The organism is Kitasatospora sp. NPDC029367, from assembly GCF_055569135.1.
Genome location: NZ_JBVHYH010000016.1, coordinates 1 through 55,365 on the forward strand (window position 1 = coordinate 1; position 55,365 = coordinate 55,365).

Consider the following 55,365-nt stretch of genomic DNA (forward strand, 5'->3'; position numbering starts at 1 on the left):
GCCCCCATACACCCCCAACACCAACCCCCCCCCCCCCCCCCCCCCCCCCCCCCCCCCCCCCCCCCCCCCCCCCCCCCCCCCCTCCCCCCCCCCCCCCCCCCCGGGCCGCTTGCCGTCTCATGGGATGGATTTTCCTTTCTCGGAGAGCGAGATGCGGGCACAATCGCGCACATGGGAAAGCAGTACGAAAGCATCGACGGCCGACTGCGGCAGTTCATCGAACGCCAGCCCGTCTACTTCGTCGCGACGGCGCCACTGGCCGGCGACGGGCACGTCAACCTCTCGCCCAAGGGCCGCTCCGGCACCCTCGCGATCATCGACGAACTCACCCTCGCCTACCTGGACTTCGGCGGCTCACAGGCCGAGACCATCGCCCACCTGAGGGAGAACGGCCGGATCACCCTGATGTGGTGCGCCTTCGACGGCCCGCCCACCGTGGTGCGGGTGCACGGCCGCGGCGAGCCGGTCTTCCGGGACGACCCGCGCTTCGCGGAGCTGCTCGCCCGCTTCGAACCCGGGGCGGACGGCTCGGGCCTGCGGGCGATCGTGCTGGTCCGGGCCGAACGGGTCAGCGACTCCTGCGGGTACGCCGTGCCGTTCATGGACTACCGCGCCGATCGCGAGCTGCACGCGCAGTACTTCGACCGCAAGGACGAGGAGGAGTTCGGCGCCTACTGCGAGCGCAAGCCGCTGGTCGGCACCAGCCTCGACGGCCTGCCCGCCCTCCCGCTGCCGCTCCCCGACCGCCCGGCCCGATCCACTCGATCGGCCTGAGCCCCCGGGGGAGCCGGGGGGCGTCGGGGCGTACACGGGAGCCGGACGGATCGTGACGTGACGAAGCCGCCGCACCCTGGGGGTGCGGCGGCTCGTGTGCGTGCGGGTGGCGGCGGGCTTACTTGCCCAGGCCGGCCTTGACGGAGCAGATCGGCCAGGCGCCGGGGCCCTGGGCGGCGAGGACCTTCTCGCCGATCGCGATCTGCTGGTCCTTGGTGGCCAGGTGGGCCTGGGGGGCGTACGCGGTGCCGCCGAAGGCCGCCCAGGTGCTGGAGGTGAACTGCAGGCCGCCGTAGAAGCCGTTGCCGCTGTTGATGGCCCAGTTGCCGGTGGCCTCACAGGAGGCGACCTTGTCCCAGACCGACGCCGGCGCGGCGGAGGCGCTGGTGGCCGTGACGAGGCCGGCCACCGGCAGCGCGGTGAGCGCCCCGGCCATCAGAGCCATCCGGACGCGGTTGCGGCGCTTCGGGGTGGCAGTGGTGGTGGCAGCGGCAGTCTCGTTACGGAAGGTCATGCGTTTCCTTTCGGAGGGGGTGTGCGGGCGTGCGGAACCAGGCCCTCGGAAGGCCGTCGGTTGCGGGGACACATCGCTCGCGCGGTCCGGCACCGTTCCTGCTCGGGGGCGGTGAGGCCCGGCCGGAGCGGAATCGCTCGGTGCAACGGGTTCGAAGGTACGGGGGCGGTCGTGGCGGTTTCAAGGAATCGCAGGTTTGAGCACGTCAGAGGCCTGTTACCGCAGGTAGCGATCACGAAAATAAGGTGATTTCGACCGATTTGCAGCTATTTCCAAGATCAAACCACCCCGGGAAGTGGCCCCCGTCACCCCGGAGCCGGTGTGAGGCCGCGCACACCGTCGACAGCGCGTGACGGCCCGCCCGCCCCCGGTACCGGCCCGGCGCCGTCGCGGGCCCGCCCGGGTGGCCCGCGCCACAGCCCTCACCCGGAGTGCCCCCGTCGGCCACCCACGGTGGCGGGCATAGCCTTCCGCCCATGAGCAATGACAGCGATGCGGCCGACACCGGGGCCGTCGAGGGCGCGGGCCGACCGGCCGACGCCGAGCACGGGGAGCACCAGCCGGCCGTCGCACCGAGCGGCTTCGAACTGGGGACCGACGGACCCAAGGTGATCCTGGCGGGCCTGGACGGCTCCGACTCCTCCTGGCGCGCCACCGCCTACGCCGCCGGACTGGCCCGCCGGCAGGGCGCCCAGCTGGCCATCGCCTACATCCAGCCGATACTCGGCGCCGCCACCGCCCTCGCCGGGGCCGCCGTGGAGGAGACCACCCAGGAGGTCGCCGACGAACTGCTCGCCGCGCTGCGCGAGGCCGAACAGCGGGTGAGCGAGGTCTGGCGGGTGGAGTGGCGCTTCCTCACCATGCGCGGCGACCCCTACACCGGCCTCGCCAAGCTCGCCGACGAGCTGCGCGCCGACGCCGTGGTGGTCGGCGTCTCCGAGCAGGCCGGGCACAAGGTGATCGGCTCGGTCGCGGTCCGGCTGGTCAAGGCCGGACGCTGGCCGGTCACCGTGGTGCCGTAGCCGTCAGGGGTGTGGCTGTCGGGGGCGCGGCTAGGAAGGGGTATGGCCATTAAGGGGTGCGGCCACAAAGGGGAGTGGCCGCCCGCCGGGCGGTGCCGGGGCGGCGGGTAGGGTGCGTGACCATGACGGAGACGTCGGGCGCGCACCCCACCGAGCCGGCCCACCCGACCGGTAACGACCTGCACCTGGAGCTGCCCGCCACCGGCGGCCGCCGCGCCGCGCTGATGGCCGCGCTGCGCGAGGCGATCCGCAGCGGCAGACTGGCCCCAGGCACCCGGCTGCCGCCCTACCGGGCCCTCGCCACCGACCTCGGCCTGGCCCGCAACACCGCCGCCGAGGCCTACGCCGAACTCGTCGCCGAGGGCTGGCTCACCGCCCGCCAGGGCTCCGGCACCACCGTCGCCGACCGCGCCGCACCCGTCCCGCCCACCCGGGCCCGCCGCCCCGCGCGCCGCCCCGGACCGGTGCACGACCTGCGCCAGGGCCGGCCCGACGCCGCCTCCTTCCCCCGCGCCGCCTGGCTGGCCGCCGCCCGCCGGGCCCTCACCGCCGCCCCGAACGAGGCCTTCGGACCCGGCGACCCCCAGGGTCGGCCCGAACTGCGTGCCGTCCTCGCCGACTACCTCGCCCGCGCCCGCGGCGTGCGCACCGACCCCGACCGGATCGTGGTCTGCTCCGGCTTCGCCCACGCGCTGCGCCTGCTCTTCGACGGCGCCGCGCCCGCCCTTCCGCCCGCCGACCAGGGGCCGTTGGCCGTCGAGGCGTACGGGCTGGGCTTCCACCGCGGGCTGCTGGCCGCCGCCGGCGTCACCGCCGTCCCGCTGCCGATCGACGAACAGGGCGCCCGGGTCGAGGAGTTGGCCCGGCACCCGGAGCTCCGTACGGTCCTGCTCACCCCCGCCCACCAGTTCCCGACCGGCGGCCCGCTGCACGCCGGGCGCCGCGCCGCCGTGATCGACTGGGCGCGCGGACGCGGCGGGCTCGTCCTGGAGGACGACTACGACGGGGAGTTCCGCTACGACCGCCAGCCGGTCGGCGCCGTCCAGGGGCTCGACCCCGACCGGGTCGTCTACCTCGGCAGCACCAGCAAGAGCCTCACCCCGGCGCTGCGCCTCGGCTGGATGGTCCTGCCGGACCACCTGGTCGACCAGGTGCTCGCCGCGAAGGGCGAACGCGAGGCCTGGGTCAGTGCGTTGGACCAGCTGACCCTCGCCGAGTTCATCGACTCCGGCGGCTACGACCGCCACCTGCGGCGGATGCGCCGCCGCTACCGGGACCGCCGCGACCAGCTGGTGGCCGCGCTGGCCGCCCACGCCCCGCACATCGAGGTGTCCGGCATCGCGGCCGGTCTGCACGCCGTGCTGCGGCTCGCCCCCGGCACCGAACGGTCCATCCTCAAGGCCGCCGCGTACCGGGGCCTGGCGGTCGAGGGGCTCGCCGACTACCGGCACCCGGCGGCCGATCCGGTGGCGACACCCGCCGTCGACGGCCTGGTGGTCGGCTACGCCACGCCGCCGGACCACGCCTGGCCGGCCGCGCTCCGGGCGCTGTGCGACATCCTGCCGGCGCCGGCCTGAGCGCAATGGGCTGAGCGCAATGGCCTGAGCGCACCGACCCCGGCCGGACCCGCCCGACGGTCCGCGCGCGCGGCCCGGGCCTGCGGGGTGCGCGGCGAAGGATAGGGCACCGGCGGTTCCGCCGGGCCGGAACGCGGACGGTCGGCCCCCGGCGTCCGCCCGCCGCTCGTACGCGAGTACGGGTTCGGGCCGAGGAGGGCGGTCCCGACGGCGCCGCCCCCTACGCTCCTTGGACATGCGCAGAACACATCTGAGCCGTGCCGCGCTCGCCGTGGGCCCGGCCCTCGCCGCCGGACTGCTGCTGACTGCGGCACCCGCCCGGGCCGCCGACAACCCGCTGCCCCTGACGGCCGTCTCCGACCACCAGACGACCGCCCGGGGAGGTGAGTTCACGCTGACCCTGACGCTCACCAACCCGTACGACACCCCGATCCAGTTCGTCTACCAGAGCGTCCAGGAGACGTACGCCACCAGTCTGGTGCCGGGGCTCAAGTTCACCGCCACGGCCTGCGGCACCCAGACCAACGGCTGCAGCGACAACGTGCACGGCGGCATCGCCCGTTACGACGTCCCGCTCGCCCCCGGCGCCAGCAGCACCTTCACGGTCACCTACACCGTGGCCCCGGACTCGGCCTGCGGCCAGGACGTCCGGATCGACTTCTACTCGTACCTGTACTACGAGTACCAGGGCGGTCTGGCCAACAACTCCGGCATCCTGGGCATCCCGGGCACCCAGGTCGCCTGCTGATCCACCCCCTTCCCCCCGGCGCGGCCCTCGCGGCCGCACCCCCCGAACACCCGTCAGGTGCCGGCCACCCCCGTACCGGCACCTGACGGGCCTTCCGCGTGTGTCGGAGCCGGGTGACAGGATCGGACCGTGCCCGACACCCACGCACGAGCGCCCCGCCGCCCCGCCGCCCACGACGACCTGCCGATGCCGGACGGGCTCCACGCCGCCCTGCGGGAGCGCGTGGGCGCGGAGCTCGCCGCGGGCCGCTTCGACCGGGTGCGGCAGGGCCTGGAGGTCGCCTGAGCGGTGTGCCGGGTTGACGGCGGGAGGCGCGTGCGGCAGGAGGGTGGAGCGGAGCGGGTGAGGCGCACGGGGTACGGGGTGCGCGGGGTGCGCGGGGTGCGCACCGGCGAACGGGTGTTCCGGTGACGATCGCGGCCCGTGGGGGCGGATCACCGGAGATTCACCCTATCGGGGGGTAGTAGGCCGCCGTACGGGCTCCGTCGGGTTCTGGTGATCTAGGGTTCCGGATGGGCCGCCGGGCGATGGCGGTCGTCCTCACGAAACTCGCCAACTTCCCCACCAGCTCGCGGATCTGATGATCCGTTGCGGAGCATGCACCGGGACGGAGCGGTACCGGCCCCGGCTGCCTGATCCGACCACACGAATGGAGACCCCTGCCGATGTCCGTGGACACGACGAGCCCGGAGACACAGCAGGACCGGCAGCAGAGCCTCGCGACGGCCGCTGCCCGCAACCTTGCCACCACGACCAAGTCCGCCCCGCAGATGCAGGAGATCACCTCCCGCTGGCTGCTCAAGGTGCTCCCGTGGGTCGAGGCCCACGGTGGCGCGTACCGGGTCAACCGACGGCTCACCTACACCGTCGGCAACGGCGTGGTGGAGTTCATCAAGACCGGCTCCCAGGTCCGCGTGATCCCGGCCGAGCTGGGCGAACTTGCCCTGCTGCGCGGCTACGAGGACGAGGAGGTGCTGACCGCCCTCGCCGACCGCTGCCAGCAGCGCGACTTCGGCCCCGGCGAGGTGCTCACCACCCAGGGCGAGGCGGCCGACCGGATCTTCCTGATCGCGCACGGCAAGATCAACAAGATCGGCACCGGCAAGTACGGCGACGAGACCGTGGTCGGCGTGGCCGCCGACGGCGACCGCTTCGGCGACGACTCGCTGCTCAACCCGGACGCCGTCTGGGAGTACACGGCGAAGACCACCACCTCCGGCGTCGCCCTCACCCTGAGCCGGGACGACTTCGCCCGCATCCGGGACAACGCGCCGAGCCTCCAGGAGCACCTGCAGACCTTCCTGTCCCTGCCGCTGCAGGCCCAGAACGAGCGCGGCGAGGCCGAGATCGCCATGTCGGCGGGCCACCGCGGCGAGTACGAACTCCCCGGCGCCTTCGTGGACTACGAGCTCAAGCCGCGCGAGTACGAGCTCAGCGTCGCTCAGACCATCCTCAAGATCCACACCCGCGTCGCGGACCTGTACAACCAGCCGATGAACCAGACCGAGCACCAGCTCCGGCTGACCATCGAGGCCCTGCGCGAGCGGCAGGAGCACGAGATGATCAACAACCCGGAGTTCGGCCTGCTCCACAACGCCGACTTCGACCAGCGGATCCAGACCCACTCCGGCCCGCCCACCCCGGACGACCTGGACGAGCTGCTCAACCGCCGCCGTGACCCGGACTACCTGCTGGCCCACCCCAAGACCATCGCCGCGATCGGCCGCGAGTTCAACGCCCGGGGCATCTACCCGCACCACGTCGACCTCGGCGGGCAGCAGGTGCCGGCCTGGCGCGGGGTTCCGATCCTGCCGTGCAGCAAGATCCCGATCACCAAGGAGAACACCAGCTCGATCCTGGTGATCCGTACCGGTGAGGACAACCAGGGCGTCATCGGCCTGCACCAGACCGGTCTGCCGGACGAGTACCAGCCCTCGCTCTCGGTCCGCTTCATGGGGATCGACGAGAAGGCGATCATCTCCTACCTGGTCAGCGCCTACTACTCCTGCGCGATCCTGGTGCCGGACGCGGTCGGCGTGCTGGAGAACGTCGAGATCGCGCACCGCCGCCACTGAGCGCGGGGAACGGCGGGCGCGGGCCGTAACCGGTCGGCGCGAAGATCGTTCCACCTGATGACGGACGGCCCGCCCCGGAGGCGGGCCGTCCGCCTGATCACGTCTGAATGCGCATGGTCGCACCCGATCGGCTCTGAGCCGGATCCGACCACTGCTGTCCGTTCCCGTCGGCTGATCAGCCAGATCCCTTCCGTCCTCGCCCGGACGACCCGAGAGGTGTGTGGAGCCCATGCCGCAGCGCCGGCAGTACCGACGGATACCGCGGCACGGCGGCGGGGGTGCGGCCCCCGGTCGACGGGCGCGGCTGATCGGTGCGGCGGTCGGCGTGGTGGCGATGTGCGCGCTGGTCGGCGGGGCCAGCGCCTCGGGGGCCGAACGCCCCGGCGGGCATCCGGGCGGCGGGGCCGTCGACACCTGCGTGTGCACCGGGACCGACGTGTCCACCACGGTGGGCCCGGGCGGCAGCGTGGACGTCGGAGTGGACGTGGACGTCCAGGTCGGCGTCACCGTCGCGCCCGACGTCGGCCGGCACCACGGACCCCGGCCGCCGCACGACCACCACCACTGCCACCGGCCGCCCACGGCCGGGACGCTGCCCGCGGTGCCCTCGCCCTCCGCTACGGCCGGGCTCCGGCCCGAGCCGGGGCGACCGGCCGACGACCACGGGGGCGGCGACGACGGGCAGGGGGAGCACGGGGGCGGCTGGTGGCACGGGGGGCACGGGGGGCACCACCATCACCACCATCCGCATCCCTGCCCGAGCCCCACGCCGACACCTACGCCCACGCCTACGCGTACGCCGACACCGACACCCACGCCTTCCCCGACGCCCACGCGTACGCCGACACCTACCCCGACACCCACGCCGACGCCTACGCGCACGCCGACCCCAACGCCCACGCCTACGCGTACGCCGACGCCGACCCCGACGCCGACGCTCACCCCCACCCCCACGCCGTCCCCGACCGCGGTGCCGTCACCTCCGGGCCCCACCCCGCCGCCGTCGCCCCCGGCACCGGCGTCTCCGCCCGCACCGGCGTCACCGCCCCCGGCGGTTCCCGCCGTGCCTGCGGCCCCGGCCCCGGCCCCGGCCCCCGCCCCGCAGCCGCCACCGCCCGCGGTGGTGCCGGTTCCGGCAGTACCCGACGCCCCGACGGCCCCCGCCGTGGTGGTGCCCAGCCCCGCGCTGCCGAGCGCGGCCGGCCCGAGCCCGGCAAGCCCGAGTCCGGCCGGCCCGAGCCCGGCCTGGCCCACACCGTCGGCGCATCCGTCCTTCAAGGTGGTGCGGGCCGCCAAGCCGGCGCCCGTCGCACCGTCACACCACGGGGCCTCGACCACCACCACGATGCTGTTGATCACCGTCCCCGCGGTGCTGGCGGCGGCCTCGCTGCGCCCCGGCCGCGGCCGCGGTCGCGGTGGTTCCGGGTCCTGAGGGTCCTGAGGGTCCTGACGGCGACCGCCCCGACCTTCCCCCGGCCCCTCCTGCCGAGTGCGCCCGGGGTTCACCTTTCACGTCACGAGCCAAGCCAGAGAAGGGAGTTCCCATGTCCGAGTGGGTGGCGCTGATCATCGCCATGGCGGCGGCCGGTGCCGTCGTGTTGGCCGTGGTGGTGCTGCGGCGCCGCAGTGCGGGCGCCGTCGAGAAGACCGACGAGACTCCGGACGTCATCGAGTACATCACGATGATGATCGGGGTGGTCTACGCGATCGTCGTCGGTCTCGCGATCGCGGGGGTCTGGGAGGCGCGCGGCGCAGCCCAGGACGACCTGTTCCGTGAGGCGCAGTCGCTGCGGGAGGTCAGCGACCGGGCGGTGGTCTACCCGGTCGAGTTCCGCGACCAGGTCCGGGCCGATGTCGACGCCTATGTCACCTACGTGGTGAACGTCGAGTGGGACTACATGGGCAAGAACGGCGAGATCACCGACAAGGGCACCCAGCTGCTGGACAAGATCCAGAACGAGCTGGTCTCCCGGACGCCGGCCTCGGACCTGGAGTCCCAGGCCTACCAGCCGATCACCGACCGGATCAGCCAGGCCTCCGACGCCCGCAACCAGCGCGGCCAGAACGCCGGGCCGACCATGCCGGGCGTAGTGTGGTTCGGGCTGATCGGCGGGGCGGTGGTGACCATCGGCATGATGTTCGCGCTGCAGATCCGGCACACCCCGAGGGAGTTGATGCTGGCGGCCTGTTTCAGTGTGCTGATCGCCTTCCTGCTGTTCATGATCTGGGACTTCGACGATCCGTTCGCCCGGAGCGTCTCGGTCACCACCCAGCCCTTCGAGGACCTCTTCCCCTCGCTCAACCTCAAGAGCTGAACCGGAGCGGACGCCGGTGGTCCCGAGCGGGGCCACCGGCGTCGGCTTGTCACTGATCGGGCGTCAGCGAAGGCTGCTGTCCAGGGAGTTGAGCATGGTCCCCGAGGCGTCGTCGTTCTCCAGGGAGAAGGCGAACAGCCCGCCCAGGCCCTTGCTCTTGGCGTAGGCGCCGCGGGCCCGGACGGCCTGCGGGGTGTCGCCGGTCCAGAAGTTGGTGCCGTCGTAGACCCAGCTGCTCTCCGTCACCGCGTCCCAATGGGTCTGCGCGGCGGTCGGGTTGAGCTCCTTCCAGGCGGCCAGACCGGCCTCCTGGCTGAGCGGCTTGGCGGCCGTCGGGCCGGTCGCGCTCTGGTACAGGCCGTAGTTCGAGCCGGCCGGGACGCCGGTCCAGCCGCGCCAGTAGAACGGGATGCCGAGCACGATCTTGCTCGCCGGGAAGCCACCGGGGATGCCGTACTCGGGCAGGCCGGTGGTGTACGCGGTGAGCGCGGTGTCGACGTTGTACTTGCGGGTGCCGGGGGTGATCGGCGTGGTCGGGTCCGCCGGGCTGTCGTGCAGCGGGTCCTGGTGGTTGGTCGGGCCCTTGGCGTCCCAGGAGCCGTGCATGTCGTAGGACATCACGTCGGCGTAGTCCAGGTAGGCGCCGATCTTGTCCGTCTCCAGCTGGGCGATCTTGTCCTGGCCGCTGGGCAGCGCGGCGCTCAGCAGGTAGCGCTTGCCCTGGGCGGCGCCGAGGGCGTCCAGCTGGGTGCGGAACTCCTTGAGCAGCAGGGTGTAGTTCTGCTTGTCGGCGGGGGAGTAGTGGTTGCCGGTGTGGCCGCCCGCCGAGCCCGGGTACTCCCAGTCGATGTCGATGCCGTCGAAGATGCCGGCCGCCGAGGCCGCGCCGCCGGAGGCGTCACCGGCGACCCCGGTCGGCAGGTTCCCCTTGAGGAACATGTCGACGCAGGAGGAGACGAAGGCCTTCCGGGAGGCGTCGGTGGCGGCCGCGTCCGAGAAGTACTTGGAGTACGTCCAGCCGCCGATCGAGATGGTGAAGCGCAGGTTGGGGTACTTGGCCTTGAGCTGGCGCAGCTGGTTGAAGTTGCCCTTGAGCGGTTGGTCCCAGCCGTCCGTGCTGCCGTCCACGCTGGTGGCGGAGGTGTAGCCGTCCTGGTAGTCGGCGTAGGCGTCGCCCGCGCCGTCACCGGCGTTGGGGTCGGAGTCGTTGGCCGAGTCGGAGGCCTTCACCGCCTGGAAGCAGGTGAACTTCGAGGGGTCGATGTTGGCGAAGGCGTAGTGGATGACGTCCAGCTTGCCGGCGGCGCCGCTGGTGTCGACGTTCTTCGGGTAGTACGCGTTCTCGTAGATGCCCCACTGGTCGAAGTAGGCTGCGCGGACCGGCTGTTGGGCGGGGGCGGCGGCGGTCGTGGTGCTCACCGGGGCGGACTGGGCGGAGGCGTGGCCGCCCGAGTAGCCCTGGACGCTGAACGTGTAGCCCTGCCCGGGCCGCAGCGAGCTGACGGCGACCGAGGTGCCCATCGAGGTGGCGACCAACTGGCCGTTGGACCACACCTTGTAGGCGACCGGGCCGTCGCCGCCGTTCAGGGCGGACGGCTGCCAGCTGAGCACCACGGCGCCCGAGGTGACCTTGCTGATCGTGACGCCGGTCGGGGTGGTGACCTTGCCGTCCCCGGCCGGGCCGCTCGCGGTGGCGGTTGCGGTCGGGCTGCCGGTGGGGCTTCCGCTAGGGCTGCCGCTGGGCGATCCGCTGGGGCTCCCGGTCGGCGAGCCGGTCGCGGTCGGACTGCCGCTGGGCGAACCGGTGGCCGTGGGACTGCCCGAGGCCGTCGGGCTGGTGGACGCCGTCGGGCTGGTGGACGCCGTCGGGCTGCCGGTGGCCGTCGGGCTGGTGGAGGAGGTCGGCCCGCCCGGCCCGGTCAGGGTCAGGTCGTCCGCGTAGTACGTGCCGGTGCCGTACCAGCCGTGGGTGAACACCGTGACGGAGGTCGTGGTGGCGCCGGTGGTGAAGGTGCTGCTGAGCTGGCTCCAACCCGACCCGCCGGGCGTCCAGTTGGAGGCGTTGACGCCGGTGCCGGTGGCGCCCAGGTACACGTAGCTGCCCTGGACCCAGCCGGCCAGGGTGTAGCTGGTGTTCGGCTGGACGGTGACGGTCTGCTGGCACTGCGCGGTGTCGGAGCCGGAGGCGGCGCCGCTGAGCGCGTAACTCCCGCCGTGCACCGGGGTGGTGACCACCGAGCCGTTGGAGCAGCTCCAGCCGGACAGGGTGCCGGACTCGAAGCCGCCGTTGGCCAGCAGGTTGACCGGCGAGGCGGCGGCGGAGCCGAGGGTGAGGGCGAGGGCGGCGCCGCTGGTGGTCAGCGTGGCGGCCAGGGCCAGTGCGGTGGCCCGTCTGTGCCGGGCGGCCCGGCGAGCGGCTCGCCCCTGGGCGGGCAGGTCGGGCCGTGCGGGCAGGACGCGGTCGTGCATGCGGGGTGTCCTCCGGATGTGTGGGGGTTCCGGCGGTGCGTGGCCCGGACGGGCCGTGGGGAGCCGGCCCGGACGCGGTGGGGGCGGCCGGGCGGGGTGACAGGTGCTTGACGGGTGCTCGACTGAACAGATTGGACTGGACCAATCTGCGCCGTCAAGGGTGTCCACCCGCTGGACCGACCGGGGCCGCGCACAGCGGCCGACCGGTAGGTTGACCGGGACGGAACAGGCCCGCCGAACGGAGGAGCGCATGGACAGTCAGGGCTGGGACGACCGCTACGCCGCGAGTGAACTGGTCTGGGGCACCGCGCCCAACCGGTGGGTGGTGCGCGAACTGACCGGCCGCACCCCCGGCCACGCCCTCGACCTGGCCACCGGCGAGGGCCGCAACGCCATCTGGCTCGCCACTCAGGGCTGGGAGGTCACCGGCGTCGACTTCTCCGCCGTCGCCCTCGAACGCGCCGAACGCCTCACCGCCGAACTGTCCGACGAGGTCGCCGACCGCCTCACCTGGCGCCACGGCGACGCCCGCACCCACGAGGCCCCCACCGTCGGCTACGACCTCGTCCTGGTCGCCTACCTCCAACTGCCCGCCGCCGACCGCCGCGCCGCACTGCGCCGCGCCGCCGAGGCACTCGCCCCCGGCGGAACCCTGCTGGTGATCGGACACGACCTGAGCAACCTCACCGAGGGCGTCGGCGGCCCGCAGGACCCGGCCGTGCTCCTCACCCCGGAGGACGTCCTCGCCGACCTCGCCCCGTACGGCCTGCACGTCGTGCGGGCCGAACGCGTCCGGCGCGAGGTCGACACCGAACCCGGCCATCGGGGCGGTGCGACGGGCGTCGCGATCGACACCCTCGTACGACTGGAACGGGGTGCCGTGTGACCACCCGTCCCACCCGCCGGCTGCTCCTCGCAGGACTGGCCGCGGCCCCCCTGGCCCTCGCCGGCTGCTCCTCCGGCACGAAGGACAAGGCCGACAGGACCGGCCCGGTGGCCAGGGCCAGTGACCCGGGCGGCGCCGCCTTCGTGATGATCATCCGGCACGGCGAGAAGCCCGACGGCAACCAGCCCGGCCTGGACGAGAACGGTAAGCCCGACGGCAAGTCCCTCACCCAGCGCGGCTGGGACCGGGCCAAGGCGCTGCCCACCCTGTTCGCCGCGCCCGCGACCGGCCTGCGCACCCCCGTCCGGATCTACGCCGCCACCGACCAGGGCCCGCTGGCCGGAGCCCACCGGATGCGGCAGACCGTCACCCCGCTGGCCGGCAAGCTCGGGCTGACCGTGGACACCGGCTACGCCGAGTCCCAGGAGTCCCAGCTGGCCGGTGCCGCGCTCGCCGGAACGCAGCCGGTGCTGATCTGCTGGGAACACTCCCGGATCCCGCGGATCGTCGAGGCGCTCGGCGCGGCCGGCAGCGGGGCGCCGGGCACCTGGCCGGACCGCTTCGACCTGGTCTGGGTGTTCTCCCGGACGGCCGGCGGGGCCTGGATCTTCCAGGAGGTGCGTCAGCATCTGCTGGACGGCGACGCCTGATCCGCCCGGTCGCCCCGGCCACGGCCCGCCGTGCGGGCGGAACCGGTGGGGCTGCTGGGTGGGAGTGTCGCCGCCTGGGTAGGGGACCTGGACGGACGCCGTCCGATGATCATAGTTTCTCTGTGCACGATAGGTTCACGGCACGGACGGCGGCAGGAACGAGGAGGGCACGATGGCCGTTTCGCTGGCCAAGGGGCAGAAGATCAGCCTGGAGAAGCCGGGCGGTGGGCAGTTGAGCGTGGTCCGGATGGGCCTGGGCTGGCGGGCGGTGCAGCGCAAGGGCTTCCTGGCCAAACTGCTGTCCGCCGGGCAGGAGATCGACCTGGACGCCTCCGCGGTGCTCTTCGCCCACGGCAAGCCGCTGGACGTGGTCTTCTTCCAGCACCTCACCAGCAACGACGGCTCGGTCCGGCACAGCGGGGACAACCTGGTCGGCGGTGCCGGGGACGCGACCGACGACGAGTCGATCACCGTCGACCTGACCAGGGTGTCCGCCGAGGTCGACCAGATCCTCTTCACGGTGAACTCCTTCACCGGGCAGACCTTCCAGGAGGTCGAGGCCGCCTTCTGCCGCCTGGTGGACGAGACCACCGGCGTCGAGCTGGCCCGCTACACCCTCACCGGCGGCGGCCCCTACACCGCCCAGATCATGGCCAAGGTGCAGCGCACGCCGGGCGGTTGGCAGCTGGCCGCGATCGGCCAGCCCGCCAGCGGGCGCACCTTCCAGGACCTCATGCCGGAGCTGGTCAAGCACCTGTAACCCGACCCGGGCTCCGGCGCCTCGGCCAAGGTTGAGGTCGAGGCCGCGGTCGCGGCGCCGGAACCCGGCCAGGGCCGGCAGTCCTCGGCCGGGGCCGACAGTCGGCGACGGCGGCAGTCCGGCCGGTCGGGCCGTCCTGCCGCCGTCGGCGGTTCGGTGCGTGCGCGGGTGCTACTTCTTGGCGCTCGCCGAGGGGGAGGGCGAGAGCGAGGCGCTCGGCGAACCGCTCGGCGTGGCGGAGGAGGTGGCGCCGGGGGTCGCGGTGGCGCTCGGGCTGCCGCTGGGCGTGGGCGTCGGGCAGTTCGGGGCGGTGGTCGGGGTGGCCGACGGGGTGCCGGTGGGGGTGGCCGTCGGGCTGGCGGAGGGCGAGGGCGAACCGGTGGGCGTGGCCGTTCCGGTGGGCGTCGCGGTCGCGGTCGCGGTCGGGCTCGGGCAGGACGTCGGGGTGCCGGTCGGAGTGCCGGTCGGCGTACCAGTGGGGGTGCTGGTGGGGGTGGCCGTCGGGGACGCGCTGCCGGACGGCGTGGTGGTCGGAGTCGTCGTCGGCGTGCCGGTGGGGGTGGCCGTCGCACTGGCGGAGGGCGAGGGCGAACCGCTCGGCGTCGGCGTGCCGGTGGGCTGCGCGGACGGCGTCGGAGTCGGCGTGGCCGCAGGCTCCGTCGGCCGGCCGCCCGGCGTCGGGCCGGTGCCGCTGCCGCCGGTCGGGGTGGTGCCCGGGGTGCCGGTGGTGCCGGACGGCCGGAGGAAGGGCGAGGGCGTCGAACCGGGCACGGTCGGGATGCCCGGGCGGTCCGCGACCGTGGTCACCTGGCCGCTGCCGAAGTGCGCCATCCAGTTGCGGACGGTGCGCAGGTACTCGGTGGAGTTGTTGTAGCTGAGGATCGCCCGGTCCAGCTGGGCGGGGTCGGAGAGGTCCCGGCCGCCCGCGCACAGGTAGCGCCCGGCGGTCTCGGCCGCGTCGAAGATGTTGTTCGGGTCGGCCGTGCCCTTGCCGGTGGCGTCCACGCCCCAGGAGGCCCAGGTGGAGGGGATGAACTGCATCGGGCCGACCGCGCGGTCCCAACGGGAGTCGCCGTCGTAGCGACCGCCGTCGGTGTCGGGTATCGCGGCGAAGCCGTTGCCGTCCAGCACCGGGCCGAGGATCGGGGTGAGCGTGGTGCCGGCGGTGTCCACCTTGCCGCCGTTCGCCTGGCCGGACTCGACCTCGCCGATCGCCGCCAGCAGCTGCCAGGGCAGGTGGCAGCCCGGCGAACGCTGCGCCAGGGAGGCCTCGGCCTTCTGGTAGGCGGCGAAGACGGTGGCGGGCAGCGAGGGTCCGTTGGCGGTGAACGGGCCGGCCGCGGGCAGACCGGGCTGGGTGCCGGGCGGCTGCGGCAACTGGACGGCGCTGCCGCCGTCGGCCGCGGTGCCGGGGACCCCGGCGGCCGGGCCGCCGAAGGGGGTGGCGGAGCCGCCCGGGGCCTGCGCGGCGGCGTCCTGTGCCTGCCCGGCGTCGGCGGCGGCGGCCGGGGCGAGCCCGAGGCCCGACACCTGAGAGCCGGTCAGCGCGGCCAGCGCGGCGAACGCCGCAGCCGTGCCGGTGACTCGCTTGCCGATCCGTACCTTTCGCCCGCCCTTGGCACTGCCGATCCTCGCCGCCATCTGCTGCCCCTCCCCATTGCCGTCCGGACCCTCCCGGAACGGTTGAGCCTTCGTCATCGTGCCCGTCCGCCGATCGGCGGCGCCCGCCGCCGCAACGATTAGTATCACGACGATCTGACAGGGACAGGATGGACGGGAGGCGGCCGCGAACCCGACGACGGGTGAACGCGGCACCCCGGCCGCGGGCCGCCCGTCCGACCGCCGGGGCGCGGTGTCCGCGGCCCGCTCCATCTCCGCCGCCGCTAACGGGAGTTGACCGTAGGGCCAACGCCGGTCGGCCGGGTCCCCCCCGGCGGTCGGACGGGCGGTTCGAAGCGCGGGGGTGGTGCGTGGGCGTCGTTTCGGGCTCCCCGGCGGCGCCCGTCGCCGACCCCCTGACCTGGCCCGATGTCCGCCACCGTGCGCGGCCTCCACTAGCAGGACGGACGGTCCGGCGCCAGAGGGCCTCCCCAACTCGGCCCTGGACGGATGACGTTCAGGTGAAAGTGGGCATGCCAGGAATCCCGGTCCGGCATGCTGTGCCGCGTGACCCTGTGGATGGAGGCTGAAACCGTGAGCGCGAACCTGCCGGAGACCGTCGCCGAGGGGGCGGTGGTCCTGCCGGCACCTCCTCGGGTGGTGAGCGACCTGGCCCGTGACCTGACCCAGGCTGCCGCCGCCGTCCGGGCGGTGTCGCGGAGCGGCCGTGCCGCCGGCGGGGACGTCGCGGTCGCCGCCTACACCGCCGTGGTGTGCACCGGGCGTTCGGCCGCGCACGCCCTGGAGGAGGCCGCCGCCTGGTGCCGGCAGGCCCCGGAGGCCGAGGTGCACTCGCTCGCCTGGGCGCGGGTGCCGGGGCACCGGCACGACGTCTTCGAGTACCGCGTCACCATGGCCGTGAGCTTCCCCGACGACGAGACCGGGGAGCACCTCGGGGACACCCACCACTCCCGCCGGTGAGGCCGTATCATCACCTGCATGGGTGATCGGGGTACGAACGAGATGGCCGGCGCGGCCGGGGGCGAATCCGCCAACAGGGCTGCGGCAGGGGCGACTTCGGATGCCGGCGAGCACGTCGACGAGCACGGTGACGACGGCCCGCGCGAAATCTCGCGGGCCGCCGCCGTCGGTGCCACCGTGCTGGCGATCGTCTGCGGCTGCGCGGCGATGCTGGCCGCGCTCCACTGGTTGGGCTGGACCGTCCCGGGCATCGGCTGGATCGTCGCCAAGGTCGGGATCAAGCTGTCCGTGGGCGGCTTCCTCGCCCTGGCCGTGGCCGCCGAGCACCTGCGCGGCAAGCTCCGGCCGAAGTCCCGCTCCTGACCGGTCCGGTCAGGCCGGTCAGGCCGGTCGGGCCGGCCGGGCCGGCCGGACCCAGTGCCCCGGGGCTCAACCGGCCTGTGGCGCCGGGCAGGTGAGGTCGTGCTCGGGCGCCCGGCCATCCAGCAGGTAGTGCTCGACGGTGGCCGTGACGCAGGGGTCGGAGCCCGGGTACTGGCCGTGGTTGCCGTTGCTGGTGACCGTCACCAGCCTGGAGCCGCGCAGCGCCCGGTGCGCGCCGAGCGCCGCCTCGTAGTACGTCGCCGGGTCGTGCAGGGAGTTGAGCATCAGCACCGGCGGCAGGTGGGCGCCGGTGACCTTGACCTCGGGCGCCGGGGCGGTCGGCCAGAGCGCGCAGACCGAGCTGAACGCGAGCGTGCGGGCACCGATCAGTGGGTAGCGCGCGGTGTTCTCCGCCCCGCGCTCGATCCAGGTGTCCAGGTCCTTCGTCCACGGGGTGTCGCCGCAGGTCACCGAGAAGTACTCGGCGAGGAACTCCGGGCTGAGGTACTGGCCGAACAGTCGGCGGGCGGTCTCCTTGGCGGCCGGATCGGCCTGCTGCCAGTCGTCCAGCGCGGTCAGCCCGCTCGCCAGGAGCGGAAAGGCCTTCTCGCTGTAGATCGCGTTGATCGTGCCGTTGTCCAGCTGGTTGGGGCCGAGCGTCAACGACCCGTCGGTGATCGGTCGGTCGTGCAGGGCAGCGCGCCGCTGCTCCCAGTGCGCGCCGACCTCCGCCGGGGTCGAGCCCCAGTGGTAGGTGGCGTCCCGGGCGGCCATCCAGGGCAGGAAGTCCTCCTCGAAGCGGCGCTGGAAGCTCATCGGCTGGCCCAGTTCGAACTGCTCCCAGGTGCCGTCGAAGCCGATGTTGCTGTCCAGCACCATCCGCTCGACCCGGTGCGGGAAGAGCGTTCCGTAGTAGGCGCCGATCATGGTGGCGTAGGAGGCACCGTAGTAGCTGATCTTCTTCTCGCCGAGCAGCGAGCGGTAGAGGTCCATGTCGTGGGCGGTCTGCTCGGTGGTCAGGTAGGGCAGCAGGTCGCCGCTGTTCTTCTCGCAACCCTCGACCAGCTTGCGGGAGTTGGCGACGACCCGGTCGACCGCCTCCGGGGACCGGTCGCGGTAGTCCCCGGCCAGGAACTCCTGGAACTCCTCCGGGGTCTGGCACGCGACGCGGGTGCTGCGGCCGACGCCGCGCTGGTCGAAGCTGACGATGTCGTACGCGGCGGCCACCGCGGGGGCGCCCTGGGCGAGGTCCATCGGCCGCAGCAGGCCCTGCCCGCCCGGGCCGCCGGCCGTCTCCATCAGTGCGCCCTTGCGGTGGGCCGGGTCGGTGGCGCGGTGCCGGGAGACGGCGATGCCCAGGTCGGCGCCGACACCGGGGTGGTGCCAGTCGCGCGGGACGGCCATGGTGGCGCATTCCAGGGCCGGTTGCCCCGCGCAGGGCTGCCAGTCGAGCGCCTGCCGGGCGTAGCGGGCGGGGGCGCGGTCGGCGTCCCCCGGGTTGCGGCCGGAGTCGGCGTTCGCGGTGGCAGGCAGGGCGAGGCCGGCGAGGAGCGCGGCGGCGAGGGCGGCGGCCGCGCGGCGGCCGTGGGATGCGGTGGTGTTCACGGGAACGATCATGGCCCGCCGGGTGGCTGACGCACGATGAAGCAGAACACCGTCCTCGGGGTGGTGCTGGATACACCCCTGGGCGGGCGTATTCAGCACCACGGGCCCCGACGAGGCTGTCTTTGGTGGGCGGTTTCAGTAGGCGGCGGTGAACCGGGCGCGCCGGTGCACCGGCTGCTCGGCCTCGTCCAGCAGTGCGACGGCGAGGTCCTCCATGGAGATCGCCGAGTTGCCGTCGGCGTCGACCAGCAGCTCGTCCCGGCCGAGCCGGAACCGGCCGGTGCGCACCCCGGGTTCGAGCAGGGCGGCCGGGCTGAGGTACGTCCAGTCGACCTCCCCGTCCGCGCGGTAGAGGTCCAGCTGCTCGCCGCAGGCCAGGGCGATCGGCCGGATCTCCGGCGGGAAGCCGGGCGACTCCACCAGGATCGTGCCGTCGGTGCCCGGCACGGTGAGGCTGCCGGCCCCGCCGACGGCGAGCAGGCGCACGCCGGTTCCGGCCAGGCCGGCCAGCAGGCCCCGGGTGGTGGCGGCCAGTTCGTGCTCGCGGCCGGGCGCCGGGCGGGTGGCGGCGACCACCAGGTCCTGGCCGGCGGCGATCCGGGCGACGTCGGCGGGCTGGTCGGCGTCGCCGACGGCGAGCGTGACGGTGGCCGGCAGGCCGTGCGGCTTGGCGGGGTTGCGGACGACGGCCGTCACCTCGTGGCCGCGGGCGAGCGCCTCGGCCACGACCCGTCGGCCGACGTTGCCGGTGGCGCCGAACACGGTGATGCGCATGAAGGTTTCTCCTCGGTTCCTCTGAACGGGACTGCGATGGGGCACGGGCGGTGCGGGGTGTGTGCTGTGGGGTGCGGGGGGTGTGGGGTACGGGTTGCGGCGTGTGTGCTGTGGGGGTCAGGCCTTCTCGGGCACCGGGTCCGAGCGGAGGTCCGTCCCTGAGCCGGCGGCCGTCGGGGTGGCCCGGCGGGGCCGCTGGGTCTGGGCGACGATCAGCGAGCCGAGTACGACCAGCGCCCCGAGCGCCTGCAGCGGGCTCAGGTCCTGTCCGAGCGCCAGCCAGCCGGCCAGGGTGGCGACCACCGGGCTGAGCAGGGAGAGGAAGGACAGCGAGGTCGGCGGCAGCGAGCGCAGCCCGCGGAACCAGACGGCGTAGGTGAGGGCCGCGCCGATCAGGCAGAGGTAGGCGTAGCCGAGCAGGTTGTCGGCGGTGTAGTGGGTGGGCGGGGCGCCCTCGGTCAGCAGGGTGGCCGGCACCAACAGCAGGCCGCCGGCGGTGAGTTGCCAGCCGGTGGTGGCGAGCAGCGGCGCGGGGGAGACCCAGCGCTTGGAGAGCACGACGCCGAAGGCCATCACCACCGCACCGCCGAGCGCGGCGGCCACCCCGGCCGCGTCCAGCCGGGCGCCGGCGCGCAGCACCAGCAGGCTGACGCCCGCCACGCCGGCGATGCCGGAGAGCATCGTGCGCAGGGTGAGCCGGTCGCCGAGCAGGGCCGCCGAGAGCCCGGCGGTGACCAGCGGCTGGACGGCGCCGACGGTGGCCGCGATCCCGCCCGGGAGGCGGTAGGCGGCGATGAACAGCAGGGCCTGGAAGGCGCCGATGTTGAGGGCGCCGAGGACGAGTGCGCGCCACCACCAGCCGCCCTTCGGCAGGGTGCGGGTGAGGGCGACCAGCAGCAGTCCGGCCGGCAGGCAGCGGATGACGGCGGCGAGGAGCGGGCGGTGCGGCGGGAGCAGTTCGGTGGTGACGAGGTAGGTCGTCCCCCAGACCGCGGGGGCGAGGGCCGTCGTCAGCAGGACGGCGAGGCGATTGCTTAGCACTAAGCCAATATATCTCAGCGCTAAGGCATTCTTCGGCGGATCCCATCGGTGATGTGGCTCACAGTTACCTCATCGCTAAGGGATCTAGTGGGCATCTACCCTGAACCCGTGGCAGATCATCTCGACCGCGTCGTCGCGCAGTGGGGCGCCGAGCGCCCCGACCTGGACGTCTCCCCGATGGAGGTGTTCGGCCGGCTCAAGCGGCTCTACCGCCTGGTCGACGCCGAACTCAACCGCACCTTCGCCGAACACGGCCTGGACGCGCCCTCCTTCGACGTCCTCGCCACCCTCAAACGCAGCGGCCCGCCCTACCGCCTCACCCCCACCGGCCTGATGCAGTCCGCCATGGTCACCTCCGGCGCCATCACCCAGCGCCTCGACCGCCTGGAAGCCCGGGGCCTGGTCACCCGCACCCGCAGCGACCACGACCGGCGCAGCCGCGACGTCGAACTCACCCCCGAGGGCCACGCCCTGATCGACCGCGCCCTCCCCGACCACGTCGCCAACGAGCACCGCATGCTGGCCGGGCTCGACGAGGCCCGCCGGGCCGCGCTCGTCGACGCCATGCGCGCGCTGCTCGCCGACCTCGGGGACGACCCGGCCGGCTGACCGGCCCGGCTGACCGGCTGACCGGCCGTTAATCGATTGCCGGGGCCGGCCGTCCCCGTCTTGGATGGCGGCCATGGACCACCCCCTCTGGACCGCACTCGCCGCCGACGTCCGTCGCAGGGTCGACGAACACCTCGCCGTGCGGCGCTACGTCCACGCGATGAAGGCGATCCGCGACGCGTCGCCGGAGCCCGTGCCCGGCATCCGCGCGTGCAACGACCTGATCGCCGACCGGATGACGGAACTCGGTCTGCCGCTGTACGGGCCGGCCTCCTCGGCGAGCCCGGTGCCGGGCCCTCCGGCGGCCACACCGGCAGCGGACCTTCGGGCGGCGGACCTTCCGCCGGGCCCTTCGGCGACGGGTGCTACGAGTCGAACCACACCGTGAGCCGCACGTGGTCCGGCCCGTGCAGGTCCTCGGGCAGGCCCCGGTCGGGGGCGAGCGGTCGGAAGCCCGCGAGGTTGCGGACCCCGAAGAGGCAGCCGAACTCGTCGTAGTTCCGGCCGCAGTACAGCGCGTAGAGGTCCATCGCCACGCTCCACGCGGTGTCCTCGCCGCCCTCGTCCACAGGTGCGCCGTGCGTGCAGCGGTACTCGATGAAGCCGTGGATGTCCGTTCCCATTCCCCGGATCCTCGCAGTGCGCCGGGCCCGGGGCGAGGCGTTTTCCCGGCGTGGGGCGGTGGTCAGGGGGGCTACTCCGGCCTGACCGCGACCGCCTTGAAGAAGGTGTAGTGGAAGGTCCCGCCCGGTTCTGCCGCCCGGCGCAGGTCGGCGATGCCGCGGTCGAAGGCCTCCGGGGTGGTCAGCCCGGCGGCCAGGGCCTCCGCCCGGACGGCCTCGACCATCGGGACGAAGGTCCGCCGGGTGAAGCCCTCCACCAGGCCCGGGCGGCTGTTGTCCGCGTAGACCGTCCGCGGGCGGACCGTCACATCCGCGAACCCGGCCGCCGTGAGCAGCGGGTGCAGCCGGCGCCCCACCAGGGCGTCGCCGCCCGCCCCGGCCTGGAGCCGGACCAGGTGGTCGACGGTGCGGCGGGCCGCCGGGGTCTCCGGGTGGAAGAAGGCCGAGCCGTGGTCGCCCTCGATCACCGTGATCGTCCCGCCAGGCCGCAGCACCCGCCGCAGCGCGGTCAGTCCGGCCGTCGGGTCGGGCAGGTGCTCCAGCACGAAGCACAGGAAGACGTGGTCGAACGCGCCGTCCGGGAAGGGCAGTCGGTGCAGGTCGCCGTGGTGCCAGGTGACCTGGGCCGCCGGCGCCACGGTGGCGATCCGGGCCCGGGCCAGGGCCAGCGACCGGGCCGAGATGTCCGCCGCCGTGAGCAGCACGCCCGGGCTGGCGGCGAGCAGGTGCGCCGTCTGCGCACCCACCCCGCAGCCCGCCTCCAGCACCCGGCTGCCCGCTGGGTAGGCGGTGCCCGAGTGCAGCAACTCGGCGAGGGTGTCGGCCTGGTCGCCGAGGCGCTGCGCCTCGGTGTCGGAGTAGCCGTGGACGTACGGGGCGGCGGGGAACAGGGTCGTTTCGGTGGTCATGGCTCAACCCTCGCGTCAGTATGGACCGGTGAACAGGTCCAAAGCCGCCGGGAACGACAGGTCCAAAGAGGCCGGACCGGCCGGGGAGGCCGGGGAGACCGGTGTCGACTTCCTCCAGCTCGATGCCGCCGAGGCCCCGCCCGGCGGCCTCACCGACTGGCTGGCCCGCCGGTTGCGCGAGGCCGTCGCCGACGGGCGGCTGCCCGCCGGCACCCGACTGCCCGCCAGCCGGGTGCTCGCGGCGGAACTCGGGGTCTCCCGGGGCGTGGTGACGGACGCCTACCGGCGGCTCGCCGAGGCGGGGCAGGTCGCCGGGCGGGGCCGGGGCGGTACGGTCGTGGTCGCCCTCGCGCCCGCCGCGGTCCCCGCCGCTCCGCCGGCCCGCCCGGCACCCGCGCTGTTCCGCGACGATCCCGACCCCGAGGTCTTCGACCAGCTGCGCGCCACCCCCGCCCGGATCGACCTCACCCCCGGCGTGCCCGACCTCGCCGCCTTCCCCCGCGCCGCCTGGCTGCGGGCCGAACGGGCCGTCCTCGACGGCCTCGCCGCAGCCGACCTCGGCTACGGGGACGTCCGCGGCACCCCCGCCCTGCGGCAGGCCGTCGCCCACTGGCTCGCCCGCAACCGGGGCATCCGCGCCGACCCGGAGGAGGTGCTCGTGGTCGCCGGGACGGCCCAGGCACTCGCGCTGCTCGGCCGGGCCCTCGGTCGGGCGGGCATCACCGAGGTCGCCGTGGAGGATCCGGGCTCGCTCGGGGCCCGCCAGCACCTCGCCCACTGGCTCGCCGCCACCCCGCCCGTCCCGGTCGACGCCGAGGGCATCCGGGTCGACGCGCTGCGCGCCACCGGCGCCCCCGCCGTACTGCTCACCCCGGCCCACCAGTACCCGACCGGCGTCGTCCTCGGCGGCGACCGGCGCCGCGAACTCCTGCGCTGGGCGGACGAGGGCGGCCTGGTCATCGAGGACGACTACGACGCCGAGCACCGTTACGACCGCCCGCCCGTCCCCGCGCTGCGGGCCGAACTGCCCGGCCGGGTCTGCTACGCGGGCAGCACCTCCAAACTGCTCGCCCCGGCGCTGCGCACCGGCTGGCTGCTGGTTCCGCCGCCGCTGCGTGCGGCCGTGCTCGACGCCAAGCGCTTCGCCGACCTCGGCAACCCGGTGCTGCCCCAACTGGTGCTCGCCCGGCTGATGGAGTCCGGTGAACTGGAGCGCCACCTCCGGCTGTTGCGCCGCCGCCACCGCCGCCGCCGGGACGCGATGATCGCCGCCATCCGCACCCACCTCCCCACCGCGACCGTGCACGGCGCGGCCGCCGGGCTGCACCTGATGCTCACCCTGCCGGAGCATCTCGGCTGCAGTGACGTGGAGTTGGCCACCGCCGCGCTCGCCCGCGGCGTCAAGGTGCAGCCCCTGTCCTGGCACGCCCGCCTGCCGTACCCGCCCGGCCTGGTCCTCGGCTACGCGGCCGTCCCACCGGGCGACCTCGCCGAAGGCATCGCCGTCCTGGGGGAGTTGGTCCGCCGGGCCGGAACCGGCGGCGGCGCTCCAGATGCCCGCCCGGCTCCCGCATGAGCGAATCAACCACCATGGGCGCGACAGAACCCACTGCTCCGGACCAAGCCGACGTCCTGGCCAGGACGGCACGGAACCTGGCCGCGCCCGCCTGTCACCTGCACCGCCACACCGCGCGTGGGCCCGTCGCCGACGCGGCGGGCCCGACGGTCGCCGACAGCGGCCTCGCCGACGGCGCCTTCGACATCGTCGTCCCGGCCCGCTTCCATGACTGCGGCCAGTTCGTCGGGCACGCCGTCCGAGGCCCGCGCTCGCGGCTGGGGGCCATCGGGGGCTTCGCGTCCCCGGGAGGTTCAGCCGCTCACCCGCCACCAGGGGTCGGCCTCAGCGCGGTCCACCTCGGCCTCGTACCGAGCGGCCTCGAAGGTGTACTCCGGCGGGCGGCCCGCGTCGGTCGGCAGTTCCCACGCCGACCAGACCACGACGTCGCCGATCCGCTGCACGACGGCGGACAGGTGCCCGCAGCAGCCGCCGGTGCAGTCCGGCTCGCCCAGCCTCACCCGGCGGGGCCAGGCGCTCGCCCGCAGCGGGCTCGGTCGGCTCCCGGGGAAGAGGACCGGGAGCGGCAGGCCGCGGCCCCAGGGGCCGATCGACCCGGCGACGAGGTCCTCCGCGTTGACCAGGAACCGCGCCTGGTCGCCGAGGCCGTGCTGCCGCGCCGACAGGATCTCCAGGTGATCGAACATGCGAGCACACTAAGGGCTGTCCCACAGTGATCGACGCGTCCTGGACGGTCGCGCTGGGTGCGGGGTTGTACGGGCTGCCGGAGGGCGGGTTCCTGGATACGCTGGCGGACCGGATGCCGTTGCTGACTCTGGAGGGACGGATGGCCCCGTTACGGCGGATCGCCCGGTGGACGTCGGTGCTGCTGGTGGTGGCGGCCGCGCTCGGCCCGGTTCCGGCCGGGTCGGTGACGCGTGGTGGCGGGCTTCCCGGTGAGAGGAACCTGGCGATGACCGAACCGCAGCAGGACTCGCGGCAGCTCGCGGGCCGGCGCATCGTGCTCTCCTACCCCGGGCCGACCCCGCCGCCCGGGGTGCTGCGGGCGATCCGGGAGGGCCGGGCGGCCGGGGTGATCCTGTTCGGTGAGAACGTCACCGGTCCGGAGCAACTGGCCGAGGCGGTGGCCGCGTTGAAGCAGGCCGCGGCCGAGGCCCCGCAGGCGCGCCCGCTGCTGCTGATGACCGACCAGGAGGGCGGCAAGGTGCGCCGGCTGCCCGGGGCGCCGGAGCTCTCCGCCCGCCGCACCGGGACGGCCCCGGATCCGCTCGCCGCCGCCGTGGACTCCGGCGTCGGCGCCGCCGGAACGCTCGGCGACGCCGGGTTGAACGTCAACCTCGCCCCGGTGCTCGACGTCTACGACACCCCGGGCAACTTCATCGACCGCCACGAGCGCTCCTACGGCCAGGACCCGGCCGCGGTGGGCGAGTTGGGCAGTGCCTTCCTCGCCGCCCAGCAGAGCCGGGGCGTGGCGGCCACCGCCAAGCACTTCCCCGGCCTGGGTGCGGCGGCCCGCGACGAGAACACCGACGCCCGCCCCGTCACCCTCCCCGTCCCGCTGGACCGGCTGCGCTCCCGCGACGAGGCCCCGTACCGGGCCGCCATCGCCGCGGGGGTGCGCCTGGTGATGGCCTCCTGGGCGGTCTACCCGGCGCTGGACCCGGACCGTCCGGCGGGGTTGTCGCCCACCGTGGTCCAGGGCGAGCTCCGCGAGCGCCTGGGCTTCGACGGCGTGACCGTCACCGACGCCCTGGAGGCCGACGCCCTCACCCCGTACGGTCCGACCGGCCCGCGGGCCGTCGCCGCCGCGGCGGCCGGGATGGACCTGATCCTCTGCTCCGCCCGCGACCCCCAGCAGGGCGAGGACGCCACCACCGCCCTGGCGGCGGCCCTGGACTCCGGTGGCCTCGACCGTGCCGCCTTCACGGAGGCCGTCGCCCGGGTGGACGCGCTGCGGGAGGGCCTCGGCTGAGGGCGGCCCGGGCGGCGGGGCCGAGCAGGAGGGCCAACGGTTCATCCCTGGTTCAACGGGCCGATGCCCGGCGAGGTGCTGGGGTTCGCCCTGCCGCATGGGAACACGCCATCGTAGGCGTGCTTTCGGCCGGAGGCATCGGTTCGAAGGGGAAGTGGCGCTTGGGGGTTTGAATCGCATGGCAGAGTTGCCGTCAAGGCACACATGAAATGTCACATGTGCCATGACGCATTGCTCGATCCCCGTCCCACGAGTTCATTCCTCACACCCTCCGAAGGAGGAGCCATGAACCGCATCACCCGCGTCACCCGGATCGCGGCGGGCGCGGCCGGTGTCGTCGCGCTGCTGGGCGCGCCGCTGCCGGCGGTTGCCGCCGGGCAGGAGTCCGCCACCGTCACCACCTGCGGGCGCTCCGGCCTGCAGGCCGGACTGTCCACCAGGGTCTGCGCGGACGTCACCGGTGACGCCGTCGTGCTGTACGGCCTGATCGGGCTGGCCGGGCCGCCCTCGCCGGGAACGCCGTGGCCGCCGGCGCCGCAGGAGCTGGTCACCCGGCTGTCGGCCGACCTGGCCGGCGTCGGCCCGCTCGGCGCGGTGGCCGGGCGTACCGAGTTCAAGGTCAGCACGGTCAGGGTGGACGGAGTCGGCGCCACCGTGTCCTGCGGGTCGCTCGTGCACGCCTCCTTCTCGGTGGAGGGGAGCTTGCGCGGACCGGCCCCGGTCACCCTGGAACTGCCTGTAGTCTGCTGACGGCTCGTCATTCGGACTGCCGGGCCCGGGAGTTGGCAGCCTCCCGGGCCCGGCTCCGCGCCGTCCCGGCCCGGCCGTCGATGTGGGAGCGGTCACCTTCCACTGTGACGACTTGAAGAAATCTTCATCCGTAGCGATGATGCCTACCGGCCGCGGTACGGACCCCGCCCGGCCGTGGCGACCGGCCGACCGGACGACCACCGAGCCGGATCCGAGGAAGGGAACGGGCCATGCCGGTCCCGCTGTACCAGGCCAAGGCGGAGTTCTTCCGCACCCTCGGCCACCCCGTCCGGATCCGGGTCCTGGAACTGCTCCAGGACGGTCCCCGCCCGGTGCGCGAGCTGCTGGCGGAGATCGAGATCGAACCGTCCAACCTCTCCCAGCAGCTCGCGGTGCTGCGCCGCACCCAGCTGGTCACGGCCACCCGCGAGGGCAACACGGTGGTGTACGCGCTCAGCACCCCGGACGTCGCCGAGCTGCTGAGCGCGGCGCGGCGGATCCTGACCGAGCTGATCACCGACCAGGGCGCGTTGCTCACCGAGCTGCGCGCCGCCGGAAGCCGGTCGCCCCGCTGAGCCGGTAGCAGTGCGCAGCCCGTGCACACCCCCCTAGCCGGGGCTTCGCGCCCACGCCGGGCGACCGTGACCGTGACCGACCCGAGGAGAGCAGCCCCATGGGCGACAGTGCCGACAGCACCAGCGAGGAGAAGCGCCGCCGCAAGGCGATGCTGATCCGCGCCGGCATCTACATCTTCGCCACCCACCTGTTCGCGGGCTTCGTCCTGCTGCTGTTCGCGCTCGGCGACCGCAAGTAGCGGCCGGGCCGCCCGCGACGCCCGTCAGCGAGCCCGGTCGCCCGGCACCAGGTAGCGGTCGCTGGTGCTGGTCCAGGCCTGGACACCGGCGACCAGTTCCCGGGTGCCGTCCAGGTACCAGCGCCCCGCCGGGTGGCGGCGGGCCAGGTCGCGGCGCAGCCGCTCGTTCTCCCGGTGCAGGGCGCTGACCCGGGTGCGCACCGCCCGGACGGCTCGGCTGCGGGTGCAGCCGCGGACCCGCTGGAGGGTGAGGACGGTGTTGAACGCGGCGGCGCTCTGCCGTTCCTCCCGCTCCAGCGAGTAGAGGTCGTTGATCAGCGTCGCGGCGTCGGCGGTGTTGGCGCGCAGGCGGTGCAGTGCGGGTTCCGCGTGCAGGGCGGCGGGGGCGTCGGCGCCGTGGACCCGTTCCAGTATGTTCATGAACGGGTAGACGCAGCTGCCGTGGCGGCGCAGCCGCATGGTGTCGGCCAGGCCGAGGGCGGGGACGGTGCCGCGGGCGCGGTGCTCGGCCTCGGCGGGGAAGGTGGCCAGGCAGGCGCGCCACTCGCGGGCCGCCCGGGCGCGCCAGGCGGGGGAGGTGGACCGGCGCTGGCGTTCCCACAGTTCCTGCCAGGCGGTGAGGAGCAGGTCGCCCGGTGCCGCCGGGCGGGCGTCGCCGTCGAGGGCGGAGATCAGCGGGTCGACCAGCGCGTGGGCCTCGGCGGGCCGGCGCCCGGGCGGGCCGTCGAAGCGGTCGTCCAGGACGGTGAACCAGCCCAGCATGTCCACCAGCAGGTCCAGTTCGGTGCCCCGGGCGCGGGGGAAGGCGTGGCCGATCAGCTCGTGCAGGGCGTAGGCCCGGTAGTCGGGGAGTTCGGTGGGGGCGAGCAGGCCGTGGCGGACCGCCCAGTCGGCGTGCCGGTCGGCGGCGGCGCGCAGTTCGGCGGGCGGCCGGGGGAGGGGTACGGCGGCGGGCGCGCCGGGGCGGGGTGTGGTGCCGGTGAGCGGACAGCCGCCGGAGTGCGGCCGGTCGGGGGCGGTCCCGGCCGGTGCGAGGCCCGCGGGGACGACGGCGCCCGCAGGCACGGCCCGCCCCGCCGGAGCGGAGGCGGAGGCCGCCGCGGAGGCGGAGGCGCCCGCACTCGGCGCGGCGGAGCCGCGCGGCGCCAGCCGGACCCGCAGGCCGTGGGCCTGGACGGTGGTCCACACCACCTCCCGGGCCCGCGCCCCCGGCACCGCCACCGGCCGCCAGCGGCGCAGGATCGCGGCGGCCGCGACGGTCAGCTCGGCCCAGGCGAAGGCCTCGCCGATGCACTTGTGCTTGCCCGCCCCGAAGGGCAGGAAGGACGGCCGCCCGAGCCCGCCGCCGTCCTGCCAGCGCTCGGGCCGGAAGCTCGACGGATCGTCGTAGCGCAGCGGGTCGCGGTGCAGCGCGGTGAGGCTGTACAGCAGCTCCGTCCCGGCCGGGATCCGGTACGGGCCGAGATCGACGGGCACCCGGGCGGTGCGCATCAGGAAGGCGTTGGGGGCGTGCAGCCGCACCACCTCCTGGGTGACGCTGCGGGTGTACGTGAGCCGGGCGAGCGCCTCGGGCGTGGGGGTGGTCCCGGCGGGCAGGTGCTCGTCCAGTTCGGCCAGCACCCGGGCCTCGACCTCGGGGTGGCGCAGGAGTTCGTCGAGCAGCCAGGTGAGCGTGGTGGAGACGGTCTCGGTGCCGGCGCCGAACATGGTGATGGCCTCGGAGCGGACGTCGGCCTCGGTGAGCGGACGGCCGGTGGCCGGGTCGGTGGCGGCGCGCAGCAGGGCCGGCAGGGTGCCGCGCTGGTTCGGACGGGCCGTTCCGGGGCGGCCGTTGACGGCCTGGTCGACCACCCGGTTGAGCACCCGGACGGCGGCGTCGAAGCGCCGGTTGACGGGCAGCGGGAGCCGGGCGAGGGCCGGGTGGGGGTAGAGGGACTGGACGATCTGGCCCTTCACCAGGTCGGGCAGCGCCCGGTGGAAGGCGAGGGTGGCGTCCTCGCTGAGCCGGGCGTCGAACAGCGAGCGGGTCACGATCTCCAGCGCGAGGTGGTTCATCTCCTTGGCCACGTCGAGGACTTGGCCGGGGCGCCAGCGGCCGGCCCGCTCCTCGGTGACCTGGTGCATCACGGCCAGGTAGCCGGCCATCCGGTCGGGGCCGAAGGCGGGCTGGATGATCCGGCGGCGGTCGCGGTGCGCCTGCCCCTCGGACATCAGCAGGCCGTCGCCGAAGGCGGTCTTGAGGGTGTCCTGGACGGCGCCGCGCGGGCAGTCGTGGGCGAGGGCGACGAGCAGGGTGTGGACCAGCCGGGCGTCGGTCACCACGCAGACGGTGCGGGGCCCGAGCCGGATGCGGACCACGCCGCCGTGGCGGGCCAGTGAGCCGAGGAAGCCGAGCGGGTCGCGCAGCAGGGCGGCCGCGTGGCCGAGTCCGGGCAGGGCGCCGGGGGCGAGCGGGGGGACGGCGGCTCGGGGTGCGGGTGCGGGGGGCGGCGTGGTTCTCGGGGGGACGATCCGTTTCCGTGTCTCTGCCAGCAGGGCGTTGGTCGGCAGGGTCATGACACTTCCTCTCACCAGAGAGGCCGGTGCGGGCGGTACCGGGGGAAGGCACCGGCCGGCCGGCCGGGTGGCGGGGGCCGTCGAGCGCGGACCCCGCGTGCGCCCGGGGCAGAGGGCGCACGCCATGGGAAACGCGCCGGTCCGACGGGCGTTGCGCCGAACGCGCCCGGATCACTCCAACGGACGAGCATCGTGCCGGCCTCGCGCCCGTGCCTCCGTCGGGTCGGCCGCCCGGCCCGCCTGTCGGCCCCAGGCCGGCTCACTCCCACTGCCCTGACCTGCACCGATGCCATCTTCCCGGCGGCCCGTACGGGTCCCGACGGGAGGGTCTTTGGACCCTCGCCGCACGGCCGCGGGAGGGCCAGCATGGTGGGCGGAGAAGGAGGAATCCGATGACCCGTCTGCGCCACCGGCCCGCCGGCTGCCCGGGCGCCCGTTCGTCTGCCGCGCCGCCCCCGAGGGCGGCCGAGCTCTCCCGGCCCGCCGCCCCCGGGGGCTCCACCGCCGCTACGGCGGGCACTACGGCCTGATAACGCCGGTAGTGGACGGCGGTCGCGGGGCAGGAATGCCCCGTACCGCACCGCCCGCCTGTACCGCACTGCCCGCCTGTACCGCACCGCCCCGTCGGACCGCACCGCCCGCCGGGCTCCACGACCCTCCAGACTCCACCAATTCCACGACAGGGGAACGGGACCATGGACTGCGATGACGAGGTCATGCTGACCGTCCGGATCACGGCCGCCGAGCGGGCGCTGCTGCGGGACCTCGCGCGCGGCCACGGCGGCGACGTCTCCGGCGTCGCGGTCGACGGGCTGCTGGAGGTCATCCCCTCGCTGCACGACGACGGTTCGGTGCTGCCGCTGCTGCGGGTCCTGGCCCGGCCCGCGCCCTGTGCGGTCACCCTCTGGCTGCCTGCGCCGGTCGCGGACCTGCTGCCGCTGCTCGGCGAGCGGCTGGTGCGTACCGGCGGGCCGTCGGCGGGCCCGGCCAGTGCCGCGCTCTCCGCCGCGCTGCGGGTGTGGCTCGCCGGGGACCGGGCGGTGCTCGCCGCCGGGCTGGCCCGGTTGCGCGGCGGCCGCGGTGCGGCGGGGGCGGTGAGTGGTCCGATGGTCGCTGATCCGGTGGTCGCTGATTCGGCGGTCTCCGGTCCGGGGCTCGGCGGCTCGGCCCGGGTGGAGGTCGCGGCCTGACGGTCGGCGCGGGGGCCGGGGTGAGGGCTGGAGTGAGCCAAGTGACGGATCGTCATGTCCCGTATGGCGATGGCATGTCCGAGGCGGAAACTTCGCTGTCCTGGGCGCTGGTCGACGCCCGGCGGGAGGTCTAGCATTCGACACGGCCGCCGGGGCGCAGGCTCCGGGGGTTCCGGCCGGGTGGCCGCCACCACCCCTGTGCCGGGGAGCGCGTACCCCCCGAGTGCGCTCCCCGGCACCTTGCCGCCCGGGCGGCTGGGCCCCACCCCGCCCTGCCGCGCCCCGCCCTGCCGCGCGTTGCCTCGCCTCGTCTCGCCGCGTCTTGCCCCGGCTCGAACGGGCCCGGGAATTTCGCAAGAGGTTTCTGTTATTCCCCGCCGCCCCACCCGCTCTCCCTCGTGTCGGAAGGTTCGGGCCCCTCACCACGGGGCCCGGACCGTCGCACGAGGAAAGGAACGCGATGGGACACCGGAGCAGCGAACTCCGTCGGCGCAGGCGCCGCAGGCTCACCCGCAGGAGCGCCCTGGCCGCCGTGGCGGTCGCGGCCGCACTGGTCGTGGGCACCCTGGGCCTGCGCACCGCGCTGGAGCCCGGGGCGATGCGCAGCACCGTCACGGCGGCGGACGCGCCGCTCGACGCGGTCGCGGACGACGGTGGCCCGGGGGAGACCGGCACCGCCGAGGGCGCCACCAGGGCGCCCGCCCCGAAGCGGGACGAGAAGGCCGCTCCGCCCAAGGCGATACCCAAGGACCAGCCCGACCGCGGGCTGGTCTACGCGGGGTTGAACCTGCCGACCGGTGACCGCTGCGGCAACATGCTGGAGGTCACCGGCAGCGCCCAGTGCAGCCACGGCCCGGACGCGCCGCCCAAGGACGTGGACATCCACAAGGACGTTCCGCCGGTCGCCGCCCCGGCCGCCCGGGTGCCCGAGCTGACCCCGCCCACCGGATCCCAACCCCCCTCCGCCGCTGACCTGTTGAAGGGCGGCGCCCCTGTCCTGGACGCCGCCCGGAAGGCGCTGCTCAGCGAGGCCGGCCAGGGCTCCGCCGGGCAGGACGCCGCCGCCCCGCCCGCCGCCGCCCCGGCCGCCGGATCGGGCCTGGTCTGCGAGGGTGACGGCAGCAGCGGCAACCGCGTCCAGGTGGTGTACGTGCACACCCCCGGCAACGACCGGTTCGCCCAGTACCTGTCCTCCTTCAAGAAGTGGGCGGCGGACGTCGACGTCATCTACAACGCCAGCGCCGCCGAGACCGGCGGTGTGCGGCACGTCCGCTTCGTCACCGAACCCGACTGCACGGCCTCGGTGTTGAACGTGCAGATCGCCGACTCCGAGATCCAGGACTTCAACGCGAGCAACCGCGCCCTGGCCGCGCAGGGGTTCAACCGCAAGGACCGCAAGTACATGATGTTCACCGACGCCAAGGTGTACTGCGGGATCGGTACCTTCGCCGGTGACGAGCGCCCGGGCCAGGACAACCTCAGCAACTTCGGCCCCTCGTACGGCCGGACCGACTCCGGCTGCTGGAGCGGGAGCACCGCCGCGCACGAACTCGGCCACAACCTGGGCGCGGTGAACAACAGTGCACCCAACTCCAGCAAGGCCGGTCACTGCACGGACGAGTGGGACATCATGTGCTACTCGGATGCCCCGTACTACCCGCAGATGCGGATCGCCTGCGCGGACCGCGCGCATGACGACCGGCTCGACTGCAACCACGACGACTACTACAACACCTCGCCGGCGCCCGGCAGTTACCTGGCCACGCACTGGAACGTCGCGAACAACCGCTTCCTCATCGCGGGCAACGGCGGCGGGACCGGTCCGAACCCCACCCCGACTCCGACCCCGACTCCGACCCAGACCGCTGGCCCGACCCCCACGGGAACGCCCACCCGCACGCCCTCGCCGTCCCCGACGCCCACCGGCGGCCCCACCGCCACGCCCACCGGCTCCCCGTCGCCGACCAGGACCCCGGCCCCGGGCGGCACCGGCCCCGATGTGACGACTAGTCAGATCACCCAGAACTCGGTCATGCTGAGCTGGAACGCGGTTCCCGCCGCCGCCGGCTACGACGTCCAGCTGAACGGCGAGACCATCGGCACCGTCCGCTCGACCGTGGTCGGCGTGGTCCGGCTGGCGCCCGGCACCGGCTACACCGTGGCCGTCGCCGTCCGCGACGCCGCCGGAACGGTCGGCAAGCCCGGCCGCGCGGCGAACTTCCGCACCCTCGCCGACGCCGGCCGCCCGCAGCCCGGCACCCGCTACAGCATGGTCAACGGCCTCACCGGCCAGGCCGCCGACCTGTGGGGCAGCTCGATGAACGACGGCACCGTGGCGATCGGCTACCAGCGCACCGGCTACGCCAACCAGAAGTGGCAGTTCGAGGACGCCGGCAACGGCGCACTGCGGATCAAGTCCGCGCGCTCGGGCAAGTGCCTGCAGCTCGGCGGCACCCCGGTGGCCGGACAGTACGTGGCGCAGCAGCCGTGCTCCGACGCCGCCGCCCAGAAGTGGCAACTCGCCGCCACCGACGGCGGGTTCACCCTCACCGCCGACGGGACCGGCCTGGTGCTCGGGCTCAGCGACCGTTGGTACTACGGTGGTTGGCTGCTGGAGTTGCAGCAGCCGAACGGCCGGCCGTACCAGGACTGGTCGCTGCTGAAGACCTCGTAGCCGGTACGACCGCACGATCCCGCACCACCACCCCGTACCACTGTGTACGACCCCGCACCACGGGTGCGACCGCCATCACCGGATGGCGGTCGCACCCGGCGCCGCCGCTCCACGAACCCTCACCCCACCCGCCGAGGACCGCCCGCCATGCGAACCCGCACCCGCCCGCTGCTCGCCTCCCTAGCCCTCGCCGCCGTCACCGTCCTGCCCACCGCCGCACCCGCCGCCGCCCACGGTGACACCGTCCACCTGGATGTGACCGGTCAGCAGGACGGCCGGATCAGCACCGTCGCCACCTGGGAGAACGACCACGACCCGGTCACCGAGGAGTTCGCCGGCACGCTCTCCGCGACCGCCGCCGACGGCCGGACCGTCGGCCCCTGGCGACTGGTCGCCGTGCCGGGCCGCCCGGGCACCTACACCACCCGGGAGCTGCTGCCCGCCGGGCACTGGAAGATCTCCGTCGACTGCGCCTTCCCCTCGCTGGGCCACGGCGAGCGGGAACTCGACGTCGAGCCGGCGGCGATCAGCGACCCGGCACTGCTGGACGCGGCCGCCTCTGCCTCCCCGGCCTCCACGTCTGCCAACGCCTCGGCCTCCGCCTCCGCCAGCTCCTCCGCCTCCGCCGCGTCCGGCGCCACGCCCACCGCGGGCCCGACCGTGCTGGCCGCCGCGGCCACCACCGCCGGGCCCGCCCACGAGAGCACCGACGACGCCACCACCTGGGCCGCCATCGGCACCGCCGCCGCGGCCGTGCTGCTGGTCGGCACCGGCTTCTGGCTGCGCGGACGCGCCCGCCGCTGACGGACCGGAGCGCGGCGCCGCCCCGGCCGGCCGTCGGCGACCCGTGATCCATGCCGCACGGCAAACCGGGAACCTTGTGGCGCACGAGGCACGTCTGAGCGATCACCGGGCGTCACCGGACGCCCGGCCGATCGCAAGGGAGCATCCGCGTATGAGGAAGGTCCTGATCACCGGCGGTGCCGGCTTCATCGGCAGCACGGTGGCCTCGGTCCTGTTGGACCGGGGCATCACCCCGGTCGTCCTGGACGACCTGTCCAAGGGCCGCGCCGAGTTCGTGGAGAACCGCGTCTTCTACCAGGGCGACATCGCCGACGCCGCCCTGCTGGACCGGATCTTCACCGAACACCCGGACATCGACGCGACCGTGCACTGCGCGGCCAGGATCGTCGTCCCGGAGTCGGTGGCCAAGCCGCTGTTCTACTACCGGGAGAACGTCGCCAAGACCGTCGAACTGCTCGACGGCCTCCAGCGCCACGGCTGCACCCGGGTGGTGTTCAGCAGCTCCGCCTCGATCTACGCGCCCACCCCGGACGGCCGGGTCGACGAGGACTCCGCGCTCGAGGCGAACAGCCCGTACGCCCGCACCAAGCTGATGATGGAGCAGGTGCTCCAGGACTGGACCCGGGGCGAGGGCGCCGAGCGGCAGCGGGTCATCACCCTGCGGTACTTCAACCCGGTCGGCGCCGACTCCCGGCTGCGCACCGGTCTGCAGAACCTCAACCCCAGCCACGCCCTGGGCAAGCTGATCGAGGCCCACACCGAGGGCACCCCGTTCACCGTCACCGGCGTCGACTGGCCGACCCGGGACGGCTCCGGCATCCGCGACTACGTCCACGTCCAGGACCTGGCCGAGGCCCACGTCGCGGCACTGCTCCGGTTCGACGAGGTGATCGCCCCCGATGCGGCCGACCGCTTCCGGGCGATCAACGTCGGGACGGGCGAGGGCACCACCGTCCGCGAGCTGGTCGCTGCCTTCGAACAGGCCGTCGGCACCGAGCTGGACGTGCGCGAGGCCGGCCCGCGCCCGGGCGACGTGATCGGCTGCTACGCCTCCGTCGACGCCGCCCGCGAACTGCTCGACTGGACGCCGCGGCGCACCCTCGCCGAGGGCGTCGCCGACGCGCTCGCCTGGCGCGCCAAGTGGGCCGCCCAGCTCGGCGTGAGCTGACCGGCCGTCACCGCTGCTTCACGGCCTCGCCTGACTTCGCCCAGTTGTCGTGCAGGCGGTCCAGGTAGGACTGCGCCTGCGGGCCGATCTTGACGCCCCGGGCGAAGGCGAGCATGTTGCCCGCCCCGGCGTTGTAGCCGAGGGCGAGCAGCTCGTCCTTGTTCAGTGGGGCGCTCACCTTGGCGGGGAGCTGTTCGGCGAGGTCGTGGAGGTGCCAGGCGGCTGCCTGGACGGCCAGGTTGCGGTCGTCCGGCAGCTCCTCCCAGCGGCGGGAGGCGAACGGGCGGCCCGGCTTGGTGTCGTCGAAGGCGGCCCGGTGCATGTTGGCGATGCCGAAGGCGGCGTCCGGCTTGTTGCGCTGCCAGGCCCGCTCGAAGTCGGGGTCGTGCGGCTTGTACGCCTCGTTGTAGAGGATCGCCATCAGCAGCTGGGGGTTGACCCCGGCCTCGGCCGCGTACTGGCGCACCGGCGCCGCGTAGTCGGCGGGCTCGTAGGGGCCGGAGGGCTTCGACGGGGCCGCCGACGGCCCGCCGGATCCGGCCGACGACGGGGCGGCGGCGGACGACGAGGACGAGGACGAGGGCGTCGCCGAAGCGGCCCCGGGTTCGTGGCCACCGCTGCGGACGATGCCCCACCCGGCCGCCGCCAGCACGCCGATCACGATCCAGCGCCCCCAGCGCGGACCCTTCTGCTCCTCGCTCACCGCCGTCGACCCTCCCCGTTCGCCCGTCATCCAGTTCGACCGCCGTACGGCCGCTCGCGCCCCGCGGGAGGCCCGGCCGGTGCTACTCGGCGGACTTCGCGTCGCCGTCGAGGTTGCGCAGGAAGTCCTTCGCCTTCTCGACACCGGTGTCGATCTGCCCGCTGTACTTGCCGTCCGTGCGGTCGTCGATCACGTCGCCGACCTTCTCCAGGCCCTGCCCGAGCACGTCGCTGTGCTCGCGGGCGAGGTCGGTGGCCTTGTCCGCGATGTTCTTAAGACTTTCAAACATGGTGACGCTCTACTCCTCTTGTGCGTTCCTGTTGGTGTGCCGACGTGGCGGGGATCATGGTCATCCTAACGAGGGGCGGCCGGGCGGCCCGCCGCTGCGGAACGGCGGCGAGTGACTTTGCCGAAATGGGTTTGTATGCTCCAGACCAGCCTCTACAGGCCTGTAGACAGCGGGAATTGCCGGCGGACGGATGGCGTCCCGGCACGACGGGCGGCGTGGTCGCGCCGCCGCAGCCGAAACGATCGAGGGAAGTGCGCATGGCCGGCCAGCGGGCGAGAACGCCGTACCAGGACGCGGGACCTCGCACCGAGGACCCCGCCGTGCCTGCCCAGCGCTCCCGCGCGGCCGGCGGTGACCCCGACCCGTCGCGGGAGACCCGCACCCAGCGCGCCGGGGCCTCGCGCCGCAGGCACCAGGCCCGTCGGCGCGGCGGAGCGGTCGCCGCGCTCGCCGCGGTCGGGCTGCCGCTGCTGGGCGGGATCGGCGACGAACTGGGCGGCCCCGGCGTCGGCATCCTGTTCGCGGTCGGCGCGGTGCTCGGCACCGGCGTCGCGGCGGTGCTGTGCAGCCGGAGCGGCCGCTGGTGGGTGCTGACCGCGACCCCCGTGGTGGTGCTGCTGACGGCCTCGGGCGTCGAGTACGCGGCCGATCCCGCCAAGTACCAGGGCAAGGGGCTGGGCACCGGCGCGGTGCGCTGGGTGGTCGGGGCGTTCCCGGTGATGGCGACGGCGCTGGCGGTCGCACTGCTGGTGATCGTGGTGCGCACGGTGCTGGACCGCCGCCGGCCCCCCAGGGCCGGAGCCCCGAGCGGAAGGGGCCGCCGTGGCTGAGCGCACCAACCGCACCAACCACACCAATCGCGCCAAGCGCCCGCGCGGCCGGTCCCCGCGCCGAGGCTCCGCCCCGCTGACCGTGGCCGGCCGCACCCTGGCCTGCACCGTCTCGGCCGCCGTGCTCGGCGCCAGCGGCTTCACCTGGTACGAGTACCGCAGCCTGGACGACGGCATGATCAAGTCCGGTGCGCTGAACGAGGCGAAGAAGAACGCCCCGCCGCACCTGGACAAGTCCGTCAACCTGCTGCTGATCGGCCTCGACAGCCGCAAGGACATGGACGGCAACGACCTGCCCAAGCAGTTCGTCGAGGACGAACTGCACGCCGGCTCCAGCGAGATCGGCGGCTACAACACCAACGCCCTGATCGTGCTGCACATCCCGGCCAACGGCGGGAAGGTGACCGCGCTGTCCGTGCCGCGCGACGACTACGTGCAGACCGCCGGCGCCGACGGCAAGATGCACAAGATCAAGGAGGCCTACGGCATCGCCAAGGAGGCCGCCGAGTCGAAGCTCGCGGGCAAGGGCCTCTCCAAGGCGGATCTGGAACGGCAGAGCCGGGAGGCCGGCCGCTCGGCCACGATCCAGACCGTGCAGAGCTTCCTGGACGTCCCGATCGACCACTTCGCCGAGGTCAACCTGATCGGCTTCTACGACATCGCCAAGGCCGTGGAACCGATCCAGGTCTGCCTCAACCACCCGGTCGACGATCCGATCATCGCCCGGACCGCCGCGCACGAGGGCGGCGGCACCGGCCTCAAACTGCCCGCCGGGATCAGCTCCTTGGACGCCGCCCAGGCACTGTCCTTCGTCCGCCAGCGCCACCACCTCACCAACGGCGACCTCGACCGCACCCACCGGCAGCAGGCGTTCATCTCCTCGGTCGAGTACAAGCTCAAGCAGCAGGGCATCCTCAACGACTTCGGACAGATGCAGAAGCTGTTCGGGGTGGTGAAGAAGGACGTCGTGATCGACAACGAGTGGAACATCCTCGACTTCGCCCAGCAGGCGCCCAACCTCACCGGCGGCAACGTCGAGTTCAACACCCTGCCCATCACCGGGTTCAAGACCATCGGCGGGCAGGAGGTCAACACCGTCAACCCGGACCTGATCAAGAAGATCGTCCGGCAGCTGTTCAGCCGGGAGCAGGCGCCCGCCGCCCCGGCCGCGGCACCCGGCGACACCCCGGGCGAGACGGCCCCGCCCTCGCCCTCGCCCAGCGCCGCACCCAAGTCCGTGGTCGACGTCAACGCGGCGGCGGGCGCGGGTGCCGCCGCCACCGAGTCCAAGGCGCTGGTCGACCTCGGCTACCAGGCCGGCCGGATCGGCGACGCGCCCGGGCGGATCCGCACCACCACCGTGGCCTACGGCACCGGCGCCAAGGCGGACGCCCAGGCGCTCGCCGCCCGGTACGGCGTCACCGCCGGCCCGTCCTCGGCCGTCCCGGCGGGCCACGTCCTGGTCACCCTCGCCGCCGCCCGGACCGCGACCCCCACCCCGGCCGCGCCCGCTTCGGGCGCCCCCGCGCCGGCCGACGGCTCCGCCGACCCGGCCGCCGGGCTGCCGATGCAGGGGCCGGCGGTGAAGGCCGGCGGGATCCCCTGCGTGGACTGAGCGGGGCGATGCGCGGTCACCGGCCCGGCCGGTGACCGCGCCTCACCGGGGGAGTGCCACCGGCGTGCGTCACTGAGGAGCGTCACCGGGGTGCGTCACCGGGGTACGGCGGCCGGCCGAGCGCCGCACCGGGCGGGCGGCCGCGCTCGGCGCACGGCGGACCGGCCGGGCTCCCCTCCCGCCGGTCAGGGGCGCGGGGCCTTCTCGCCGTGGACGGCGGAGTACTCGGCGGCCAGCCAGGGGGCCAGTCCGTCGATGAGGGCGGCCAGGACCGCGCGGTCGGTGGTGGGGGTGCGGGCGACGGCGGCGGCCAGGCGCATCCGGTCGGCGTGGTCGGGGTAGTGGGCGGCGAAGGCCTCGGCGGAGACGGTGAGGTCGCTGGTCCAGCCCCCCCAGCGGGGCATGACCAGGGTGAAGCCGGTGCGGACGAGTCGGCGGGAGACCGCGCGGCTGAGCGCGGTGAGCTGGGCGTCCGTGTCGGCGGCGGCCAGTCGCTCGCGCCAGCGGGGGAGGGCGAGCGCGAGGTCGCCGTTGGTCTCGCGGGCGAGCAGCGAGTCCGGGCGGTAGCGGGGGAGCTGCTCGGCGAGGTCCTCGCCGAGCAGCGGGGTGCACAGGCAGGCGACGAACCAGCCCAGGTCGTGCCGTTCCAGCTCGCTGAGCAGCGTGCCGGTGCCGAACAGGAGCACGCCGACGCCGTCGACCTGCGGGAAGTCCGCGTCGAGGCCGGCTCCGAGGGCGTCGGCCGCGCGCCGGTCGTCGGGGGTGGGCTCCCGGTGCAGGGCCAGCAGCAGGTCGAGGTCGGAGACGCCGGGGACCGCGGTGCCGCGCGGGATGCTGCCGTACAGGTAGGCGCCGTGCAGGCGGTCCGGGCCGAAGGCGGCGGCGATCCGCGCCCGGGCGGCGTCGACCACCGGCGTGAACTCCGGCCGGACGCGCTCCAGCGAGCCCTCCCGCGCGATGTACCCGTCCTCGTCCAGCCCCTGAGTGTCCATGGCTGAACCCTGCCCCATCGTCACGTCGTCGACCAGCGGATTTCCGCGCACCGCCCGAATTGTCAGTGGTGCGTGCAAGCATCCATCTGCAGACGAACACGAGGGGAATCACGATGGGGACCTGGGGCACCGGTTACTTCGACAACGACACCGCGGCGGATTTCGCCGGCGGCCTGGACGACGCCGCGCCGGGCGAGCGGGCGGCGCTCGTCCGGGTGGCGCTGGACCGCGCCGCCCGCGGGTCGGAGTACCTGGACGACGACGAGGGCGCGGAGGCCGTCGCGGCGGCGGCGCTGGTCGCCGCCCAGTGCCCCGGCGGTACGGCGGTGACGACCGCCTACGGCCCGGCCGAGCCGATACCCGGGCTGCCCGGCGACCTGCGCGCGCCGGCGGTGGCGGCGCTGGACCGGGTGGTGGCGGAGGGGTCCGAACTGGCCGAGCTGTGGGGCGAGTCGGGGTCCGACCGGGCGTGGCGGCGGGGGATCCGCGCCCTGCGCGAGGTTCTGGAGCCGGTGCCGCCGACCGCAGGCGCTCCGCTGCCGGGGCGGTGAGCGGGCGTCAACCGTCCTTGGCGGTGCGCCAGTACGCGAGCGCGGCGAGGCTGGTGGCGGCCCCGAGCGCGCAGACAGCGTGCCAACCGCCCTGGTCGTACACCAGGGTGGAGGCGATGGCGCCCGCTCCGCAGCCGACGGAGTACAGCAGCATGTAGCCCGCGGTCAGGCGGCTCCGGGCCTCGGGACGGACTTGGTAGAGGAGGTGCTGGTTGACCACGTGCACGGACTGGAGGCCGTAGTCGATGACGACCACGGCGAGCACCAGCCACCACACCGAGTGGGGCAGCAGTGCGGCCGGGAGCCAGGCGGCGAGCATGGCCACCAGGCCGAGGCCGGCGGTGCGTTCGGCGTGGCCGCGGCCGCGGTCGGCCTGGCGTCCCGCGTGCCCGGCGCCGAGCGCCCCGGCGGCGCCGGCCAGTCCGAACAGGCCGATCTGGGTGTGGCTGAGCTCGAAGGGCGGTGCGGCGAGCGGGAGGACCATCGGGGTGAGCAGGACGGTGACGGAGGTGAACGTGAGCAGGGCGAGCACGGCGCGCACGCGCAGTACGCGCTCCTCGGCGAAGAGCGTGAACACCGAGCCGACCAGGCGCAGATAGCGGATCCGCCGGGCCGCCGGGCTGCGGCGTTCGGGCGGTAGGACGGCCGCGACGGCGAAGGCCATGGCGCCGGTCGCGACGGCGGAGGCGAGGTAGACGGCGCGCCAGCCGGCCAGGTCGCCGATCGTCCCGGCGACGGTGCGGGCGAGCAGGATGCCGACCACGATGCCGCTGGTGACGGTGCCGACCACCCGGCCCTGGTCGCCGGGCGCGGCGAGCGAGGCGGAGTGGGCGACGACGACCTGGGCGACGACGGCCAGCACCCCGACGGCCGCCATCGCGGCCAGCAGCAGCGGAGTGGAGGGTGCGACGGCGACGGCGAGCAGGGCGAGCACGGACAACCCGAGTTGGGCGGTGGTCAGGGCACGGCGGTCGACGTGGTCACCGAGCGGGACGAGCAGGAGCAGGCCGAGCCCGTAACCGACCTGGGTGAGGGTGCCGACCAGGCCGACGGTGGCCGGGGCGATGCCGTAGTCCCGGGCGATCAGGTCCAGCAGGGGCTGGGAGTAGTAGACGTTGGCGACGGCCAGGCCGCACGTGACGGAGAGCAGCCAGGCCGCGGCCGGTGACAGGCCGCGCGGCGGGGTGGCCGCGTGCGTCGCGTGCGTCAGGTCGGTGGTGGGCGGGCCGGTGGGAGCAGGGGAGGTCATGAGCGGGAACCCCTCGACGGGCAGCAGTGGTTTCAAAGTGCTACTGCGCCACCCTGGCATACCCTGGTTTCAATGAGCAACCACTGGTTCGGCGGTACGCTGGCCGCCGACCGGTCGAGAGGTGGGACGAAGTGCCGAAACGCACCACGCACGAGGAGTCGACCTGCCCGGTCGCCCGCCCGCTCGACGTGGTCGGCGACGGCTGGACGCTGCTGATCGTCCGGGACGCCTTCGACGGGCTGCGCCGCTTCGGGCAGTTCCAGAAGAACCTGGGGCTGGCCAGGAACATCCTGTCGGCGCGGCTCACCAACCTGGTCGCCACCGGGGTCTTCGAACTCGCCCCGGCCGCCGACGGCAGCCCCTACCAGGAGTACCTGCTCACCGAGAAGGGCCGCGCGCTGTTCCCGGTGATCACCGCGCTGCGCCAGTGGGGTGACGAGTGGTTCTTCGCCGAGGGCGAGCCCCGGGCCCGGCTGGTCGACCGCGCCTCGGGCGCCCCGGTCGCCCCGGTGGAGGTGCGCTCGGCGGACGGGCGGCTGCTCGGCCCGGACGACGCGAAGGTGCTGCTGCCCTGAGACGTGCCGCCGCCACCGGCCGACGGACGGACGGTGGCGGCGGGGCTCCGGCTCGGGACTGCGTCAGGGCGTGGTCGGACAGGGCGGCAGGGTCGACGGCGCCGTGCTCGCACAGGTCGCGGTCGGTGTCCTCGGCGCGGTGCCGGTCGAGGTCGTCGTGCCGGTCGAGGTCGTGGTGCCGGACGAGGTCGTGCCGGTCCCGGTCGTGGTGGTCTTGCTGGTCGGTGCCTCGCTGAGCGTCGACGCGGACGAGGAGTGCGTTGTCGCGGTGCTCTCGGACGGCTTGCCCGAGGTGGTCGACGAGGTCGCCGAGGCCGAGCCCGTCCCGGTGGAGGCACCGGAGGAGGTCGCGCCGCTGGACGTCGCGCCGCTGGAGGTGGCGCCGCTGGAGGTCGCGCCGGAGGAGGTGGCGCCGCTGGAGGTCGCTCCCGAGGTCGAGGAGGTCGCGCCCGAGGAGGTCGCCCCCGAGGAGGTGGCGCCGGAGGACGTCGCGCCCGAGGTCGAGGCCGTCGCCGTCGGCGACGTGGGCTTCCACGGCATGGGCGGCGGAACGCCCGGCACCAGTTGCTTCGGCGGCTCGGTGCGCTTGTCCACCACCTCGATCCGACCGGTCAGCCGGGAGAACCAGCCGCCCGTCTCGATGTTCACCAGGATGATCTCGGTCACCGGCTGCGGGGCCGGCACCACCACGATCAGCGTGGTCGGCTCGAAGCCCGTCCAGGCCTTCCCGGTGTACTTGGCGTTGCTCACCAGCACCGCCGGCTTCAACGGGTTGCCGCAGGCACAGCGCACCCGGGGCACGCCCTGGGCGTCCACCAGGACGGCGGTGCCCGCCTGCAGCACGGACTGGTACTCGACCACGGCGCCGCTCTTGTAGCTGTGGTTGGTCACCCGGCTGTCCACCCGCAGGTACGCCGAGGTCAGCGAGCGCAGGTAGGACGGGATCGCGGACTGATCGATGCCCGCCGCCGAGGCCCAGGCCCGTCCGGCGTCACCGCTGGAGACCATGCCGATCAGCCGTTCGGTGTCACAGCTGGGCCGGTTCATCGTCCCGCCGTACAGCCCGGCCGAGCTGCCCTGCACGCTGTGCAGGACGGCGGGGGAGCCGGCCTTGGAGGTGCCGCCCGGTTGCGGCGCCGTGCTGGTGGGAGCGGGGGCCGGGGCACTCACGCCCTGGGTTTCCACCGATGGGGTGAACGGCGCCGGTCCGGGGTCGGCCGGGGTCTGGAGGGCGACCTCGTTGGCGGTCGGGACGGCCTCGTTCTTGCCGCCCTGGTTGTTGACGATCAGCACCGTCGCCACCACGGCCGCCACCAGCACGCCCGCCGCGACCGACAGCCCCTTCCTTGAGCGCCACCACGGCGTGCGCGGACCGCGCCCGCTGCCCGCGCTGGAGCCACCCCCACCGCCCCCGGACGGCCCCGACGGGCCGGAGGGCGGCGGCGGTACGGACGGTGGTCCGCCCGTGCCGCCACCCGAGGGGGGACCGGCCAGCGGGCCGGACGGGGGACCGGAGGGCGGGCCGTAGGGCGGCTCGCTCGGCGGGCCGGACGGGGGCGGTTGGGAACTCATCGAGGCTCCGTTTCGCAGGCGGCCGACACGTACGGTCGGCACGGGAAGCTCCTGCCACTGGGTTCCATTTCTCCCCCGGCGCCCCGTTCGCCGCAACAGCAGGTGGCCCCGCCGTCGCCGAGCGTGCCCCGCGGCAGTCGGTCACCCTGGGAACGGACCAGGCCCGTTCGAGCAGAGGGAGGCGGCATGCAGCAGCCCACCACCGGGGCCGCCGGCCCGCCCGGAGTCGTCCGCGGCTGGCTGGACGCGCTCGCCGTGGTGCTGGCCGGTCTCGTCGCGATGGCGGCGGTGGCCGCGCTGGGCCTCTGGCTGGCCGGCGCGAGCGACCTCCCGGCGGGCGGCTTCCCGCCGGTGCTCGCCGCGACGCTGGCGCTGGCCGTCGGCGGTTCGGTCCAACTCGACGGCGGCGCGGGCAGCTTCGCGGCGGTGGACGCCGGGGTCAGTGCGATGCCGCTGAGCGTCTCGCTGGTCGGTGCGGTGGTGATCTCCGAGGTGTTCCTGCGTCAACTGCGGTTCCGCGCGGTCGCGGGCGGCGGTGAACTGCTGGGCCGGATCGCCCGGACGGTGGTGCTCTGGCTGATCGCCCTGGTGGTGATCACCGTCACCGCCAAGCACACCTTCGTGATTCAGCTCGGCGGCAGTCTGGTGGAGACCATCGGCGGCGCGCTCGGGCTCACCCCGGAGGTCGGCTTCCACGCGGACGGCGCCACCACCATCGGCATCGGGCTGGCCTGGCTGCTGCTGGTGTTCGCCGCGGTCTTCGCGGTCTCTCGCCGGGCGCCGCTGCCGCGCGGCCTGCTGCGTTACCAACTCGCCGTCCGCCCGGCCGCGTTCGCGCTCTGGGCGGTCCTGCTCGGGTACGTCGCGATCGGCGCGGTGGCCGGGGGCGTCACCGCGCTCGTGCACGGCAACGCCCGCTCGACCATGGCCGTGCTGCTGCTCGCCCTGCCCGACCTGGTCTGGCTGGCCTTCGGTCTCGGCCTCGGTGCCGTCTGGCACGGCCGGCTGGTCGGCGCGCTCGGCCTGCCCGTCCCCCAACCGCTCAGCGCGGTGCTGCGCGCCCCCGGCGGGAAGGAGGCGACCATCGACCTCGGCACCCTGGCCGACCACGACGCGCGCAGCTGGTGGCTGCTGCCGGTGGCCGCCGTGCTGCTGACCGCCGCCGCCTTCCTGGCCGCCCGCCGCTCGCCGCGCGGCGTCCGGCTCTGGCAGCACTCCGTCCGCTTCGCGCTGGCCACCGCCGTCACCGTGCTGCTGGTGGGCCTGTGGACCCGGATGGACGCCGACTACGGGCTGTCCGTGCTCGGCGTCGGCCTCGGCCAGGGCGGACTGGGGGACCTGCTCGGCGCGGTGCTCGGCGGGGACAACCCGGTGTCGGCGCTGGGCAGCGGCAGCCTGACGCTGCGCCCGGAGCTGTGGACGGCGGTGCCGCTGGCGGCCGGCTGGGGGCTGCTGACCGGACTGCTCGGGGCGCTGCTGGCGGCCCGGGTGCGGCACCCCGGGGAGGTCACCGGCGAGGTCACCGGGAAGGGCGCCGCAGCGAGCGGCGGAGCGGCGGGCAGCGGAGCGGGCCCGGGCGGCTGAGCCCGGAGCGGATCCCGACACCCGCCCCGGCGCCCGCTCCGCCCCGACAGCCGCCCCGGCCTCAGAGCAGTTCGGCGAGCAGGACGGCCGCCGCCGGGAGCGCCTGGCCGAGCGCGCCGCGCCACAGCTTCGGCTCCGAGACGAACAGCGTCGTCCCGCCGGCGACCATGAAGGCCGCGATGTAGAGGATCACCGGCCGCCCCGCCCCGGAATGCCCGGTGTGCAGCAGGACCAGCCCGGTGACCAGCCCGAGGGCCAGGAACAGGTTGTAGAAGCCGACGTTGAACCGCCACAGCCGGACCTCCGGGGCGTCCGCCGTGCTGCCGGTGAGCAGGTAGCGCACCCTCGGGTGCCCGTACAGGTAGCTCTCCAGCGGCCACACCACGAGGTGGATCGCGGCGGCGAGCATGGCGAAGACCTGGCTCACGGCGTTCATGGTCGACGGCTCCCTAGGACAGGCCCTGACGGTCCCGGTACGGCGGGTGGACGACCGGGCCGGCCCAGGCGGGCGGGTCCGGCACCGGGGTGGGGCCGGGGGCCCGGGCGACCGCAGGGACGACCCGGGTGGGCGGGCCGTCCGCCGTCCAGGGCGCGGGCCCGTTGGCCGCGCGCAGCTCGGCGACGAACTGCAGGCAGCTGTCGTACCGCTCCCCGGGTGTCTTGGCGAGCGAGCGGGCCACCGCGGCGTCGACCGCCTCGGGGAGGTCCGGGCGGTGCCGGTGCAGTTCGGGCGGCGGGTCGTTGAGGTGGGCCCAGAGCAGTGCGAGGTCGCTCTCCCGGCGGAACGGCGGGGTGCCCGCGAGCATCTCGAAGACCACGCAGCCGAGCGCGTACTGGTCGCAGCGCCCGTCCAACGGCCGGCCGGAGATCTGCTCGGGCGCGGCGTAGTCGAGGGTGCCGACGATCTGGCCGACGCTGGTCAGCCCGCTGAGCGAGAGGGACTTCTTGGTGAGCCCGAAGTCCGCCAGGTAGAGGTGCTCGGGGTGCTCGCTGTCGGTGCCGGCGGCGACCAGGACGTTGCCGGGCTTGACGTCCCGGTGCACCAGTTGGTGGTCGTGCGCGGCGTCCAGGGCGGAGGCGATCTGCAGGGCCAGCCGGGTGGCGCGCTCGATCGGGAGCGGGGCGTCCCGGTTGATCAGCGCGCGCAGGTCGCCGCCCTCGACGTAGCGCATCGCCAGGTAGAGGATGCCGTCGTGCTCCCCGGCCTCGAACACCGGGACGATGTGCGGGTGGTCGATGCCGGCGGCGGCCTCGGACTCGTGCATGAAGCGCTGCCGGAACACCTCGTTGCGGGCCAGCTCGGGGGCCAGCAGCTTGACCGCGACGGTCCGGCCGAGCCGCAGGTCCTTGGCCCGGTAGACCACCGCCATCCCGCCGCGCCCGATCTCCTGCTCCAGCCGGTAGCCCGCCACCTTCCGCCCGACCAGGCCGGCGGGCAGCCCGCTTTCCGAGGCCGAGGCCGAGGTTGAGGCTGGGGCCGAGGGCGAGGCCGAGGGCGGGATCTGGGCGGAGGCCGTGGCCGGGGGCCGTTCGGCGGGGGTCACGGCTCAACCGTCCGGGTGGGCGCGTACGGGCCCTGCGCCTGCGGGTCGGGCACCGGTGCGGCTCCCGGCGCGGCCGCGGGCCCGACGGCCGCCTGCCGGTCGGTGGCCGCCTGCCGGTCGGTGGCCGCCTGCCGGTCGGTGGCCGCCTGCCGGTCGACAGCTGGTTGCCGGTCGACGGCCGGCCGGCGGTCGGTGGCCGCGTAGGTCTGCAACTGGAGCCCGTCGCAGTAGCACCAGCGGTCGTGCACCGGATCGAACACCCAGAGCTCCTCGCCGTCCGCCACCAGGCCGATCCGCAGGCCGCGGGTGCGCTCCCGGAAGGACTCCAGGTCCAGGGCGCCCGTGACGAGGTCCTCCAGCAGGGCGCGGTGCCGGGTCAGTGCGGCCCCGGCCTCGGCGAGGGCGGGCCGGGGGTCGGCGGTGCGGGCGGGCGGCCCGTCCGCGGCGGGGGGCGGCTGGGGCAGCACGACCAGCAGCCGGGCGTCCACCCAGGCGGTCCAGCCGTTGGAGCAGAGCACCTGGCCCCAGTCGCCCTGCCGGGCGATCAGCCGGACCGGGAGCAGCGGGTCGAGCCGGGCGGAGGGCCGTGCCGGGTCCGGCGCCGTCCAGGTCGCCAGGCCGTCCGGCGGGGCGACGTGGGTGGGGCGGAACGCGAACTCGTCCATGGGCGGCTACATTCCCTCCGCCGCGCCGACCGGTGCCGGGGGGCAGGGGTCGCGAGCGGCATTCGCACCTCAGTTCGTCTCCCACTCTACCGGCGGGGGCGGGGGCGGCTACTTGCGCATGACGGTCGGCTCGTGCCGCCGCAGCAGGGCGAGCACCGCCAGCCCGTACGCCGCCGCGAGGGCGGCCAGCGCGCCCATCGAGACCAGCCACCCGGTGCGCTCCGGGCGGAACATCGGGTCCGCGGTGATCGAGCTCGGCACGGTGAGCCGGCTCAGGTCGACGGTGCGGGCCATCGCCGACAGGCCCCACCGGGACGGCACCAGCCAGGCGAACTGCTCCAGGCCGGGCACGCCGTGCAGCCGGAGCATCAGGCCGCTGAACACGACCTGGACGATCGCGAGGAGCACCAGCAGCGGCATGGTGGCCTCCTCCTTGGCGACCAGCGCGGAGACCACCAGGCCCAGCATCATCGAGGTGAACGCCAGCAGCGCGATCGCGACGATCAGCTCCGGCAGCTGGGGCATCAGCACGCCGCTGGTCACCGGCGGCGGGGCGTTCGGGCGGGGCCGCGCGGTGAGCGTGACCCCGGCCAGGCCGACCACCGTCAGCACCGCGGCCTGCGCCACGGTGACCGCGCCGAGCACCACCACCTTCGACACCAGGTACGCCGACCTGGACAGGCCGACCACCCTTTCCCGCCGGTAGATCGCGCGCTCCTTGACCACCTCGCGCACCGCGTTGGCCGAGCCGGTGAGCACCCCGCCGAGACAGAGCGTGAGCAGGCAGTTGATGGCGTTCTCGAAGGTGAGCCGGCTGCCGGCCATCGCCCGGCACATCAGGCCGATGATGAACGGCAGCACGATCATCACGGTCAGGAACAGCCGGTCGGCGGCGAGCACCGCGGCGTACCGGCGCACCAGAGTGCCCAGCTGGGAGAACCAGCCCTGCGGCTTCTCCCGGCCGACGGGCGGCCCGGCCCGCCCGGCCCGCCCGGCCGGCTCCGGTGGGCGCGCCGGGCTCACCGGGTGCGCCGCCTCGGCCGTCACGTACCGCTGGTACTGCGGCGAGGCGCGGAAGCGCTCCCGGCAGAGCCCCTCGGAGTCGTTCTCGAAGGCCTCGAAGGCCTCCGGCCACTCCGCCTCGCCGAAGTACGCCAGTGCCTCGGTCGGCGGCCCGTAGTAGGCGGTCCGGCCGCCGGGGGCGAGCACCAGCAGGCGGTCGCACACGTTGAGGCTCAGCACGCTGTGCGTCACCACGACCACCGTGCGGCTGTCGTCGGCCAGGCCGCGCAGCAGGTGCATCACCGAGCGCTCCATGCCCGGGTCCAGGCCGGAGGTCGGCTCGTCCAGGAAGAGCAGGGAGGGCTTGGTGAGCAGTTCCAGCGCGATGCTGACCCGCTTGCGCTGGCCGCCGGAGAGGCTGGCGATGACCTGCTGCTCCCGCGCCTCCAGGCCCAGTTCGCCGATCACCTCGGAGACCCGGTGCTCCCGCTCCTCCTTCGCGGTGTCCCCGGGGAAGCGCAGCTCGGCGGCGTACGACAGGGCGCGGCGGACGGTCAGCTGGGTGTGCAGGATGTCGTCCTGGGGGACGAGGCCGATCCGGCGGCGCAGCTCCGCGTAGTCGCGGTAGAGGTCGCGCCCGTCGTACAGCACGGTGCCCTCGTCGGCGGGGCGCAGCCCGGTGAGGGCGTTGAGCAGGGTGGACTTGCCGGCGCCGCTCGGGCCGGCCACCGCGAGCAGGGCCTTCTCGGCGAGCGGGAAGCTCACGTCGTCCAGCAGCACCCGCTGGTCCGGGCCGACCCGGACGACCAGGTGCTGGACGTCCAGCGAGACCTCGCCGGTGTCGGTGTACTCGACCAGCCGGCCGTCGGCCAGGCAGAGCGAGGAGTGGCCGATGCCGACCAGGTCGGCCGGGCCGACCGGGGCGCGGCGCACCGGGCGGCCGTTGAGGTAGGTGCCGTTGTGGCTGTCCAGGTCGACGATCTCGTGCCCGCCGTCCGGCAGTTCGCGCAGCTCGGCGTGGTGCCGGGAGACCACCAGGTCGTCCAGGACCAGGTCGTTGTCGGGGGCGCGGCCGATCCGCAGGGTGTGGCCGGGCAGTTCCAGCACCGCGCTCGGGCTGCGGAAGGTGCCGGAGCTCTGCGGGGCGAGCAGTACCGTGCGCTCGCCGGGGGCGGGGTCGGGCAGGCCGGCGAAGGTCGCGGACGGGCCGGTGGCCGGATCGCCGAAGCGCAGCCTGGTGCCCGGGCCGACGTCCTCGTGGTCGATCCGTTGGCCCTGGTCGTAGGTGCCGTTGGTGCTGCCGACGTCCTCCAGCAGCCAGTGGTCGTCGGTGGCGCGCAGCACCGCGTGGTGCCAGGAGACCCGGGGGTCGTCCAGCACGATCTCGCTGGTCGGGTCCCGGCCCAGGTGGTACGCCCGGGTGGGGTCGATCAGCCGGGATTCGCGGTCGGTGACCAGGACGAGGGGCGGCGCGGTGGGTGCGCCGGGGCGCTGTCCCATGCTCGGCATTCTATCGTCGGCGGGCCCGAACGGCCTTTCCGGATCCTGACATTGGACTGGACCACTGCCTCGGCGCGGCACTATCGTTCGGCGTGCCCGCAGGCCGAACCACCGGATGGGAACCCATGACGATCTGGCCGCAGCCGCGCAGCTCCCGGACCGTCCGCGCCGGCCGGGCCGACGGCCGGGTGCTGCGCCTGGGCCTGATGGACACCATGCTCGCCGACCTCGCCGTCTCCGTCGTGCTCTGCTTCGACCGGCCGCTGGACGAGGACCGGCTCGCCGCCGGACTCGCCCTCGCCCTGGAGCGGGTGCCGGTGTTCGCCGGCCGGCTGCGCACCGAGGACGGAGCGCTCCGGGCGGTCTGCGACGACTCCGGGGTGCCGCTGGCGGTCCACACCGTGGACGGTACCCTCGCCGAGGCGATGGGCAGGGTGGCCGCGGCCGGCTCCGGACTGGTCGACCCGGTGGACGCCGTCGCCGCGCGCACCGGTGGTGCCCCGCTGTTCACCGTCCGGCTCACCCGGACCGCCGACGGCGGGACGGTGCTCGGCTGCTCCTGGCACCACGCGATCGGGGACCTGCACAGCTTCGTGCTGCTGCTGCGGATCTGGTCCGCGGCGGTCGCGGGCGATCCGCTGCCGGAGGCCGAACTCGTCGACGACCAGGACGCGTTGCTGGACGCCGTGCTGCCGGCCGAGGACTGCGGACGCCCCGGCTTCCGGCTGCCGGGACCGGCGGAGGCGGCGCAGCTGGCCCGCGAGATCGCGGCCGGACCGCGCGCCAACCGGACCGTCCAGATCGCCTTCACCGAGGCCGAGGTCGACCGGATGCGCGAGGAGTTCGGGGCGGCCGCCGGGCGCCGGCTCTCCGCCGGGGACGTGCTCTGCGCCCATGTGCTCGCCACCCTGCGGGAGTTGGACGGCGACCTGGCCGAGCGGATGCTCACCGTCCCGGTCAACGCCCGCCGCTGGCTGGGCCTTTCGCCCGCCCTGGTGGGCAACCTGCTGAGCGAGGTGCACGTGCCGCACCGGCCGAAGGACGGCCCGGCGGTACTGGCGGCCGCGCTGCGGACGGCGGTCGAGGAGTTCCCGACCGCCCACCTCAACCTGCGCTCCAACCTGGACTTCCTGGCCGGGCTCGGTCGTTCACGACTGGGGGAGTGCGTGCCGCTGGGCTTCGACCCGCAGCAGCGCCGGTTCAGCTTCTCCAACTGGAGCCGCTTCGGCGCCTATCGGGTGAGCTTCCAGGGCTGCTCCCCGGTGCTCGTCAGCCCGGCCGCCAACTATCCGCTTCCCTGGGTGAGTTGGACGATCGAGGGGTATCGCGGCGAGGGGTGGCTCAGCACGGTGGTGCTGCCCGCCCGGCTCGCCGCCCGGGTGCGCGGGGCGGACGGCCGGGCGGCGCTGCACCGGTTCCGGGCGGCGGGCGACGCGCCGCCCGCCTCGGCGGCGGTGCTGCCGAAGGTGCTGTGACGGCGGGCGCCGGGTGGGTCCGGAAGGCCCTGGGATGGTCTAGAAGGACTGCTCGATCGCGGTCCACAGCCGCAGTCGGGCTTCCAGCGCCGTCCGGACGGTCTCGGCGCAGGAGTCCCACAGGGCCTGGTCGTCGCCGCACAGGTCGATCAGCATCTGCATCGCCATCGGGGTGTGCTGCTCGCCGTCCACCTCGATGTGGCGGGCCAGGTAGTCCTTGAAGACGGTGAGCACGCCGTCGGGGTCGTCGATGCCGACCACCTGGGTGAACATGTCCGGGATCAGGTCCTCGCGGCCGAACGCGAAGGCGGCGGCCCGGGCGTGCACCGGCGCGTTCTCCACGATCGACCAGGTGACGGAGGTGAAGTCCACCGCCGGGGCCGGCACCCCGGCGCCCTTGAGGGCCTCCGGCACGGCCGTACCGGAGCCCAGCAGCGCCAGGAAGTCCGCCACCGGGCGGGGGTCGGCGCCGGCCTGGCGCATGCCCTCGACGTACAGCTCGAAGTGGCTGGTGTAGCCCTCGCCCAGCTCGTCGCTCTCCTCCACCAGGACGATCTCGTTGATCAGCCGGCGGCTGGCGGTCGGGCCGCTCGGCACCCACGGCACGTCCACGCAGGTGAGGTCGCGCTGGAGGCTCTTGAGCAGCGACATGAAGTCCCAGACCGCGAAGACGTGGCTGTTCAGGAAGGTGCGGACGCGCGCGATGCTGGTCAGCGAGCGGTAGACGGAGTGCTCGACGACCTCGCGGCGCAGCGGGTCGATGGCCTGCTGGAGGCTGGTGAGGCCGGGGTGGGAACGGTCCCAGTGGTAGCGGTTGGTCGACATCGGTGCTCCTGTTCTCGGGGCGGGGGGATCGCCGTCACGGTGGTGGCCGAGGGGTGTCGTGACGTTGGGGCGGGGGGTGTCGTGACGGAGGGTCGGGGGTGGGTGGCGGCGGTCAGCGGGCCTTCATGACGGACCGCAGAGCGTGCCGCAGCTGCTCGCGGCCGGGCTGGACGGCGCGGTCGAGGGCGGGCGCGAAGGGCAGCACCGCGCCGTCCGGGCGGGTGATCCGGCGCGGCGGGGCGATCAGCCGCAGCTCCTCCGCGGCGGTGGCGAGCACCTCGGCGCCGAAGCCGCAGCTGCGGTTGGAGTCGTCCACCACGACCAGCCGGCCGGTGCGCTCCAGCGACTCGGCGAGCGCCGGCCAGTCGAAGGGGTGGACGGTGCGCGGGTCGAGCACCTCGACCGAGAGCTCCGGTGCCAGCTCCTCGGCGACGGCCAGGGCGTCGTGCACCAGGTGCCCGAGCGCGACCAGGGTGACGTCCGTGCCGGGCCGGTGGATCCGAGCCCGGCCGAGCGGCAAGGGGGTGAGCTCCCAGGTCACCGTCTCGCGCACCGGCAGGGCGGCCGCGGGGGCGAACACCACCACCGGGTCCGGGTCGCGGATCGCCGAGCGCAGCAGCCCGTAGGCGTCGGTCGGGGTGGCGGGCACCACGGTCTTCACCCCGGCGTGCGCGAACAGGCTGTACGGGTGGTCGGAGTGCTGCCCGGCCCAGCCGTCCCGGGAGCCCGAGCCGGGCACCAGGCAGGTCAGTGGGACGGCCGCCTGGCCACCGGTCATCAGCGAGAACTTGTGGGCCTGGTTGACGAGTTGCTCGAAGACCAGGAAGAGCAGCGAGGGGATCTGGAACTCCAGCACCGGCCGCCGCCCGGCCAGTGCGGCGCCCATCGCCATCGCGGTGAAGGCCTGTTCGGAGAGCGGGGTGTCGACGATCCGCTCCGGGCCGAAGCGGTCCAGCAGGCCCAGGGTGGGGCCGGCCAGACCGGCGCCGATGTCCTCGCCGAACACGCAGACCGCCGGGTCCTCGGCGAGTTCGTCGGCCAGTGCCCGGTTGAGCGCCTTGGTGTACGAGAGCCTGGTCACGCCGACACCCCCGCCCGGGGTCGCAGGCCGTCGGCGTACAGGTGGTCCAGTGCGCCGGCCGGGTCCGGGTGGGCCGATGCCAGGGCGAACTCCTCGGCGGCGGCGAGCTGTTCGGCCACCGAGCGGTCCAGTCGGGCGACCGTGGCCCGGTCCAGCGGGGCGGCGGCCCGGGCCAGCGGGTCGCGCTCGCGCCAGGCCGCGACCTCCTCGGGGGCGCGGTAGCGCAGTTTCATCCGGCGTTCCATGGTGTGGTGGCCCTCGTAGCGGTAGGTGCGGCACTCCAGGAAGCCGGGGCCGCCGCCGGCGCGGGCCCGCTCGACGGCGCGCAGGGCGGCGGCCCGGACGGCCTCGGTGTCCATGCCGTCCACCTGCTCGGCGGGGATGCCGAAGGCGGCGGCCCGGCCGGTGGCGGTGCCCGCGACGGCGGTCGCGGCGGGCAGGGTGGTGGCGTAGCCGTTGTTCTCGCAGACGAAGAGCACCGGCAGCCGCCACATCGCCGCGAGGTTGAGCGACTCCAGCAGCACGCCCTGGTTGAGCGCGCCGTCGCCGAAGAAGGAGACCGCGACCGGGCTGCCCGCGACGCCGGCTCCGGTGCCGCCGCCGGCACCGGCCGCGGCGTGCTTGGCGGCCCAGGCGGCGCCGACCGCGATCGGCGCCCCCGCGCCGACGATGCCGTTGGCGCCGAGGATCCCCAGCGAGAGGTCGGCGGCGTGCATCGAGCCGCCCCGGCCGCCGTTCAACCCGTCGACCCGGCCCGCGAGTTCGGCGAGCAGCCGGTCCGGGGCGGCGCCCCGGGCGAGCACGTGGCCGTGGCCGCGGTGGGTGCTGGTCAGCCGGTCGGCCGGGCCGAGCGCCGAGCAGACGCCGACCGCGACGGCCTCCTGCCCGATGTACGGGTGGATGCCGCCGGGGATCGCGCCGGACTTCACCAGGCCGAGCGCCAACTCCTCGAAGCCGCGGATCAGCCGCAGCATCCGGTAGCGCTCGGCCGGGGTGGCCAGCGGTGCGGTCACGGCGGCGGTCGGTGCGGTCACAGGGTGCCCCGCCAGACCGTCGGGCAGAACGCCGGGTCGGCGTAGTCCGGTCGGCCGTCGGCGGTGCGGCGCACCAGCACGTCGTGGTTGTACACCACCGGGCCGCCGTCCGGCCGAACGCGGTGCCGGTACTCGTTGGCGCCGTCCTGGAGGTGCAGCGAGACGGCCCGGCGGGGGAAGGAGGCCAGGTTGGGGCCGCTGCCGTGGTAGGTGCGGCAGTGGTGGAAGGACAGGTGGCCACGCGGGATCAGCATCGGGACCTTCCGCACCTGCTGCCCGTTGAACGCGGCGTTGGCGTCCAGGATGGCGTCCAGCTCGGACTTGTCGCGGTCGGCGAAGTGCCGGGTGGAGTCCTCGTCGGAGGGCATCTCCCGCCAGCGGTGGCTGCCGTCGACCATGGTGATGGTGCCGTTCTCCTCCCGGCAGTCGTGGAACGGGATGAAGGCGGTGAGCATGTTCTGGGAGGTCGAGGTCTGCCAGTA

The 55,365-nt window shown here is 74.4% G+C and carries 53 protein-coding genes (1 of these 53 only partly in view); 30 read left to right on the forward strand and 23 right to left on the reverse strand.

Annotation, left to right across the window (positions count from 1 at the left end; genetic code table 11):
* Positions 1-171 precede the first annotated feature (171 nt).
* Entirely contained in the window at positions 172-774 is a 603-nt protein-coding gene (locus ACZ4W5_RS11390; protein WP_465653974.1) for a pyridoxamine 5'-phosphate oxidase family protein, read from the forward strand.
* Between the two features lie 118 nt (positions 775-892).
* Here ACZ4W5_RS11390 and ACZ4W5_RS11395 read toward each other — a convergent pair whose 3' ends face one another.
* Complete coding sequence (locus ACZ4W5_RS11395) at positions 893-1,288, reverse strand: transglycosylase family protein (protein WP_402480353.1); 396 nt, start codon at positions 1,286-1,288, stop codon at positions 893-895.
* 476 nt (positions 1,289-1,764) lie between these two features.
* On the opposite strand from ACZ4W5_RS11395, the gene ACZ4W5_RS11400 reads away from it, so the two are divergent.
* The 7 genes from ACZ4W5_RS11400 (at position 1,765) to ACZ4W5_RS11430 (ending at position 9,025) form a co-directional block, all read left to right on the forward strand.
* Positions 1,765-2,310, forward strand: coding sequence for a universal stress protein (locus ACZ4W5_RS11400; protein ID WP_465653975.1), 546 nt, complete (start codon positions 1,765-1,767; stop codon positions 2,308-2,310).
* Between the two features lie 122 nt (positions 2,311-2,432).
* Entirely contained in the window at positions 2,433-3,887 is a 1,455-nt protein-coding gene (gene pdxR / locus ACZ4W5_RS11405) for a MocR-like pyridoxine biosynthesis transcription factor PdxR (RefSeq protein ID WP_465653976.1), read from the forward strand.
* 235 nt (positions 3,888-4,122) lie between these two features.
* Positions 4,123-4,635, forward strand: a complete 513-nt coding sequence (locus ACZ4W5_RS11410; RefSeq protein WP_465653977.1) for a hypothetical protein — start codon at positions 4,123-4,125, stop codon at positions 4,633-4,635.
* A gap of 129 nt (positions 4,636-4,764) precedes the next feature.
* Positions 4,765-4,920, forward strand: a complete 156-nt coding sequence (locus ACZ4W5_RS11415; protein WP_465653978.1) for a hypothetical protein — start codon at positions 4,765-4,767, stop codon at positions 4,918-4,920.
* Positions 4,921-5,300: 380 nt separating this feature from the next.
* A complete protein-coding gene (locus tag ACZ4W5_RS11420; protein WP_360240476.1) occupies positions 5,301-6,710 on the forward strand; it encodes a family 2B encapsulin nanocompartment shell protein in 1,410 nt (469 codons plus the stop codon).
* Between the two features lie 1,063 nt (positions 6,711-7,773).
* Positions 7,774-8,142, forward strand: coding sequence for a hypothetical protein (locus ACZ4W5_RS11425; RefSeq protein ID WP_465653979.1), 369 nt, complete (start codon positions 7,774-7,776; stop codon positions 8,140-8,142).
* Positions 8,143-8,254: 112 nt separating this feature from the next.
* Positions 8,255-9,025 carry a bestrophin-like domain gene (locus ACZ4W5_RS11430; RefSeq protein ID WP_360240470.1) on the forward strand — a complete coding sequence of 257 codons (771 nt, stop codon included), beginning with the start codon at positions 8,255-8,257 and terminating at the stop codon, positions 9,023-9,025.
* Between the two features lie 63 nt (positions 9,026-9,088).
* Here ACZ4W5_RS11430 and ACZ4W5_RS11435 read toward each other — a convergent pair whose 3' ends face one another.
* Positions 9,089-11,494: a glycosyl hydrolase family 18 protein gene (locus ACZ4W5_RS11435; RefSeq protein ID WP_465653980.1), complete on the reverse strand. Its 2,406-nt coding sequence runs from the start codon at positions 11,492-11,494 to the stop codon at positions 9,089-9,091.
* 250 nt (positions 11,495-11,744) lie between these two features.
* Here ACZ4W5_RS11435 and ACZ4W5_RS11440 point away from each other — a divergent pair, with 250 nt between their 5' ends.
* The 3 genes from ACZ4W5_RS11440 to ACZ4W5_RS11450 all read left to right on the forward strand — a co-directional run bounded on the left by ACZ4W5_RS11440 (position 11,745) and on the right by ACZ4W5_RS11450 (position 13,790).
* Complete coding sequence (locus ACZ4W5_RS11440; RefSeq protein ID WP_465653981.1) at positions 11,745-12,380, forward strand: class I SAM-dependent methyltransferase; 636 nt, start codon at positions 11,745-11,747, stop codon at positions 12,378-12,380.
* Positions 12,377-13,030 (forward strand): hypothetical protein, encoded by a 654-nt coding sequence (locus tag ACZ4W5_RS11445; protein ID WP_465653982.1) that lies wholly within the window; start codon positions 12,377-12,379, stop codon positions 13,028-13,030. Before ACZ4W5_RS11440 ends, ACZ4W5_RS11445 begins: the two co-directional genes overlap by 4 nt.
* A 172-nt stretch (positions 13,031-13,202) precedes the next feature.
* Positions 13,203-13,790 carry a TerD family protein gene (locus ACZ4W5_RS11450; RefSeq protein WP_465653983.1) on the forward strand — a complete coding sequence of 196 codons (588 nt, stop codon included), beginning with the start codon at positions 13,203-13,205 and terminating at the stop codon, positions 13,788-13,790.
* A 171-nt stretch (positions 13,791-13,961) separates the two neighbouring features.
* Here ACZ4W5_RS11450 and ACZ4W5_RS11455 read toward each other — a convergent pair whose 3' ends face one another.
* Positions 13,962-15,431, reverse strand: a complete 1,470-nt coding sequence (locus tag ACZ4W5_RS11455) for a lytic transglycosylase domain-containing protein (RefSeq protein ID WP_465653984.1) — start codon at positions 15,429-15,431, stop codon at positions 13,962-13,964.
* Positions 15,432-15,983: 552 nt separating this feature from the next.
* Between ACZ4W5_RS11455 and ACZ4W5_RS11460 the strand changes: the two genes are divergently transcribed.
* Positions 15,984-16,370, forward strand: coding sequence for a hypothetical protein (locus ACZ4W5_RS11460; RefSeq protein ID WP_360240452.1), 387 nt, complete (start codon positions 15,984-15,986; stop codon positions 16,368-16,370).
* A gap of 18 nt (positions 16,371-16,388) precedes the next feature.
* Positions 16,389-16,733, forward strand: coding sequence for a hypothetical protein (locus ACZ4W5_RS11465; protein WP_465653985.1), 345 nt, complete (start codon positions 16,389-16,391; stop codon positions 16,731-16,733).
* 66 nt (positions 16,734-16,799) lie between these two features.
* Here ACZ4W5_RS11465 and ACZ4W5_RS11470 read toward each other — a convergent pair whose 3' ends face one another.
* The 3 genes from ACZ4W5_RS11470 to ACZ4W5_RS11480 form a co-directional block, all read right to left on the reverse strand.
* Positions 16,800-18,338: an alpha/beta hydrolase gene (locus ACZ4W5_RS11470; RefSeq protein WP_465653986.1), complete on the reverse strand. Its 1,539-nt coding sequence runs from the start codon at positions 18,336-18,338 to the stop codon at positions 16,800-16,802.
* 135 nt (positions 18,339-18,473) lie between these two features.
* A complete protein-coding gene (locus ACZ4W5_RS11475) occupies positions 18,474-19,112 on the reverse strand; it encodes an NAD(P)-dependent oxidoreductase (RefSeq protein ID WP_465653987.1) in 639 nt (212 codons plus the stop codon).
* Positions 19,113-19,229: 117 nt separating this feature from the next.
* Positions 19,230-20,153, reverse strand: coding sequence for an EamA family transporter (locus ACZ4W5_RS11480; protein ID WP_465653988.1), 924 nt, complete (start codon positions 20,151-20,153; stop codon positions 19,230-19,232).
* 108 nt (positions 20,154-20,261) lie between these two features.
* On the opposite strand from ACZ4W5_RS11480, the gene ACZ4W5_RS11485 reads away from it, so the two are divergent.
* Together ACZ4W5_RS11485 and ACZ4W5_RS11490 are read left to right on the forward strand one after the other, a co-directional pair.
* Positions 20,262-20,762 carry a MarR family winged helix-turn-helix transcriptional regulator gene (locus ACZ4W5_RS11485; protein WP_465653989.1) on the forward strand — a complete coding sequence of 167 codons (501 nt, stop codon included), beginning with the start codon at positions 20,262-20,264 and terminating at the stop codon, positions 20,760-20,762.
* A 73-nt stretch (positions 20,763-20,835) separates the two neighbouring features.
* The gene (locus tag ACZ4W5_RS11490) at positions 20,836-21,150 is read left to right on the forward strand and encodes a hypothetical protein (protein ID WP_465653990.1); all 315 of its coding nucleotides are present in this window, start codon (positions 20,836-20,838) and stop codon (positions 21,148-21,150) included.
* On the opposite strand, the gene ACZ4W5_RS11495 is transcribed toward ACZ4W5_RS11490, so the two are convergent.
* Entirely contained in the window at positions 21,128-21,385 is a 258-nt protein-coding gene (locus tag ACZ4W5_RS11495; RefSeq protein WP_465653991.1) for a hypothetical protein, read from the reverse strand. The genes ACZ4W5_RS11490 and ACZ4W5_RS11495 overlap by 23 nt on opposite strands.
* 71 nt (positions 21,386-21,456) lie before the next feature.
* Entirely contained in the window at positions 21,457-22,293 is an 837-nt protein-coding gene (locus tag ACZ4W5_RS11500) for a methyltransferase domain-containing protein (RefSeq protein ID WP_465653992.1), read from the reverse strand.
* 28 nt (positions 22,294-22,321) lie between these two features.
* Here ACZ4W5_RS11500 and pdxR (ACZ4W5_RS11505) point away from each other — a divergent pair, with 28 nt between their 5' ends.
* The gene (pdxR, locus tag ACZ4W5_RS11505) at positions 22,322-23,869 is read left to right on the forward strand and encodes a MocR-like pyridoxine biosynthesis transcription factor PdxR (RefSeq protein ID WP_465653993.1); all 1,548 of its coding nucleotides are present in this window, start codon (positions 22,322-22,324) and stop codon (positions 23,867-23,869) included.
* A 293-nt stretch (positions 23,870-24,162) separates the two neighbouring features.
* Here the strand turns inward: pdxR (ACZ4W5_RS11505) and ACZ4W5_RS11510 are convergent, their stop codons facing one another.
* Positions 24,163-24,555: a hypothetical protein gene (locus ACZ4W5_RS11510; protein ID WP_465653994.1), complete on the reverse strand. Its 393-nt coding sequence runs from the start codon at positions 24,553-24,555 to the stop codon at positions 24,163-24,165.
* A 26-nt stretch (positions 24,556-24,581) separates the two neighbouring features.
* Here ACZ4W5_RS11510 and ACZ4W5_RS11515 point away from each other — a divergent pair, with 26 nt between their 5' ends.
* From ACZ4W5_RS11515 to ACZ4W5_RS11530, 4 genes are all read left to right on the forward strand, one after another.
* Positions 24,582-25,841, forward strand: coding sequence for a glycoside hydrolase family 3 N-terminal domain-containing protein (locus ACZ4W5_RS11515; RefSeq protein WP_465653995.1), 1,260 nt, complete (start codon positions 24,582-24,584; stop codon positions 25,839-25,841).
* 285 nt (positions 25,842-26,126) lie between these two features.
* Positions 26,127-26,591: a hypothetical protein gene (locus ACZ4W5_RS11520; RefSeq protein WP_465653996.1), complete on the forward strand. Its 465-nt coding sequence runs from the start codon at positions 26,127-26,129 to the stop codon at positions 26,589-26,591.
* A gap of 230 nt (positions 26,592-26,821) precedes the next feature.
* Positions 26,822-27,166, forward strand: coding sequence for an ArsR/SmtB family transcription factor (locus tag ACZ4W5_RS11525; RefSeq protein ID WP_360240416.1), 345 nt, complete (start codon positions 26,822-26,824; stop codon positions 27,164-27,166).
* 98 nt (positions 27,167-27,264) lie between these two features.
* Complete coding sequence (locus ACZ4W5_RS11530; protein WP_360240413.1) at positions 27,265-27,405, forward strand: DUF6126 family protein; 141 nt, start codon at positions 27,265-27,267, stop codon at positions 27,403-27,405.
* A gap of 24 nt (positions 27,406-27,429) precedes the next feature.
* Here the strand turns inward: ACZ4W5_RS11530 and ACZ4W5_RS11535 are convergent, their stop codons facing one another.
* Positions 27,430-29,961 carry a cytochrome P450 gene (locus ACZ4W5_RS11535; RefSeq protein ID WP_465653997.1) on the reverse strand — a complete coding sequence of 844 codons (2,532 nt, stop codon included), beginning with the start codon at positions 29,959-29,961 and terminating at the stop codon, positions 27,430-27,432.
* Positions 29,962-30,656: 695 nt separating this feature from the next.
* Here ACZ4W5_RS11535 and ACZ4W5_RS11540 point away from each other — a divergent pair.
* The 4 genes from ACZ4W5_RS11540 to galE all read left to right on the forward strand — a co-directional run bounded on the left by ACZ4W5_RS11540 (position 30,657) and on the right by galE (position 35,797).
* The gene (locus tag ACZ4W5_RS11540; RefSeq protein ID WP_465653998.1) at positions 30,657-31,151 is read left to right on the forward strand and encodes a hypothetical protein; all 495 of its coding nucleotides are present in this window, start codon (positions 30,657-30,659) and stop codon (positions 31,149-31,151) included.
* Between the two features lie 460 nt (positions 31,152-31,611).
* On the forward strand, positions 31,612-33,825 hold the full coding sequence (locus tag ACZ4W5_RS11545) for an RICIN domain-containing protein (RefSeq protein ID WP_465653999.1): 2,214 nt from the start codon (positions 31,612-31,614) through the stop codon (positions 33,823-33,825).
* Positions 33,826-33,972: 147 nt separating this feature from the next.
* The gene (locus tag ACZ4W5_RS11550) at positions 33,973-34,629 is read left to right on the forward strand and encodes a hypothetical protein (RefSeq protein ID WP_465654000.1); all 657 of its coding nucleotides are present in this window, start codon (positions 33,973-33,975) and stop codon (positions 34,627-34,629) included.
* A 151-nt stretch (positions 34,630-34,780) separates the two neighbouring features.
* A complete protein-coding gene (gene galE, locus ACZ4W5_RS11555; protein WP_465654001.1) occupies positions 34,781-35,797 on the forward strand; it encodes a UDP-glucose 4-epimerase GalE in 1,017 nt (338 codons plus the stop codon).
* A gap of 7 nt (positions 35,798-35,804) precedes the next feature.
* On the opposite strand, the gene ACZ4W5_RS11560 is transcribed toward galE, so the two are convergent.
* Positions 35,805-36,500, reverse strand: a complete 696-nt coding sequence (locus ACZ4W5_RS11560) for a lytic transglycosylase domain-containing protein (protein WP_465654002.1) — start codon at positions 36,498-36,500, stop codon at positions 35,805-35,807.
* Between the two features lie 82 nt (positions 36,501-36,582).
* The gene (locus ACZ4W5_RS11565) at positions 36,583-36,789 is read right to left on the reverse strand and encodes an antitoxin (protein WP_360240392.1); all 207 of its coding nucleotides are present in this window, start codon (positions 36,787-36,789) and stop codon (positions 36,583-36,585) included.
* A 320-nt stretch (positions 36,790-37,109) separates the two neighbouring features.
* Between ACZ4W5_RS11565 and ACZ4W5_RS11570 the strand changes: the two genes are divergently transcribed.
* Together ACZ4W5_RS11570 and ACZ4W5_RS11575 are read left to right on the forward strand one after the other, a co-directional pair.
* A complete protein-coding gene (locus tag ACZ4W5_RS11570) occupies positions 37,110-37,619 on the forward strand; it encodes a DUF6542 domain-containing protein (RefSeq protein WP_360240389.1) in 510 nt (169 codons plus the stop codon).
* Positions 37,612-39,234 (forward strand): LCP family protein, encoded by a 1,623-nt coding sequence (locus tag ACZ4W5_RS11575; protein ID WP_465654003.1) that lies wholly within the window; start codon positions 37,612-37,614, stop codon positions 39,232-39,234. The genes ACZ4W5_RS11570 and ACZ4W5_RS11575 overlap by 8 nt, the downstream gene beginning before the upstream one ends.
* A gap of 185 nt (positions 39,235-39,419) precedes the next feature.
* On the opposite strand, the gene ACZ4W5_RS11580 is transcribed toward ACZ4W5_RS11575, so the two are convergent.
* On the reverse strand, positions 39,420-40,226 hold the full coding sequence (locus ACZ4W5_RS11580; protein ID WP_465654004.1) for a nucleotidyltransferase: 807 nt from the start codon (positions 40,224-40,226) through the stop codon (positions 39,420-39,422).
* Positions 40,227-40,339: 113 nt separating this feature from the next.
* Here ACZ4W5_RS11580 and ACZ4W5_RS11585 point away from each other — a divergent pair, with 113 nt between their 5' ends.
* The gene (locus ACZ4W5_RS11585; protein WP_465654005.1) at positions 40,340-40,777 is read left to right on the forward strand and encodes a DUF4259 domain-containing protein; all 438 of its coding nucleotides are present in this window, start codon (positions 40,340-40,342) and stop codon (positions 40,775-40,777) included.
* Positions 40,778-40,784: 7 nt separating this feature from the next.
* Here ACZ4W5_RS11585 and ACZ4W5_RS11590 read toward each other — a convergent pair whose 3' ends face one another.
* Positions 40,785-42,026 carry an MFS transporter gene (locus tag ACZ4W5_RS11590; RefSeq protein WP_465654006.1) on the reverse strand — a complete coding sequence of 414 codons (1,242 nt, stop codon included), beginning with the start codon at positions 42,024-42,026 and terminating at the stop codon, positions 40,785-40,787.
* Positions 42,027-42,157: 131 nt separating this feature from the next.
* Between ACZ4W5_RS11590 and ACZ4W5_RS11595 the strand changes: the two genes are divergently transcribed.
* Positions 42,158-42,601, forward strand: a complete 444-nt coding sequence (locus tag ACZ4W5_RS11595) for a winged helix-turn-helix transcriptional regulator (protein ID WP_360243200.1) — start codon at positions 42,158-42,160, stop codon at positions 42,599-42,601.
* A 63-nt stretch (positions 42,602-42,664) separates the two neighbouring features.
* Here the strand turns inward: ACZ4W5_RS11595 and ACZ4W5_RS11600 are convergent, their stop codons facing one another.
* Entirely contained in the window at positions 42,665-43,921 is a 1,257-nt protein-coding gene (locus ACZ4W5_RS11600; RefSeq protein WP_465654007.1) for a DUF6777 domain-containing protein, read from the reverse strand.
* 438 nt (positions 43,922-44,359) lie between these two features.
* Between ACZ4W5_RS11600 and ACZ4W5_RS11605 the strand changes: the two genes are divergently transcribed.
* Positions 44,360-45,757, forward strand: a complete 1,398-nt coding sequence (locus ACZ4W5_RS11605) for a streptophobe family protein (protein WP_465654008.1) — start codon at positions 44,360-44,362, stop codon at positions 45,755-45,757.
* 61 nt (positions 45,758-45,818) lie between these two features.
* Here ACZ4W5_RS11605 and ACZ4W5_RS11610 read toward each other — a convergent pair whose 3' ends face one another.
* From ACZ4W5_RS11610 to ACZ4W5_RS11625, 4 genes are all read right to left on the reverse strand, one after another.
* Complete coding sequence (locus ACZ4W5_RS11610) at positions 45,819-46,193, reverse strand: DUF1304 family protein (RefSeq protein ID WP_465654009.1); 375 nt, start codon at positions 46,191-46,193, stop codon at positions 45,819-45,821.
* A 13-nt stretch (positions 46,194-46,206) separates the two neighbouring features.
* Positions 46,207-47,196 (reverse strand): serine/threonine-protein kinase, encoded by a 990-nt coding sequence (locus ACZ4W5_RS11615; protein WP_402480874.1) that lies wholly within the window; start codon positions 47,194-47,196, stop codon positions 46,207-46,209.
* Positions 47,197-47,297: 101 nt separating this feature from the next.
* A complete protein-coding gene (locus tag ACZ4W5_RS11620) occupies positions 47,298-47,966 on the reverse strand; it encodes a hypothetical protein (RefSeq protein ID WP_465654010.1) in 669 nt (222 codons plus the stop codon).
* 108 nt (positions 47,967-48,074) lie between these two features.
* Complete coding sequence (locus tag ACZ4W5_RS11625) at positions 48,075-50,468, reverse strand: ABC transporter ATP-binding protein/permease (protein WP_465654011.1); 2,394 nt, start codon at positions 50,466-50,468, stop codon at positions 48,075-48,077.
* A gap of 125 nt (positions 50,469-50,593) precedes the next feature.
* Between ACZ4W5_RS11625 and ACZ4W5_RS11630 the strand changes: the two genes are divergently transcribed.
* Positions 50,594-51,943 carry an acyltransferase gene (locus ACZ4W5_RS11630; protein ID WP_465654012.1) on the forward strand — a complete coding sequence of 450 codons (1,350 nt, stop codon included), beginning with the start codon at positions 50,594-50,596 and terminating at the stop codon, positions 51,941-51,943.
* 39 nt (positions 51,944-51,982) lie between these two features.
* On the opposite strand, the gene ACZ4W5_RS11635 is transcribed toward ACZ4W5_RS11630, so the two are convergent.
* From ACZ4W5_RS11635 to ACZ4W5_RS11650, 4 genes are all read right to left on the reverse strand, one after another.
* Positions 51,983-52,768, reverse strand: coding sequence for a DUF3050 domain-containing protein (locus ACZ4W5_RS11635; protein WP_465654013.1), 786 nt, complete (start codon positions 52,766-52,768; stop codon positions 51,983-51,985).
* 112 nt (positions 52,769-52,880) lie between these two features.
* The gene (locus ACZ4W5_RS11640; RefSeq protein WP_465654014.1) at positions 52,881-53,849 is read right to left on the reverse strand and encodes an alpha-ketoacid dehydrogenase subunit beta; all 969 of its coding nucleotides are present in this window, start codon (positions 53,847-53,849) and stop codon (positions 52,881-52,883) included.
* The gene (locus ACZ4W5_RS11645) at positions 53,846-54,883 is read right to left on the reverse strand and encodes a thiamine pyrophosphate-dependent dehydrogenase E1 component subunit alpha (RefSeq protein ID WP_465654015.1); all 1,038 of its coding nucleotides are present in this window, start codon (positions 54,881-54,883) and stop codon (positions 53,846-53,848) included. The genes ACZ4W5_RS11640 and ACZ4W5_RS11645 overlap by 4 nt, the downstream gene beginning before the upstream one ends.
* Positions 54,880-55,365: the 3' portion of a phytanoyl-CoA dioxygenase family protein gene (locus ACZ4W5_RS11650; RefSeq protein ID WP_465654016.1), read on the reverse strand. It continues 429 nt past the right edge of the window; the window shows 486 of its 915 coding nt (coding positions 430-915); the start codon falls outside the window, past its right edge — the gene reads right to left on this strand; its stop codon occupies positions 54,880-54,882. The genes ACZ4W5_RS11645 and ACZ4W5_RS11650 overlap by 4 nt, the downstream gene beginning before the upstream one ends.

Bases quoted from the DNA above. Each gene is read 5' to 3' on its own strand.
- ACZ4W5_RS11525 (WP_360240416.1), top strand. From the start codon at position 26,822: ATGCCGGTCCCGCTGTACCAGGCCAAGGCGGAGTTCTTCCGCACCCTC.
- ACZ4W5_RS11395 (WP_402480353.1), bottom strand. From the start codon at position 1,288: ATGACCTTCCGTAACGAGACTGCCGCTGCCACCACCACTGCCACCCCG.
- ACZ4W5_RS11450 (WP_465653983.1), top strand. From the start codon at position 13,203: ATGGCCGTTTCGCTGGCCAAGGGGCAGAAGATCAGCCTGGAGAAGCCG.
- galE (WP_465654001.1), top strand. From the start codon at position 34,781: ATGAGGAAGGTCCTGATCACCGGCGGTGCCGGCTTCATCGGCAGCACG.
- ACZ4W5_RS11630 (WP_465654012.1), top strand. From the start codon at position 50,594: ATGACGATCTGGCCGCAGCCGCGCAGCTCCCGGACCGTCCGCGCCGGC.
- ACZ4W5_RS11440 (WP_465653981.1), top strand. From the start codon at position 11,745: ATGGACAGTCAGGGCTGGGACGACCGCTACGCCGCGAGTGAACTGGTC.
- ACZ4W5_RS11565 (WP_360240392.1), bottom strand. From the start codon at position 36,789: ATGTTTGAAAGTCTTAAGAACATCGCGGACAAGGCCACCGACCTCGCC.
- ACZ4W5_RS11620 (WP_465654010.1), bottom strand. From the start codon at position 47,966: ATGGACGAGTTCGCGTTCCGCCCCACCCACGTCGCCCCGCCGGACGGC.
- ACZ4W5_RS11495 (WP_465653991.1), bottom strand. From the start codon at position 21,385: ATGGGAACGGACATCCACGGCTTCATCGAGTACCGCTGCACGCACGGC.
- ACZ4W5_RS11585 (WP_465654005.1), top strand. From the start codon at position 40,340: ATGGGGACCTGGGGCACCGGTTACTTCGACAACGACACCGCGGCGGAT.
- ACZ4W5_RS11605 (WP_465654008.1), top strand. From the start codon at position 44,360: ATGCAGCAGCCCACCACCGGGGCCGCCGGCCCGCCCGGAGTCGTCCGC.
- ACZ4W5_RS11635 (WP_465654013.1), bottom strand. From the start codon at position 52,768: ATGTCGACCAACCGCTACCACTGGGACCGTTCCCACCCCGGCCTCACC.
- ACZ4W5_RS11550 (WP_465654000.1), top strand. From the start codon at position 33,973: ATGCGAACCCGCACCCGCCCGCTGCTCGCCTCCCTAGCCCTCGCCGCC.
- ACZ4W5_RS11465 (WP_465653985.1), top strand. From the start codon at position 16,389: ATGGGTGATCGGGGTACGAACGAGATGGCCGGCGCGGCCGGGGGCGAA.
- ACZ4W5_RS11400 (WP_465653975.1), top strand. From the start codon at position 1,765: ATGAGCAATGACAGCGATGCGGCCGACACCGGGGCCGTCGAGGGCGCG.
- ACZ4W5_RS11535 (WP_465653997.1), bottom strand. From the start codon at position 29,961: ATGACCCTGCCGACCAACGCCCTGCTGGCAGAGACACGGAAACGGATC.
- ACZ4W5_RS11590 (WP_465654006.1), bottom strand. From the start codon at position 42,026: ATGACCTCCCCTGCTCCCACCGGCCCGCCCACCACCGACCTGACGCAC.
- ACZ4W5_RS11435 (WP_465653980.1), bottom strand. From the start codon at position 11,494: ATGCACGACCGCGTCCTGCCCGCACGGCCCGACCTGCCCGCCCAGGGG.
- ACZ4W5_RS11580 (WP_465654004.1), bottom strand. From the start codon at position 40,226: ATGGACACTCAGGGGCTGGACGAGGACGGGTACATCGCGCGGGAGGGC.
- ACZ4W5_RS11390 (WP_465653974.1), top strand. From the start codon at position 172: ATGGGAAAGCAGTACGAAAGCATCGACGGCCGACTGCGGCAGTTCATC.
- ACZ4W5_RS11610 (WP_465654009.1), bottom strand. From the start codon at position 46,193: ATGAACGCCGTGAGCCAGGTCTTCGCCATGCTCGCCGCCGCGATCCAC.
- ACZ4W5_RS11520 (WP_465653996.1), top strand. From the start codon at position 26,127: ATGAACCGCATCACCCGCGTCACCCGGATCGCGGCGGGCGCGGCCGGT.
- ACZ4W5_RS11625 (WP_465654011.1), bottom strand. From the start codon at position 50,468: ATGGGACAGCGCCCCGGCGCACCCACCGCGCCGCCCCTCGTCCTGGTC.
- ACZ4W5_RS11410 (WP_465653977.1), top strand. From the start codon at position 4,123: ATGCGCAGAACACATCTGAGCCGTGCCGCGCTCGCCGTGGGCCCGGCC.
- ACZ4W5_RS11500 (WP_465653992.1), bottom strand. From the start codon at position 22,293: ATGACCACCGAAACGACCCTGTTCCCCGCCGCCCCGTACGTCCACGGC.
- ACZ4W5_RS11530 (WP_360240413.1), top strand. From the start codon at position 27,265: ATGGGCGACAGTGCCGACAGCACCAGCGAGGAGAAGCGCCGCCGCAAG.
- ACZ4W5_RS11455 (WP_465653984.1), bottom strand. From the start codon at position 15,431: ATGGCGGCGAGGATCGGCAGTGCCAAGGGCGGGCGAAAGGTACGGATC.
- ACZ4W5_RS11540 (WP_465653998.1), top strand. From the start codon at position 30,657: ATGGACTGCGATGACGAGGTCATGCTGACCGTCCGGATCACGGCCGCC.
- pdxR (WP_465653976.1), top strand. From the start codon at position 2,433: ATGACGGAGACGTCGGGCGCGCACCCCACCGAGCCGGCCCACCCGACC.
- ACZ4W5_RS11510 (WP_465653994.1), bottom strand. From the start codon at position 24,555: ATGTTCGATCACCTGGAGATCCTGTCGGCGCGGCAGCACGGCCTCGGC.
- ACZ4W5_RS11490 (WP_465653990.1), top strand. From the start codon at position 20,836: ATGGACCACCCCCTCTGGACCGCACTCGCCGCCGACGTCCGTCGCAGG.
- ACZ4W5_RS11475 (WP_465653987.1), bottom strand. From the start codon at position 19,112: ATGCGCATCACCGTGTTCGGCGCCACCGGCAACGTCGGCCGACGGGTC.
- ACZ4W5_RS11545 (WP_465653999.1), top strand. From the start codon at position 31,612: ATGGGACACCGGAGCAGCGAACTCCGTCGGCGCAGGCGCCGCAGGCTC.
- ACZ4W5_RS11420 (WP_360240476.1), top strand. From the start codon at position 5,301: ATGTCCGTGGACACGACGAGCCCGGAGACACAGCAGGACCGGCAGCAG.
- ACZ4W5_RS11430 (WP_360240470.1), top strand. From the start codon at position 8,255: ATGTCCGAGTGGGTGGCGCTGATCATCGCCATGGCGGCGGCCGGTGCC.